General features: G+C 61.8%; 55 protein-coding genes (2 of these 55 only partly in view). 18 read left to right on the plus strand and 37 right to left on the minus strand.

The genetic code is table 11. From position 1 onward, the window contains the following. From J7U39_RS08720 to pcsA, 14 genes are all read right to left on the minus strand, one after another. Positions 1-348: the start of a DUF502 domain-containing protein gene (locus J7U39_RS08720; RefSeq protein ID WP_210631383.1), read on the minus strand. 360 nt of this gene lie to the left of the window's left edge; only the first 348 of its 708 coding nucleotides appear in the window; the start codon lies at positions 346-348; its stop codon lies off the left edge, out of view. Between the two features lie 133 nt (positions 349-481). Then, positions 482-2,308, minus strand: coding sequence for a glutamine--fructose-6-phosphate transaminase (isomerizing) (gene glmS / locus J7U39_RS08725; RefSeq protein ID WP_210631384.1), 1,827 nt, complete (start codon positions 2,306-2,308; stop codon positions 482-484). A 108-nt stretch (positions 2,309-2,416) separates the two neighbouring features. Continuing rightward, positions 2,417-3,778, minus strand: coding sequence for a bifunctional UDP-N-acetylglucosamine diphosphorylase/glucosamine-1-phosphate N-acetyltransferase GlmU (gene glmU / locus J7U39_RS08730; protein ID WP_210631385.1), 1,362 nt, complete (start codon positions 3,776-3,778; stop codon positions 2,417-2,419). 83 nt (positions 3,779-3,861) lie between these two features. After that, positions 3,862-4,638: a FadR/GntR family transcriptional regulator gene (locus J7U39_RS08735; protein WP_184456708.1), complete on the minus strand. Its 777-nt coding sequence runs from the start codon at positions 4,636-4,638 to the stop codon at positions 3,862-3,864. Positions 4,639-4,652: 14 nt separating this feature from the next. After that, the gene (yjfF, locus tag J7U39_RS08740) at positions 4,653-5,621 is read right to left on the minus strand and encodes a galactofuranose ABC transporter, permease protein YjfF (RefSeq protein ID WP_011425356.1); all 969 of its coding nucleotides are present in this window, start codon (positions 5,619-5,621) and stop codon (positions 4,653-4,655) included. 5 nt (positions 5,622-5,626) lie between these two features. Beyond that, the gene (locus J7U39_RS08745) at positions 5,627-6,631 is read right to left on the minus strand and encodes an ABC transporter permease (RefSeq protein ID WP_210631386.1); all 1,005 of its coding nucleotides are present in this window, start codon (positions 6,629-6,631) and stop codon (positions 5,627-5,629) included. Then, positions 6,628-8,151, minus strand: coding sequence for a galactofuranose ABC transporter, ATP-binding protein YtfR (ytfR, locus tag J7U39_RS08750; RefSeq protein WP_210631387.1), 1,524 nt, complete (start codon positions 8,149-8,151; stop codon positions 6,628-6,630). The genes J7U39_RS08745 and ytfR overlap by 4 nt, the downstream gene beginning before the upstream one ends. Positions 8,152-8,271: 120 nt before the next feature. Next, entirely contained in the window at positions 8,272-9,234 is a 963-nt protein-coding gene (gene ytfQ / locus J7U39_RS08755; RefSeq protein ID WP_168296910.1) for a galactofuranose ABC transporter, galactofuranose-binding protein YtfQ, read from the minus strand. A gap of 144 nt (positions 9,235-9,378) precedes the next feature. Then, positions 9,379-10,455: a BMP family ABC transporter substrate-binding protein gene (locus J7U39_RS08760; protein WP_210631388.1), complete on the minus strand. Its 1,077-nt coding sequence runs from the start codon at positions 10,453-10,455 to the stop codon at positions 9,379-9,381. Positions 10,456-10,510: 55 nt separating this feature from the next. Continuing rightward, positions 10,511-11,431 (minus strand): ABC transporter permease, encoded by a 921-nt coding sequence (locus J7U39_RS08765; RefSeq protein ID WP_210631389.1) that lies wholly within the window; start codon positions 11,429-11,431, stop codon positions 10,511-10,513. Continuing rightward, on the minus strand, positions 11,428-12,513 hold the full coding sequence (locus J7U39_RS08770; RefSeq protein WP_210631390.1) for an ABC transporter permease: 1,086 nt from the start codon (positions 12,511-12,513) through the stop codon (positions 11,428-11,430). The genes J7U39_RS08765 and J7U39_RS08770 overlap by 4 nt, the downstream gene beginning before the upstream one ends. Then, the gene (locus tag J7U39_RS08775; RefSeq protein ID WP_210631391.1) at positions 12,503-14,071 is read right to left on the minus strand and encodes an ABC transporter ATP-binding protein; all 1,569 of its coding nucleotides are present in this window, start codon (positions 14,069-14,071) and stop codon (positions 12,503-12,505) included. Before J7U39_RS08775 ends, J7U39_RS08770 begins: the two co-directional genes overlap by 11 nt. A gap of 39 nt (positions 14,072-14,110) precedes the next feature. Further along, positions 14,111-15,091: a quinone oxidoreductase gene (locus J7U39_RS08780; RefSeq protein ID WP_210631392.1), complete on the minus strand. Its 981-nt coding sequence runs from the start codon at positions 15,089-15,091 to the stop codon at positions 14,111-14,113. A 10-nt stretch (positions 15,092-15,101) separates the two neighbouring features. Continuing rightward, positions 15,102-15,830 carry a phosphatidylcholine synthase gene (pcsA, locus tag J7U39_RS08785; protein WP_210631631.1) on the minus strand — a complete coding sequence of 243 codons (729 nt, stop codon included), beginning with the start codon at positions 15,828-15,830 and terminating at the stop codon, positions 15,102-15,104. 352 nt (positions 15,831-16,182) lie between these two features. On the opposite strand from pcsA, the gene J7U39_RS08790 reads away from it, so the two are divergent. Further along, on the plus strand, positions 16,183-16,995 hold the full coding sequence (locus J7U39_RS08790) for a ferredoxin--NADP reductase (protein ID WP_064806129.1): 813 nt from the start codon (positions 16,183-16,185) through the stop codon (positions 16,993-16,995). Between the two features lie 48 nt (positions 16,996-17,043). On the opposite strand, the gene J7U39_RS08795 is transcribed toward J7U39_RS08790, so the two are convergent. From J7U39_RS08795 to J7U39_RS08825, 7 genes are all read right to left on the minus strand, one after another. Then, positions 17,044-17,658 (minus strand): GntR family transcriptional regulator, encoded by a 615-nt coding sequence (locus J7U39_RS08795; protein WP_210631393.1) that lies wholly within the window; start codon positions 17,656-17,658, stop codon positions 17,044-17,046. 133 nt (positions 17,659-17,791) lie between these two features. After that, positions 17,792-18,994: an ABC transporter permease gene (locus J7U39_RS08800; protein ID WP_210631394.1), complete on the minus strand. Its 1,203-nt coding sequence runs from the start codon at positions 18,992-18,994 to the stop codon at positions 17,792-17,794. Then, entirely contained in the window at positions 18,984-19,700 is a 717-nt protein-coding gene (locus J7U39_RS08805) for an ABC transporter ATP-binding protein (protein WP_210631395.1), read from the minus strand. The genes J7U39_RS08800 and J7U39_RS08805 overlap by 11 nt, the downstream gene beginning before the upstream one ends. A gap of 12 nt (positions 19,701-19,712) precedes the next feature. After that, entirely contained in the window at positions 19,713-21,005 is a 1,293-nt protein-coding gene (locus J7U39_RS08810; RefSeq protein WP_210631396.1) for an efflux RND transporter periplasmic adaptor subunit, read from the minus strand. Between the two features lie 11 nt (positions 21,006-21,016). Continuing rightward, positions 21,017-21,229 (minus strand): hypothetical protein, encoded by a 213-nt coding sequence (locus J7U39_RS08815; protein ID WP_210631397.1) that lies wholly within the window; start codon positions 21,227-21,229, stop codon positions 21,017-21,019. Continuing rightward, entirely contained in the window at positions 21,219-21,593 is a 375-nt protein-coding gene (locus J7U39_RS08820) for a GFA family protein (protein WP_210631398.1), read from the minus strand. The genes J7U39_RS08815 and J7U39_RS08820 overlap by 11 nt, the downstream gene beginning before the upstream one ends. Positions 21,594-21,602: 9 nt before the next feature. Next, entirely contained in the window at positions 21,603-21,812 is a 210-nt protein-coding gene (locus tag J7U39_RS08825; protein ID WP_064708964.1) for a hypothetical protein, read from the minus strand. A gap of 376 nt (positions 21,813-22,188) precedes the next feature. Here J7U39_RS08825 and J7U39_RS32255 point away from each other — a divergent pair, with 376 nt between their 5' ends. Continuing rightward, positions 22,189-22,371 carry a hypothetical protein gene (locus tag J7U39_RS32255; protein WP_311043518.1) on the plus strand — a complete coding sequence of 61 codons (183 nt, stop codon included), beginning with the start codon at positions 22,189-22,191 and terminating at the stop codon, positions 22,369-22,371. A gap of 119 nt (positions 22,372-22,490) precedes the next feature. Then, positions 22,491-22,901: a hypothetical protein gene (locus J7U39_RS08835; RefSeq protein WP_210631400.1), complete on the plus strand. Its 411-nt coding sequence runs from the start codon at positions 22,491-22,493 to the stop codon at positions 22,899-22,901. Positions 22,902-22,934: 33 nt separating this feature from the next. Here J7U39_RS08835 and ugpC (J7U39_RS08840) read toward each other — a convergent pair whose 3' ends face one another. The 5 genes from ugpC (J7U39_RS08840) to J7U39_RS08860 all read right to left on the minus strand — a co-directional run bounded on the left by ugpC (J7U39_RS08840) (position 22,935) and on the right by J7U39_RS08860 (position 29,973). Beyond that, on the minus strand, positions 22,935-24,014 hold the full coding sequence (gene ugpC, locus J7U39_RS08840) for a sn-glycerol-3-phosphate ABC transporter ATP-binding protein UgpC (RefSeq protein WP_210631401.1): 1,080 nt from the start codon (positions 24,012-24,014) through the stop codon (positions 22,935-22,937). Positions 24,015-24,032: 18 nt separating this feature from the next. Continuing rightward, positions 24,033-25,082 (minus strand): carbohydrate ABC transporter permease, encoded by a 1,050-nt coding sequence (locus J7U39_RS08845; protein WP_210631402.1) that lies wholly within the window; start codon positions 25,080-25,082, stop codon positions 24,033-24,035. Next, on the minus strand, positions 25,079-26,116 hold the full coding sequence (locus J7U39_RS08850; RefSeq protein WP_210631403.1) for a sugar ABC transporter permease: 1,038 nt from the start codon (positions 26,114-26,116) through the stop codon (positions 25,079-25,081). Before J7U39_RS08850 ends, J7U39_RS08845 begins: the two co-directional genes overlap by 4 nt. Before the next feature lie 11 nt (positions 26,117-26,127). Then, on the minus strand, positions 26,128-27,387 hold the full coding sequence (locus J7U39_RS08855) for an ABC transporter substrate-binding protein (protein WP_210631404.1): 1,260 nt from the start codon (positions 27,385-27,387) through the stop codon (positions 26,128-26,130). A 66-nt stretch (positions 27,388-27,453) separates the two neighbouring features. Next, the gene (locus J7U39_RS08860) at positions 27,454-29,973 is read right to left on the minus strand and encodes a hypothetical protein (protein ID WP_210631405.1); all 2,520 of its coding nucleotides are present in this window, start codon (positions 29,971-29,973) and stop codon (positions 27,454-27,456) included. Positions 29,974-30,153: 180 nt separating this feature from the next. Between J7U39_RS08860 and J7U39_RS08865 the strand changes: the two genes are divergently transcribed. Together J7U39_RS08865 and J7U39_RS08870 are read left to right on the plus strand one after the other, a co-directional pair. Continuing rightward, positions 30,154-31,218: a LacI family DNA-binding transcriptional regulator gene (locus J7U39_RS08865; RefSeq protein WP_210631406.1), complete on the plus strand. Its 1,065-nt coding sequence runs from the start codon at positions 30,154-30,156 to the stop codon at positions 31,216-31,218. 13 nt (positions 31,219-31,231) lie between these two features. Continuing rightward, complete coding sequence (locus tag J7U39_RS08870; protein ID WP_210631407.1) at positions 31,232-31,762, plus strand: NADPH-dependent FMN reductase; 531 nt, start codon at positions 31,232-31,234, stop codon at positions 31,760-31,762. A 22-nt stretch (positions 31,763-31,784) separates the two neighbouring features. On the opposite strand, the gene J7U39_RS08875 is transcribed toward J7U39_RS08870, so the two are convergent. The 5 genes from J7U39_RS08875 to J7U39_RS08895 are packed head-to-tail and all read right to left on the minus strand — an operon-like array spanning position 31,785 to position 36,900. Further along, positions 31,785-32,528 carry an ABC transporter ATP-binding protein gene (locus J7U39_RS08875; protein ID WP_210631408.1) on the minus strand — a complete coding sequence of 248 codons (744 nt, stop codon included), beginning with the start codon at positions 32,526-32,528 and terminating at the stop codon, positions 31,785-31,787. Continuing rightward, a complete protein-coding gene (locus tag J7U39_RS08880; protein ID WP_210631409.1) occupies positions 32,525-33,370 on the minus strand; it encodes an ABC transporter ATP-binding protein in 846 nt (281 codons plus the stop codon). Before J7U39_RS08880 ends, J7U39_RS08875 begins: the two co-directional genes overlap by 4 nt. Beyond that, on the minus strand, positions 33,357-34,259 hold the full coding sequence (locus J7U39_RS08885; protein ID WP_210631410.1) for an ABC transporter permease: 903 nt from the start codon (positions 34,257-34,259) through the stop codon (positions 33,357-33,359). Before J7U39_RS08885 ends, J7U39_RS08880 begins: the two co-directional genes overlap by 14 nt. Then, a complete protein-coding gene (locus tag J7U39_RS08890; protein WP_210631411.1) occupies positions 34,256-35,284 on the minus strand; it encodes an ABC transporter permease in 1,029 nt (342 codons plus the stop codon). The genes J7U39_RS08885 and J7U39_RS08890 overlap by 4 nt, the downstream gene beginning before the upstream one ends. 20 nt (positions 35,285-35,304) lie before the next feature. After that, positions 35,305-36,900: an ABC transporter substrate-binding protein gene (locus tag J7U39_RS08895; RefSeq protein ID WP_210631412.1), complete on the minus strand. Its 1,596-nt coding sequence runs from the start codon at positions 36,898-36,900 to the stop codon at positions 35,305-35,307. Positions 36,901-37,032: 132 nt separating this feature from the next. On the opposite strand from J7U39_RS08895, the gene J7U39_RS08900 reads away from it, so the two are divergent. The 3 genes from J7U39_RS08900 (at position 37,033) to kdgD (ending at position 39,741) form a co-directional block, all read left to right on the plus strand. Beyond that, positions 37,033-37,743 (plus strand): FadR/GntR family transcriptional regulator, encoded by a 711-nt coding sequence (locus J7U39_RS08900; RefSeq protein WP_210631413.1) that lies wholly within the window; start codon positions 37,033-37,035, stop codon positions 37,741-37,743. A 64-nt stretch (positions 37,744-37,807) separates the two neighbouring features. Then, positions 37,808-38,782 (plus strand): mannonate dehydratase, encoded by a 975-nt coding sequence (locus J7U39_RS08905; protein ID WP_210631414.1) that lies wholly within the window; start codon positions 37,808-37,810, stop codon positions 38,780-38,782. Positions 38,783-38,814: 32 nt separating this feature from the next. Next, a complete protein-coding gene (gene kdgD / locus J7U39_RS08910) occupies positions 38,815-39,741 on the plus strand; it encodes a 5-dehydro-4-deoxyglucarate dehydratase (protein WP_210631415.1) in 927 nt (308 codons plus the stop codon). Positions 39,742-39,854: 113 nt separating this feature from the next. Here kdgD and ugpC (J7U39_RS08915) read toward each other — a convergent pair whose 3' ends face one another. From ugpC (J7U39_RS08915) to J7U39_RS08930, 4 genes are all read right to left on the minus strand, one after another. Further along, positions 39,855-40,928, minus strand: a complete 1,074-nt coding sequence (gene ugpC / locus J7U39_RS08915) for a sn-glycerol-3-phosphate ABC transporter ATP-binding protein UgpC (protein ID WP_210631416.1) — start codon at positions 40,926-40,928, stop codon at positions 39,855-39,857. Between the two features lie 22 nt (positions 40,929-40,950). Continuing rightward, a complete protein-coding gene (locus J7U39_RS08920) occupies positions 40,951-41,799 on the minus strand; it encodes a carbohydrate ABC transporter permease (protein ID WP_210631417.1) in 849 nt (282 codons plus the stop codon). Then, on the minus strand, positions 41,792-42,730 hold the full coding sequence (locus tag J7U39_RS08925) for a sugar ABC transporter permease (RefSeq protein WP_210631418.1): 939 nt from the start codon (positions 42,728-42,730) through the stop codon (positions 41,792-41,794). Before J7U39_RS08925 ends, J7U39_RS08920 begins: the two co-directional genes overlap by 8 nt. 81 nt (positions 42,731-42,811) lie before the next feature. After that, on the minus strand, positions 42,812-44,116 hold the full coding sequence (locus J7U39_RS08930; protein WP_210631419.1) for an extracellular solute-binding protein: 1,305 nt from the start codon (positions 44,114-44,116) through the stop codon (positions 42,812-42,814). A gap of 199 nt (positions 44,117-44,315) precedes the next feature. On the opposite strand from J7U39_RS08930, the gene J7U39_RS08935 reads away from it, so the two are divergent. Genes J7U39_RS08935 through J7U39_RS08945 form a run of 3 tightly spaced genes read left to right on the plus strand, consistent with a single transcriptional unit; the run spans position 44,316 to position 47,309 of the window. After that, a complete protein-coding gene (locus tag J7U39_RS08935; protein ID WP_210631420.1) occupies positions 44,316-45,515 on the plus strand; it encodes an ROK family transcriptional regulator in 1,200 nt (399 codons plus the stop codon). 34 nt (positions 45,516-45,549) lie between these two features. Continuing rightward, a complete protein-coding gene (locus J7U39_RS08940) occupies positions 45,550-46,650 on the plus strand; it encodes a Gfo/Idh/MocA family oxidoreductase (protein ID WP_210631421.1) in 1,101 nt (366 codons plus the stop codon). A gap of 17 nt (positions 46,651-46,667) precedes the next feature. Continuing rightward, a complete protein-coding gene (locus tag J7U39_RS08945) occupies positions 46,668-47,309 on the plus strand; it encodes a ThuA domain-containing protein (RefSeq protein WP_011425318.1) in 642 nt (213 codons plus the stop codon). Positions 47,310-47,418: 109 nt separating this feature from the next. Here the strand turns inward: J7U39_RS08945 and J7U39_RS08950 are convergent, their stop codons facing one another. After that, positions 47,419-47,898 (minus strand): DUF2938 domain-containing protein, encoded by a 480-nt coding sequence (locus tag J7U39_RS08950; protein WP_210631422.1) that lies wholly within the window; start codon positions 47,896-47,898, stop codon positions 47,419-47,421. 234 nt (positions 47,899-48,132) lie between these two features. Here J7U39_RS08950 and J7U39_RS08955 point away from each other — a divergent pair, with 234 nt between their 5' ends. Beyond that, positions 48,133-48,930 (plus strand): creatininase family protein, encoded by a 798-nt coding sequence (locus J7U39_RS08955; protein WP_210631423.1) that lies wholly within the window; start codon positions 48,133-48,135, stop codon positions 48,928-48,930. A gap of 9 nt (positions 48,931-48,939) precedes the next feature. Here the strand turns inward: J7U39_RS08955 and J7U39_RS08960 are convergent, their stop codons facing one another. Continuing rightward, positions 48,940-49,890 (minus strand): LysR family transcriptional regulator, encoded by a 951-nt coding sequence (locus J7U39_RS08960; RefSeq protein ID WP_210631424.1) that lies wholly within the window; start codon positions 49,888-49,890, stop codon positions 48,940-48,942. A gap of 182 nt (positions 49,891-50,072) precedes the next feature. Here J7U39_RS08960 and J7U39_RS08965 point away from each other — a divergent pair, with 182 nt between their 5' ends. From J7U39_RS08965 to J7U39_RS08990, 6 genes are all read left to right on the plus strand, one after another. Continuing rightward, positions 50,073-51,089: an ABC transporter substrate-binding protein gene (locus J7U39_RS08965; RefSeq protein ID WP_210631425.1), complete on the plus strand. Its 1,017-nt coding sequence runs from the start codon at positions 50,073-50,075 to the stop codon at positions 51,087-51,089. Between the two features lie 66 nt (positions 51,090-51,155). Continuing rightward, positions 51,156-51,983, plus strand: coding sequence for an ABC transporter ATP-binding protein (locus J7U39_RS08970; RefSeq protein ID WP_210631426.1), 828 nt, complete (start codon positions 51,156-51,158; stop codon positions 51,981-51,983). After that, the gene (locus J7U39_RS08975; protein WP_210631427.1) at positions 51,980-52,822 is read left to right on the plus strand and encodes an ABC transporter permease; all 843 of its coding nucleotides are present in this window, start codon (positions 51,980-51,982) and stop codon (positions 52,820-52,822) included. Before J7U39_RS08970 ends, J7U39_RS08975 begins: the two co-directional genes overlap by 4 nt. Continuing rightward, entirely contained in the window at positions 52,822-54,135 is a 1,314-nt protein-coding gene (locus J7U39_RS08980; RefSeq protein WP_210631428.1) for a cytosine deaminase, read from the plus strand. Before J7U39_RS08975 ends, J7U39_RS08980 begins: the two co-directional genes overlap by 1 nt. A gap of 1 nt (position 54,136) precedes the next feature. After that, the gene (locus J7U39_RS08985; RefSeq protein ID WP_210631429.1) at positions 54,137-55,546 is read left to right on the plus strand and encodes an FAD-binding oxidoreductase; all 1,410 of its coding nucleotides are present in this window, start codon (positions 54,137-54,139) and stop codon (positions 55,544-55,546) included. Continuing rightward, positions 55,543-55,664, plus strand: partial view of an NAD(P)H-dependent oxidoreductase gene (locus J7U39_RS08990; protein WP_210631430.1) — the 5' portion only. The gene runs 460 nt beyond the window's last position; the window shows 122 of its 582 coding nt (coding positions 1-122); it begins with the start codon at positions 55,543-55,545; its stop codon lies beyond the right edge, outside the window. Before J7U39_RS08985 ends, J7U39_RS08990 begins: the two co-directional genes overlap by 4 nt.

The raw sequence follows: 55,664 nt of genomic DNA on the forward strand, positions 1-55,664 counted from the left end.
GAAAATCTGCTTCACGCTTCTGTAGATCGTGCGCACCAACGGCATGCGATGGACGATCGATTCGCCGAACCGGACGATGCTCTGGCCAATCAGGTTCTTGCCGAGAAAGCCGACGACGGTGATCAGCACGACGGCAATCAGCAAGCCGAAGCCGGGAATGGCGAAGTTGAGATAGCTTTCCGGGTTCCAGCGCGCCGGAATATAGGGCCTGACCCAGCTGTCCGACCAATGGATGAAGGTCCAGGTCAACCAGATGGTGATGGCGATCGGCGCGCAGATGATCAGCCCTGCTAGAAAATTGTTCCGCAACCGGGTCGCGACAGGCATTCTGGGGGCATTGTCGGTCATCTCTACTGATGAACTCCATCTCAGTCCTGGACGGGCCGGAACTCCGGCCCTTCCCCCTCGTCCATATGGTAAAATTGCCAGAATTCCAGGCGCCGCACAATATGTTTCGGCGCCAAGATCCGACCTTGCCGGCTTATTCCACAGTCACGGATTTTGCCAGATTGCGGGGCTGATCGACGTCGGTGCCCATGAACACGGCGGTGTGATAGGCGAGCAGCTGGATCGGCAGCGAGAAGATCATCGGCGCGATGATTTCGTCGACGACAGGCAGGGTGATCGTCGCCATGGTCGGCAGTTTTGAGGCCGCCGCACCCGCCTCGTCGGTGATAAAGATGATGCGGCCGCCGCGGGCTGCGACCTCCTGCATGTTCGAGACCGTCTTTTCGAAGAAGCGGTCGTAGGGGGCGATGACGATGACAGGCATGTTCTCATCGATCAGCGCGATCGGCCCGTGCTTCAGTTCGCCGGCAGCATAGCCTTCGGCGTGGATATAGGAAATTTCCTTGAGCTTCAGCGCGCCCTCCATGGCGAGCGGGAAGCTGGTGCCGCGGCCGAGATAGAGCACATCCCTGCATTTCGACAGTTCGCGCGACAGGCTTTCCATCTGCGGCTGGATCAGGTTCAGCACCCGGCTCATGATGCGCGGCATCTCGGCGAGATGGCGCACCAGCGCCCTCTCCTCCTCGGCGCTCACCGTGCCGCGCGCCTTACCGGCGCCGATCGCCAGCGACGCCAGCACGGCAAGCTGGCAGGTGAAGGCCTTGGTCGAGGCGACGCCGATCTCGGGCCCGGCCATGATCGGGAAGACGGCGTCAGATTCGCGGGCGATCGTCGATTCGCGGACATTGACGACGGCGCCGATCTTCAACCCGTTGTCGCGGCAATAACGCAGCGATGCCAGCGTATCGGCGGTTTCGCCGGATTGGGAGATGAAGAGTGCGGCCTGCGATGGCGAGAGCGGCATTTCGCGGTAGCGGAATTCGGAGGCGACGTCGATCTCAACGGGCAGTCGGGCATAACGCTCGAACCAGTATTTGCCGACAAGGCCGGCGAGATAGGCGGTGCCGCAGGCCGAGATCGCCAAGCCGCTCGCCGCCTTGAAATCGATTACGGCGGCATTGGCGCCGATCGTGTTCTCGGCAAAATCCACGTAATGGCTGAGCGCGTGTGAGATCACCTCCGGCTGCTCGTAGATTTCCTTTTCCATGAAATGGCGGTGATTGCCCTTGTCGACGACATAGGCGGTCGCCTGCGAGATCTGGCGGGCGCGTTTGACCGGCTTTCCGGCAAAATCGAGCACGGCGACGCCTTCCCGCGTGATAACGGCGCAATCGCCATCGGCCAGATAGGTGATCTCGTTGGTGAAGGGCGAAAGCGCGATCGCGTCCGAGCCGAGGAACATCTCGCCGCGGCCATAGCCGACGGCAAGCGGCGGGCCGGAACGGGCGGCCATGATCGTGCCGGGATCGGCTTTGAGCATCACGGCCAGCGCATAGGCACCGGTTACCCGGTTCAGCATCTTCAGCATGGCAGCGCGCGGCTCCAGGCCTTCGCGCAGATATTTCGCCATCAGTTGCGCGACGACCTCGGTATCGGTCTGGGTTACAAAGACCGCGCCCGCTTCGCTCAATTCGTCGCGAAGCTCGGAGAAATTCTCGATGATGCCGTTATGAACGACGGCGACGCCTTCGACGAAATGCGGATGGGCATTTGTCTCGTTCGGCACGCCGTGGGTTGCCCAGCGCGTATGGGCAATACCGACCGTGCCGGGCAGCGGTTCGACGTCGAGGCGCTTTTCCAGGTTGAAGAGCTTGCCCTCGGCGCGGCGGCGATCCATCACCCCCTCGTGGATGGTGGCGACACCGGCAGAATCATAACCGCGATATTCCAAACGCTTCAGCGCATCGACCAGGCGCCCGGCAACAGGCTGAGTTCCGACGATCCCCACAATACCGCACATGCAATATCCCCATAAGCCTCTGATAATGAGGCCACTCCTAACGGTTTCCGCTTATTTCTCAATGGCCTCGACGGTCACTTTCAATTTCCGCCGGTTACGCAAAGCTGCTCAAGCCTTCGCCTTCTTGGCCGCCTTGATGGCGAGCGCGCGCTCGCGCAACAGCGTCGCGCGGCCGGGCTTGATTTCCTGACGAGCGCGTCCGAGCGCCAGCGCATCGGCTGGGACGTTGACGGTGATGACGCTACCGGAGGCGATATAGGCGCCGTCGCCGATCGTCACCGGCGCGACCAGCGAGGAATTGGAGCCGATGAAGGCGTTTTCGCCGATCACCGTCTCGCTCTTGTTGACCCCGTCATAATTGCAGGTGATCGTACCGGCGCCGATGTTGCTGCCGGCGCCGACAACCGCATCGCCGATATAAGTGAGATGGTTGACCTTGGCGCCCTCGCCGATCCGGCCGTTCTTGACCTCGCAGAAATTGCCGACCTTCGATCCCATGGCGAGATCGGCACCCGGCCGCAGCCGCGCAAAGGGGCCGACGGTCGCGCCTTCACTGACATGCGCGCCTTCGATATGCGAGAAGGCATGAATGATGGCGCCGCTGTTGATCACCGCGCCGGGGCCGAAGACGACGTTCGGCTCGATCAGCGCATCCTGGCCGATGACGGTGTCGTAGGAGAGGAACACCGTTTCCGGCGCAATCATCGTAACGCCTGACAGCATCATTTCGCGCCGGCGACGTTCCTGCCAGAAGCGTTCGATGACGGCGAGTTCGGCACGGTTGTTGCAGCCGGTCATCTCGATTTCAGGCGCGTCGACGGCGGTGACGCGGCCGCCGAGCGAACGGGCGATCTCGACGAGATCGGTCAGATAGAATTCGCCCTTGGCATTGGCATTGCCGATGCGCGAGAGCAGGTCGAGCGCCTTGCGGCCGTTGATCGCCATCAGTCCGCTGTTGCACCATGTCACAGTGCGTTCGGCGTCGGTGGCGTCCTTCTCCTCCCGGATGGCGATGAGTTCGCCCTCCTTGACGAGCAGGCGGCCATAGCCGGCCGGTCTGTCGGTATGGAAACCGATGACGACCACGTCGCTGCCTTCCGCGAGTCCCTGACGGGCGGCCTTGAGCGGCCCCTCGGTCTGCAGCGGCACGTCACCATAGGTAACGAGGATATCGTCATAGCCCTTGGCGATGGCCTCGCGCGCTGCCAGCACCGCATGGCCGGTGCCGAGGCGCTGCTGCTGCAGATAGGCTTCGATCCCGACGCCGTCGATGCTTGCGGCCTTTGCCACCTCCTCGGCGTTGCGGCCGACGACGAGGGCGACGGAGGAGATGCCGGCGGAGGAGACCGCCTCGACGACATGGGCGATCATCGGACGGCCGGCGACCGGATGCAGCACTTTCGATTTTGAGGATTTCATCCGCGTGCTGTCACCGGCGGCAAGGATGACGGCAAGACAAGTACGTTCCATGATCTGCTCCGCGAATCCGCGCGATGAGGCGGCTTTTCTGCCTCATACTGCATAATTCCTGAAATCGGAAATCGATTTCAGGACTAGATTGCGGGCGAAATCGGTCCCAGGACGACAGGAGAGCCGTGGGCCGCGAAAGCTTCGTGCACGTGATCACGGCCGTCGACGATGACGACTTCCATCGCACGCCGCGCCGCGGCGCTGTCGCCGGAAACGATGGCATCGACGATGCGCATATGGGTATCGGCGATATTGGCGAACCCGTTTTCGGAGGGCGGCGTGCTGATGCGGAACATGCCGACCAGAGCCGCTTCGATGAGGCTGCCGAGGGTGCGCATGAAGGGATTGTGCGAGGCTTCGGCGATCGCCAGGTGAAAGCGCAGGTCGGCGAGCGCCAGGCTGTCGGCCGTATGCCCGCTCGCCGCCATTTCCTGCGCCAGTTCGCGAAGCGTCTCGATCTCTTCGGCGCTGGCGCGCTCGGCGACCAGACCGGCGGCGAAGGGTTCGACGGCAAGGCGGATATCGTAAAGCTGCAGCAGGAATTCTTCCGTCACACCATTGTCGAAGTGCCAGGCGATGATTTCGCTGTCGAACATGTTCCAGAGGTTCTTCTCGGTCACCCGCGTGCCGACCCGCGCCTTGGCGACGACCATGCCCTTGGCGGCGAGCGTCTTCATCGTTTCACGCAAGACTGTGCGCGATACCTTGAAGCGCTGCGCCAGTTCCGTATCGCCCGGCAGGATCGAACCGACCGGATAGGTGCCGGCGACGATCGCCTTGCCGAGCTCGTCGACCACCTGTGCATGGCTCGTCCGGGTTCGGCGCCCCGTCTTGCGTGTCTCGATGAATTTGTTGCGCAAGCGAGCCGCCCCCCTCAGGCATACCTCTTGTTCAGGCTGGAAAGGAACAGGATCGCCTTCTGCATCAGAATGAATGCAAACAGCAGCAGGCCGATCAGAATCTTCGTCCACCAGCTCGACAGCGTGCCGTCGAAGGTGATGTAGGTCTGAATGAGCCCCTGGATCAGAATCCCGATCAAGGTTCCCGCCACGAAGCCCGCTCCTCCGGTCAGCAGCGTCCCCCCAATGACCACTGCAGCGATGGCGTCAAGTTCGACGCCGACTGCAGCAAGAGAATATCCGGCAGATGTGTACAGCGAAAAAACGATTCCGGATAGACCGGCGAGAAAACCCGACAGCGCATAGATCTGGATCGTGGTGCGGCCGACCGGCACGCCCATCAGACGCGCCGTCTGCGGCCCGCCGCCGAGCGCGTAGACGTTGGTGCCGAAGCGGGTACGGTGGGCGATGAAGATGCCGGCGGCAAAGACCAGAAGCATGACGGCGCCGATCAGCGTCAGCCGTCCGCCTCCGGGCAGCCGCCAATAGAGGCTCGTCAGCGTCGAATAATAGTCGTGGTTGATCGGAATGCTGTCGATCGACAGCACGAAGGCGATACCGCGCGCCAGGAACATGCCGGCGAGCGTGACGATGAAAGCCGGCATTTCGAGGTAATGGATGATCGCGCCCATGATGGCGCCGAAGGCGGTGGTGATGACAAGCACCAGCGCGAAGGCAAGCAGCGGATGGATCGAGGTGTTCTGCAGGATCACCGCGAGGAAGACGCCGGTGAAGGCGATGATCGAACCGATCGACAGATCGATGCCACCGGAGATGATGACGAAGGTCATGCCAACGGCGGCAATGCCGAGAAAGGCATTATCCGTCAGAAGATTGCCGATGACGCGCGTCGACAGCATGTTCGGATATTGCAGCGTGCAGCCGGCATAGGCGAGCACGAAGATGACGATGGTCGCGAGCAGCGGCAGATATTTGGAGTTCATTTCGGCTACTCCCTTCCGCCCTGCCGGCGGCTGGCGAAGATGGCGAACGATTGCACCGCCGGCGACTGAATGACGAGGATCACGATGATGATGACCGCCTTGATGATCAGGTTGAACTCGGGCGGGAATCCGGAAGACAGGATGCCGGTATTCACAGCCTGGATGATCATCGCGCCGATCAGCGACCCGACAATACTGAATCTACCGCCGAGCAGCGAATTGCCGCCAACGACGACGGCGAGGATAGCATCAAGCTCCAGCCAGAGACCGGCGTTGTTGGCATCGGCGCCCTTGATGTCGGCCGCGACGATAATGCCCGCGATCGAGGCGCAGAGCCCGCTCAGCATATAGACCGCCATCAGCAGCACCGGCGTTTGAATGCCGGAGAGCGTGCTGGCGCGGCGGTTGATGCCGACGGCCTCGAGCAGCATGCCGAGCGCGGTGCGGCGAACGAGCAGGATGACGAGCAGGCCGACGAGCAGCCAGATGACAACCGGCATCGGCAGGAGCGCCATCGAGCCGCTGCCGAAGAAGATCAGGCCGTCATCGTTGAAGGTCAGGATCGCGCCTTCGGTGATGAGCTGGGCGATGCCGCGGCCGGCGACCATCAGCACCAGTGTGGCGATGATCGGCTGGATGTTGAGGATCGCCACCAGGAAACCATTCCAGACGCCGCAGGCAAGCCCGATCGTCAGTGTCAGGAGAATTGTGTAAGCGACTGAATTTCCTGACACGATCGACGATGCAGCGACGGCGCCGCAAATGGCGATGACCGCGCCGACGGAAAGGTCGATGCCCTTGGTGGCAATCACCAGTGTCATGCCGATCGCCAACAAAGCCACCGGCGCGCCGCGATTGAGCACATCGATCAGGCTGCCATACAGGCGACCGTTTTGAACAACGACATTAAAAAACTGCGGCGACGTTATGAAATTCAACAGAAGAATGACAACGAGCGCGATCAGTTGCGGCGCCAGGCGATAGGCCAGCGCATTGCGAGAGGACTTCATGCATCCTCCTTCTTGTGCTCGGCGGCGGCGATGGCATCGACAATGCCGGCTGCGGTGATGCGCTCGCCCGTCAATTCGGCGATATGCTGCCTGTCGCGAAGCACGATGACACGTGAACTATAGGCGACAAGCTCTTCAAGTTCCGAGGAAATTACGATCAATGACATGCCTTCGGCGCAGAGCTGTTCGATGAGCCGGATGATCTCGGCATGGGCGCCGACATCGATGCCGCGGGTCGGCTCGTCGAGGATGAGAAATTTGGGATTGGTCGCCAGCCAGCGGGCAAGGATCGCCTTCTGCTGATTGCCGCCGGAAAGCAGACGGATCGGCTTTTCGCGGTCGGTGGTGCGGATGTCGAGCGCCTTGATGTAGCGGTCGGCGAGCGCATTCTGCTCGGCGCGCGACAGAGGCCGGGTCCAGCCGCGGCGGGCCTGCAGCGCCAGCGCGATATTTTCCCGGATCGACAGGTCGCCGACGACGCCATCGGTCTTGCGATCCTCGGGGCAGAAGCCGAAACCCTTCTCGATTGCAGCGCGCGGGCTGGAAAGGGTGACGGGCTGGCCGTCGATCGTCGCGCTGCCGCTGTCGGCATGTTCGACGCCGAACAACAATTCGGCGGTTTCGGTGCGCCCGGAGCCGAGCAGCCCGGCTACGCCGACCACCTCGCCGGCGCGGACATCGAGATCAAAGGGCTTGACCTTGCCACGTTTGCCGTACCCGGAAAAGCGATACCGGACCTCGCCGGCTGCAATGCTGCGCTCCCCGACCGCCTCTTCAGCCTGGGCGAGTTCGCGGCCGAGCATCATGGCGATTAGGCCCTGGCGCGGCAGTTCGGCGGCGTCGCGGGTGCCGACGAGCTTGCCGTTGCGCAGCACGGTGATGCGATCGCTGATCGCATAGACCTGCTCGAGGAAATGGGTGATGAAGACGATGCCGAGCCCGCGTTTCTTCAGATCCCCGATGATGCGGAAGAGCAGCGCCACTTCCTGGTTGTCGAGGCTCGCCGTCGGCTCGTCCAATATCAGCACCTTGCCGGAGAGATCGACGGCGCGGGCGATGGCGACGACCTGCTGGACGGCGACGGAGAAACGTCCGAGTTCGGCGGTGACGTCAATATCGATGCCGTAGCCGGCAAGCAGTTCGCGCGCCATGCGGTTCATCGCGCGCACGTCGATCATGCCGAAACGCCTCGGCTGGCGTCCGAGAAAGAGGTTTTCGGCGACACTCAGATTGGCGAGGAGGTTGACCTCCTGATAGACGGTGCCGATACCCAGCTTCTGGGCGGCGAGCGTATTGGCCGGATTGATTTCCTCGCCATCGAGCATCAGGCTGCCGCCATCGCGATGATAGGCGCCCGTGATGCACTTGATCAGCGTCGATTTGCCGGCGCCGTTTTCGCCGAGAAGCGCATGGACCTCACCGCGGCGTAGCGTGAAATCAACCTTGTCCAAGGCGACAGCGCCGGGAAAAAACTTGGATATGGCCGAGGCTGCGAGAATATTCTCGTTATTGTGAACCATGAGGGCTGCTGTGTCCTGATATTTGCGCCGTGCGCCCGCACCAAGACCGGGCTGACGCCCGATCCGGCACCGGCAGTTCCGCACCGGCCCATTATGAGCCAGTGCGGTTCCAGGTTCAAATCAGTAGCCCTGGCCCTTCTTCTCTTCGTAGACCTTCATCGGCTCGTCGGCAGGCGTGTAGAGCTTGGACTCGGTCTGGATCCACTTCGGCGGGGCCTTCTTGTCCTTCAGATAGGCTTCGAGGGCATCGAAGGCGGGGCCGGCCATGTTCGGCGTCAGCTCGACGGTGGCATTGGACTCGCCTTCGGACATCGCCTTGAAGATATCCGGAACGGCGTCGATGGAGACGACGAGGATATCCTTGCCGGGCTTCAGGCCGGCTTCCTTGATCGCCTGGATGGCGCCGACAGCCATGTCGTCGTTATGAGCATAGAGAGCGCAGATATCCTTGCCGCCATTCTCGGCCTTCAGGAAGCTTTCCATGACTTCCTTGCCCTTGGTGCGAGTGAAGTCACCGGTCTGGCTGCGAACGATCTTGAGGTTGTCATGGCCGGCGAGAGCCTCTTCGAAGCCCTTCTTGCGGGCGATCGCCGGCGACGAACCGGTTGTGCCCTGCAGTTCGACGACGTTGCACTTCTTGTCGCCGACGGTCTTCACCAGGAAGTCGCCTGCGACCTTGCCTTCGTGAACGAGATCCGACGTAACGGCCGTCAGGTACAGATCGTCCGGAGCCTTGATGGTGCGGTCGAGAAGGATGACCGGGATCTTGGCTTCCTTGGCTTCCTTCAGAACGTCGTCCCAGCCGGTTTCAACAACCGGAGCGATCAGAATGGCATCAACGCCCTGAGCAATGAAGGAGCGCAAAGCCTTGATCTGATTTTCCTGCTTCTGCTGCGCATCGGCAAACTTCAGATCGATGCCGCGCTTCTTGGCCTGTTCCTTGGTGACGGTGGTTTCAGCCGCACGCCAGCCCGATTCCGAGCCGATCTGCGAGAAGCCAACGGTCAAGCCGCCGGCCGAAGCCGAACCGAACATGCAGGCAGCCAAAATCGTGGCACTCAAAAGTGCAGTCTTCAATTTCATGATATCCTCCCAATGCCGCTCCTTCGCGGCGCAGGGTCAAAAAATCATATAGTATTACTTTTGTAAATCGCTTTTTTTAACGTTACAGAAGAAAAAAAGGGCGCCCGCCAGGACGCCCTTGAAAGTTGCAGAAAGCCTGCGGAATTATTGCGCCGGCAGCTTGTCGTCGACGCCTTCGACATAGAAGTTCATGCCGAGCAGCGTGGCGTCATCTGCCTTGTCGCCGGCCTTCAGCCAGGGCGTGCCGTCCTGCTTGTTGATCGGGCCGGTGAAGGGATGCAGCTCGCCCGACTTGATCTTGGCTTCGGTTTCCTCGGCCATCTTCTTCACGTCGTCAGGCATGTTGGTGTAGGGCGCCATCTTCAGGATGCCGTCTTTCAGGCCGTCCCAGCTCTGTTCGGACTTCCAGGTGCCGTCCAGGAGCGCGTGAACACGTTTGGAGTAGTAGGCGCCCCAGGTGTCGACGATCGCCGTCAGCTGCGCCTTCGGGCCGGCTGCGATCATGTCGGACGCCTGACCGAAGGCATGGATGCCGCGTTCTTCGGCAACCTGCATCGGCGCTGTCGTATCGGTGTGCTGCGTCAAGACGTCGACCCCCTGGTCGACCATCGCCTTGGCCGCATCGGCTTCCTTGCCGGGGTCGAACCAGGTATTGACCCAGATGACCTTCAGCTTGAAGCTGGGGTCGACCGACTTGGCGCCCTGCTCGAAGGAGTTGATGCCCATGACCACTTCGGGGATCGGGAAGGAGGCGATGTAGGCGGCGCCGTGATTCTTCGAGGTCTTGGCGGCGATCTGGCCGAGGATATAGCGGCCTTCATAGAATCGCGAGTTGTAAGTCGCGAGATTCGGGCCGGTCTTGTAGCCGGTGCCATGCTCGAACTTGACCTTCGGGAACTTGGCGGCGACCTTCACCGTCGCATCCATGAAGCCGAAGGACGTCGTGAAGATCAGCTTGCAGCCGGACCGGGCCAGACGCTCGATGGCGCGCTCGGCGTCCGGGCCTTCCGGCACGTTCTCGAGATAAGGCGTTTCGATCTTGTCGCCGAATTCGGCCTGGACCTGCTGGCGGCCGAGATCGTGGGCCTGCGAATAGCCGCCATCGGTGTGCGAACCGACATAGACGAAGCAGACCTTCGTCTTGTCCGCGGCCTGAGCGGCGGAGGAAATGCCGATCACGGCAGCAGCCGAGGCGGCGAGTGCGAATGCGAACTTCTTCATGGTTACCCCTGTTGGTTTGAAGTTATTCCGGAAACCCGTCTTTGATCTTGTTGCTTTATCGCTCCGGCACGAAGGCTTTTCCGAGCGACGCGGGCGTGTTGATCAACGTCGTGCGCCGATTATGGGAAATGATGATGAGAACCACAATAGTCGCGGCATAGGGCAGCATCGAAAGGAACTGCGCGGGTATCCCGAGACCGAAGGCCTGTGCGTGCAGCTGCAATATGGTCACCGCGCCGAAGAGATAACCGCCGGCAAAAACCCGCCATGGACGCCAGGAGGCGAAAACGACAAGCGCCAGGGTGATCCAGCCGCGGCCGGCCGACATGTTCTCCGCCCATTGCGGCGTGTAGACGAGCGAGAGCTGCGCGCCGGCAAGACCGGCGCAGGCGCCACCGAACATCACCGCAAAATAGCGCGTGCGGATGACACCGATGCCGAGCGCATGGGCCGACATATGACTGTCGCCGATCGCTCTCAGTTTCAGCCCGGCCCGGCTGCGGAACAGGAACCAGCTGACGCCGATCACAAGCGCAATCGACAGGTAGAAGATCAGATCCTGCCTGAACAGAACATGGCCGATAACAGGAATATCGGACAGGACGGGAATGACGATCTCTTCGAGGCGAATGCCGGGAACGCTGACATAGGGCTCACCGAGCATGCCGGATGCGCCGAGGCCGAGAAGGGTAAGCGCCAGTCCCGTCGCCACCTGGTTGGCCACCAGCGTCAGCGTCAGGAAGGCGAACAGCAGCGAGAACAGCGCACCCGCCACTATGCCGCAGATGATCCCGACATAGGGCGAGCCCGACGTTTGCGCGCCGGCAAAAGCGGCGACCGCGGCCATGATCATCATGCCTTCAACGCCGAGATTGAGAACGCCGGAGCGTTCCGCTACCAGTTCGCCGAGCGCGGCGATGACGAGCGGCGTCGAGGCAGTGATGACGGTCAGCAGAATGGCTTCAAAAATGCTCATGCCGCACCGCTCCTCAGCCGCGACCAGACGATACGGACTTTGTAGTAGATCAGTGTATCGCAGGAGAGCACGAAAAAGAGCAGCAGCCCCTGGAAGACGCGGGTGACCTTGTCGGAGACGCCGAGCGACAGCTGCGCCGCCTCGCCGCCGAGATAGGTCAGCGCCAGCACCAGGCCGGACGCGATGATGCCGAGCGGATTGAGCCGGCCGAGGAAGGCGACAATGATGGCGGTGAAGCCGTAGCCCGGAGAGATCGCCGGCTGCAGATGGCCGATTGAGCCGGAGACCTCTGATATCCCGGCAAGGCCGGCAAGCGCGCCCGAGAACAGAAAGCTGAACCAGATCATCTTCTTCGATGAGAAGCCGGCAAAGCGCCCTGCCCGCTCCGACTGGCCGAGCACCACGATCTCGAAACCTTTCAGCGTATAACGCAGCATGAACCAGACGCCGATCGCCGCGATGATGGCGAAGATGAAGGCCCAATGGGCCCGGCCCGATTCCTCCCAGATCGCCGGCAGCACCGCTTCCGGCGCGAAATCCCGCGACACCGGGAAGTTGAAGCCCTGCGGATCGCGCCAGGCGCCGCGCACCAGCCAATCGAGGAAGAGCTGGGCGATATAGACCAGCATCAGCGATGTCAGGATCTCATTGGTGTTGAAATGGGCCTTCAACAGCGCCGGAATGGCGGCAAAAAGCGCGCCACCAAGCGCTCCGAGCAGCAGCATCAGCGGCAGGACGAGCGGCGAATGCCAGTCGTAAAAGACAATCGGCAGGTAGGAGCCGGTGATGGCGCCAATGGTGAACTGCCCCTCGGCGCCGATATTCCAGTTGTTCGAGCGGTAGCTGACGGCAAGGCCAACGGCGATCAGGATCAGCGGTGCTGCCTTGATCGCCAGCTCGTGCAGCGACCAGACCTCGAGTAGCGGCTCGACGAAGAATGCATCGAGCGCCTCGACGGGGTTTTTGCCGAGCATAGCGAACATGACGGCGCCGAGGGCGAGCGTCAGGGCAAGGGCCAGGAGCGGCGAGACGAAGGCGAAGAGCTTCGAGACGTCGGGACGTTTTTCCAGTTCAATGCGCATGGGCAGTCTCCGCGGCCGAGCTGCCTTCATGCAGGCCGCCCATCAGCAGGCCGATCTTTTCGCGGGTGAGTTCGCCGGCCGGATAGGGCCGGGAAAGGCGCCCCTCGGAGATGACAGCGATATCGGTTGCCACTTCGAAGATTTCGTCGAGGTCCTGGCTGATGACGACGACGGCGGAGCCGGCCTTTGCAAGATCGACCAGCGCTTGGCGAATGCGGCTTGCGGCCCCCGCATCGACGCCCCAGGTCGGCTGGTTGACGACGAGGACGGCCGGCTGGCGGTCGAGCTCGCGGCCGACGATGAATTTCTGCAGATTGCCGCCGGAGAGCGAACCGGCGGCGGGATCGTCACCGCTCTTGCGGACATCCATTGCTTCGGAAATGCGCCGCGCCGCAGATTTTACCGCGCCCTGCCTGATGATGCCGAGCACGCCCAGAAAGGCCTTGCGATCCGACTGGCTGCGGGCCAGCACCAGATTGTCGGACAGCTTCATGGCGGAAACGGCGGCGTGCCCGTGCCGCTCCTCCGGCACGAAACCGGCGCCGAGCAGGCGACGGGCGGTAATGCCCTGAGTGCCCACCGGCTTCTTGCGGATGATGATCGCTTCGGCTGAGGCAACCGGATATTCACCGGACAGCGCGTCGAACAGCTCGCTCTGGCCGTTGCCAGCGACGCCGGCAATCGCGAGGATTTCGCCCGATCGCACCGTCATGGAGACATCGCGCAGCGGCATGGCAAAAGGCGTGCGCGCGGAAACCGACAGGTTGGTAACGGCAAGCTGCACCTCGCCCCTGTCGCTGCGCTCGGGATGGGTGACGGTCGCCACCTCGCTGCCGACCATCATGCGGGCGAGCGAGGCCGGCGTTTCCTGCCTGGGATCACAGGCGCCGGTCACCCGGCCATGGCGCAGCACGGTGGCGCGATCGCAGATGCGCTGCACCTCCTCCAGACGATGGCTGATATAAAGAACCGAACGGCCCTCGGCGCGCAACTTGAACAGCGTCTCGAACAGCCTGTCGGCCTCTTGCGGCGTCAGCACCGAGGTCGGCTCGTCGAGAATGATGAGCTTCGGGTTCTGCAGTAGCGCGCGGACGATCTCGATGCGCTGGCGCTCGCCGACGGAGAGATCGGCGACATGGGCATGCGGATCGAGCGGCAGGCCGTAGGCGATCGACAGCGCCCTCGCCTCCTCGGCGATCCGATCGATCGGAATGGCGTCATCGAGCGACAGCGCGATGTTTTCGGCCACTGTCAGGGCCTCGAACAGCGAGAAATGCTGAAAAACCATGCCGATGCCCTGCTTGCGGGCTTCGCCCGGAGAGGCGATGACGACAGGGCTTCCTTCCCACAGGATCTGCCCGTGCGTCGGCTCCAGCACGCCGAACAGCATCTTGACCAATGTGGATTTGCCTGCGCCATTTTCGCCGAGAAGCGCATGAATCTCGCCCGGCGCAATGTCGAGATCGATGTCATTGCAGGCGGCAAAGCCACCGAAAAACTTCGTCAGCTTCTGGACGGACAACAACGCACCGGGATCCGGCACATTCAATGCAGACACGTTCCCCTCATTTCTTCTGCCGACCGGTCCGTTCGGATCTCATGGAATCAGCAGCGTCGTTCCTGTTGTTTTTCTTGCTTCCAGATCCGCGTGAGCTCGCCCAACCTCACGCAGCGGATAGGTTTGGTTGACATTGATACGCACTTTGTTGCTTTGCACAACATCAAATAGCGCCTTTGCACTGTCGTCCAATTCCCCCCGCGTGGCGATATAGGTGAAGAGCGTCGGGCGAGTCGCAAAGAGCGATCCCCTCTGAGCCAGCATGGCGAGGGTGAAATTCTCGATCGGCCCGGAAGACTGTCCGAAGGAGGTAAAAAGGCCGCGCGGCTTCAGGCAATCGAGCGACTGTGGAAAAGTATCGCGGCCGATCGAATCATAGACGACATCGACGCCCTTGCCGCCCGTTATATCGCGGACGCGCCCGACGAAATCCTCGCTCTTGTAGTTGATCACATGGTCGTAGCCGTGGGCCAGCGCCAGCTTGATCTTGTCCTCCGAGCCCGCCGTGCCGATAACCGTGGCACCGAGCGCCTTCGCCCACTGGCCGGCGATCAGGCCGACGCCGCCGGCGGCGGCATGGAACAGCAGAACCGTCTGATGGCCCACCTTGAACGTGCGGTTCAGGAGATATTCGGCGGTCATGCCCTTCAGCATCATCGCCGCCGCCATTTCCAGCTCGATGCCGTCCGGCACATGCACCAGATGGCGCGCCTCGATATTGCGCTCGACGCTATAGGCGCCGTCAGCGCTGGCATAGGCGACACGATCGCCAAGCTTGAAATCGGCAACATCAGGTCCGACCGCCGTCACGATTCCGGCGCCCTCCTTGCCGGTGACAAATGGAAGGTGCGGCACCTTATAGGAACCGTTGCGAAAGTAGACATCGATGAAGTTGAGGCCGATCGCCGCCTGCCGGATCTGCACCTCGCCTGTCACGGGTGGCGGAAGATCGATTTCGACGTAGTCGAAAACATCAGGTCCGCCCGTCTGCGAGAATGAAATCGCATGCGTCTTCGTCATATTGCCTGTCCTAAGCTTCGCGTCCAAGGGAGGGGAAGAATTGCAGCACCGCGCCGATGACGTAAAGATAGAGCCCGGTCACGATAAAGAGAATGAGCGCCCATTCCGGCATCTCGAAATGCATCAGCAGCGAATAGACGCCGAGCGCCGACCACAGGAAAAAGACGCCGAGATTGAGCGGGCGCAACCTTTTGACGCGGACGGGATGGAGGAAATTGATCGGCAGGAAGGTCAGCACCACCGAAATCGTCACGACGACTAGCGCCGTCGTGGCGCTCGCATCGATGACGAACAGCGTGAAGACGATCATGTTCCAGACGACGGGAAAGCCGGAGAAGAAATACTCCTCGGTCTTCATGCCCATATCGGCATAATAGATGGCGCTAGAGACGACGATCATGCCGGCTGCGACGAAGGACCAGGGCTCGCCGATCATGCCGCTCTGATAGAGGGCGAAGGCCGGCAGCAGCACATAGGTGACGTAATCGATGATATTGTCGAGCGTATCGCCGGACCAGTTCGGCAGCACTTCTTTGACCCGCACCTTGCGGGCAATCGGCCCGTCAATGCCGTCGACCAGAAGCGCCAGACCCAGCCACCAGAACATGTCGATGAAGCGATGCTCGGCCGCGGCGACGACGCCGAGAAAGGCAAGGAACGAGCCGGACGCCGTCAGGATATGGACGGAAAAGGCGCGCATTTCGGCGTAAGGAACACGCTTGTAGTTGAAAATCTTCATAGTCCCCCGACCGCTTGTCGCGCTCGCCCCGGCAAGCGTGTATTTTTTCGCCATCATCACCGGACCTGCTCCTGAATCGGGCTGGGTTCGACGCCGTAGGTCTTTGTTGTCGCACCGCTTTTGCCGAAAATCAGCATTCGGCTGCGGTCCGCCGCTCTAATATGCATCCTTTGCCCGGCTTCGCCAGCGGGAAATATGACATTCCCCGCTCGCCATTGAATCCTGACCATGACATGCATATTTCCCTTCTGAAGCGTCGCGTGGAATGGAATGCCTTTAATTCCGGCCGGATTTGTAATATCTCGCTCCCAATCCGACAGTTCATCCGACGAATACGGGATCCGCTACCGAAATGAACGCGCCTGCAAAGACCGAAGACTTCGCCTCGTCCATCCCCGCCGGCGTCTATGCCGAGACGGTGCTGAGCGTGACGCATTACACCGACCGGCTCTTCCGCTTCACGATGACCCGGCCGCAGGGCTTCCGTTTCCGTTCCGGCGAATTCGCGATGATCGGGCTGATGGTCGAGGGCAAGCCGGTCTTCCGTGCCTATTCGATCGCCAGCCCAGCATGGGCCGAGGAGCTTGAATTCTTCTCGATCAAGGTGCCGGACGGTCCCCTCACCTCTCATCTGCAGGCGATCAAGCCCGGCGATCAGGTGCTGATGCGCAAGAAGCCGACGGGCACGCTGGTGCTCGACGCGCTGACCCCTGGCCGCCGTCTCTACATGTTCTCGACCGGAACCGGTGTTGCGCCGTTCGCCAGCCTGATCCGCGACCCCGAGACCTATGAAAAGTTCGAGGAAGTCATCCTCACTCACACGACGCGCGACGTCGCCGAGCTGAAATATGGCTTCGATCTCGTGCACGAGATCCAGAATGACGAACTGCTGAAGGAAGTGGTCGGCGACAAGCTGCGCCATTACGCGACCGTCACGCGCGAGGATTTCGAATATCGTGGCCGCATCACCGACCTGATCTCGTCGGGCAAGCTGTTTACCGATCTCGGCGTTCCGCCGCTCGATCCGGCAATCGACCGCGGCATGATCTGCGGCTCCTCGGCCATGCTGAAGGATACCAAGGAACTGCTCGAAAAGGCTGGCCTCAATGAAGGCGCCAACAGCAAGCCCGCCGAATTCGTCATCGAACGCGCTTTCGTCGGCTGACACTCTTTCAACGATCAAATGCAAGCGGCTCCGGAAACGGGGCCGTTTTTATTTGCGGGCGAGATAGTCGATCAGCACCGCCATCGCCCCACGCGCCTCATCCGGCCTGCCCTGCCGAATGGCGCGGATGACGGCGACATGCAGCGCGATGGCGCGGTCCATGCGCTCGGGGCTTGCTGTGGAATACCAGAGGCGGCGCGCATGCGCCTGCACCGGACCGAGTGCGGCCATGATGAAGCCGTTCGGGCACGCGTTCTCGAGAATTTCGTCAAAGGCCTTGTCGGCGGCGAAGAAGCCGGTGAGATCGCCGGTCACGACGCATTTCTCCATCGCGTCGGCGCAATCGCTGAGGCGCTCACGATGTTCGTCCGTGGCATGCTCGGCAACCAGGCTTGCCGCAATCGGCTCCAGCTCGCGGCGGACCTGCATGACATTGCCATGATCCTCCGGTGTGATCTCGGCAACCTGCAGCCCAACCCGCGGCTTCACCAGGATCAGCCCCTGCCAGGCGAGCTTCTGAATCGCCTCGCGCACCGGCGTGCGCCCGCGGCCCGCCATATCGATCAGCTGCTTTTCGGTGACAAGTGCGCCAGGCTTCAGCGCCAGCGTAACGATCAGGTGCTCGAGTGCTAGATAGGCAAGGTGGCTTTGTGACGTCTGCACTGCCGATAATCCCGTAGCCGGCCTGATATATCACATTCTGCCACGGTAAAAAGTCGAAGACAAGGCGACGCAGACATCCAAGGAGTGAAACCCAAATTCGCAGGTCCGCACGACCGAACCGCGCGTCCGCCCTTCACTCGTGTCGCAACGCCTCGATCGGATTGAGCTGCGCTGCCCGTCTCGCCGGAAAATAGCCGAAGATCATACCGATTGCCGCGGAGAAGAGGAAGGCGACGGCGACCATCATCGGACTGAAGACGAAGGGGACTTTCAGGAGGGTGACCGCCACCAGGCCGAGGCTCAGGCCGAGCACGATGCCGGTGATGCCGCCGAAGAGCGACAGCGCCACCGCCTCGACCAGGAACTGGGTGAGCACCTGGTTTTCGAGCGCGCCGATCGCCAGGCGGATACCGATTTCGCGGGTTCGCTCGGTGACGGAGACGAGCATGATGTTCATGATGCCGATGCCACCGACGAGCAGGCTGATCGCGGCGACGGCGCCGAGCAGGCCGGTCAAGAGTGTCGTCGTGCCGGTCATCGCCTCGGCGATCTGCGTCATGTCGTTGACGTTGAAATCGTCCTGGCGGCCGGGAATGATCTTGCGGCGCTCACGCAGCAGATTTTCGACATCGGCCTGCACCTTGGCTGTCGAGACACCATCGCGCGCCGAAATGATGATCTGCGGCACGTTGCTGTTGCCGCTGATGCGCCGCTGGAACACCTTGACCGGCATGATGACCACGTCGTCCTGGTCGGTGCCCATGCCGGACTGGCCGCGCCTGGCCAGCACCCCGATGACCGGGCAGGAAACCTTGCCGACGCGGATCTGCTGGCCGAGCGGATCGGCGGCTCCGAAGAGTTGCGAGCGCACTGTCTCACCGATGATGCAGCGGGACTGACCGCGCTCCTCGGCGGGGGTGAAATTACGGCCGAGCGCCAGGTTCCAGTCCTGCGCGACGAAATAATCGTTGGTGGTGCCGGAGACGCTGGTCGAATGGTTCTGGCCGCCAAAAATCACCGTTGCCGTTGACTGGTTGAGCGGCGCCACCGCCCTCAAGCCGCCGATCTGGTCGCGGATGGCGGCGACATCCTTGAGGCTGAAGCGTTTGGCTTCGGAACTCACCCGGCCGGGGCCGAACTGCCCGGGACGAACGAACAGCATGTTGGTGCCGAGCCGCGACAGTTCGGTCGAGACCTGCGCGGTCGTACCGTTGCCGATCGTCACCAGCGCGATGACGGCGGCAACGCCGATGACGACGCCGAGCACGGTGAGGAAGGAGCGCAGCATGTTGCGGTTGATGGCACGCAACGCCAGCTTCAACGTCTCAAAGAACATGATCCGTCCTCCTGGCCTGCTCGACCTCGCTCTCCAGCTGGCCGTCGACGAAGCGCAGCAGCCGCCCGGCATAGGCGGCGATATCGGACTCGTGCGTGACCATGACGATGGTGATGCCGTGCTCGCGGTTCAGCCGCGTCATCAGTTCCATGATCTCGAAGCTGGTCTTCGTGTCGAGATTGCCGGTCGGCTCGTCGGCGAGGAGCAGCGCCGGCTCGGTAACGATGGCGCGGGCGATGGCGACGCGCTGCTGTTGACCGCCTGAGAGCTCCTGCGTCTTGTGATGCTCGCGGCCCGACAGGCCGACCAGCGCCAGCGCCTCGCGCGCCTTTTCGCGCCGTTCACGCACTGCCATGCCGCGATAGATCAGCGGCAGCTCAACATTCTCTGCGGCTGAGGTGCGCGACAAGAGGTTGAAGCCCTGGAAAACGAAGCCGAGCATGTGGCGGCGCAATAGCGTCAGCTGGCTGCGGTCGAAGCCGCTGGTCGGGATGCCCTGGAAGATGTAGTCGCCCGATGTCGGCACATCGAGGCAGCCGAGAATGTTCATCGCCGTCGACTTTCCGGAGCCTGACGGCCCCATGATCGCGACGAATTCATGGGCATCGATCGCAAGATCGACATGGTCGAGAGCGCGGATCGCCGCCTCGCCCTCGCCGTAGATCTTCGAGACCTTCCTGAATTCGATGAGCGGCGGGCTTGCCATCCGTCTCTCCGCCTAATTCGTCCGCACCGTGGCGTCAGTCACCAATGCGTCATTTTCCTTGAGTTCGCCGGAGACCACCTGAGTGAACTGGCCGTCGGACGAACCGACCTGGATGACGACGGGCGTGGCGCGGCCGTTGCGCAGCACCCAGACGCGGCGCTGCGCTCCCGTCAGCACCTCACCGGAATTACCGCCGCGCCGGCGTGGCGGCCCGAAGATCCCGAGAATGCCGCGGCCGCGCCGTTCCGCCTGCGGGGGGGCATAACGCAGCGCCGCGTTCGGCGCCATCAGCGTATCCTTGACGGCCTCGACGGTGATATCGGCGGTCGCCGTCATACCGGGGCGCAGCAGCAGGTCGGCGTTGTCGACCGAGAGCACCGCCTTGTAGGTCACCACGTTGTTGACCACTTCGGAGGCGAAGCGGATCTGCTCGATCTCGGCCGGGAAGGACCGGTCGGGATAGGCATCGACGGTAAATATCGCCTTTTGGCCGACGGCGATCTTGCCGACATCGGCCTCGTCGACATCGACCTGCAGCTCCATCTTCTTCAGATCGCCGGCGATGGTGAAGAGAATGGGCGCCGAAAGCGAGGCGGCAACCGTGGCGCCCGGATTGACGGACCGGGTGAGGATGACGCCGTCGATCGGCGAGACGATCTTTGCCTTGGCGAGATTGACCTCGGCAAGCTGCAGGTCGGCCTCCGAGGCCAGCACCTCGGCTTCGTTGATCTGTTTGGCGGCCACGGCGGAATCATATTTGTAAGTGGCATCGTCGAGGCTCTGCTGGGTGGAGACGTTGCTCCTCACCAGGCTCTTCAACCGCTCGAGCGAGGTGCTCGCCGATTCGAGATCGGCATTGGCCTTGGCGACGTTCGCTTTGGCCGAATTGACCTTGGCGCGCGAGCTCTTCACATCCGCCTCGAGCTTGTTGGTGTCGAGCAGCGCCAGCACGTCGCCCGCCTTGATCATGCTGTTATAATCCACGTTGACGTCGCGTACGGTGCCCGAAAGCTCGCTCGATATGTCCACCTGCTCGGTCGGCTGCACCGAACCGGTGGCGGTGACAAGCACCGTCAGGTCGCCGCGTTTTGCCGGCTGCGTGGTGTAGCTCACCTCACTTTGCCCGCGGCCGATGTAGAAGTAAGCGGCCGCCGCGGCGGCAGCGAGGAGGATCAGCACAACGAGCAGGCGGGCGCGCCAGCGGCTCCGCCTGTTCTGCCGTCCCGAAGCGGCAAGCACCGCGGCGAGATCGGGCGTCGCGCCGGCCTTTGCTCCGGTTTCGTCGCCGCTTACGATCTTGTTCATGTCATCCTCGATCAGTCAGTGGCCGCATCGGCCTGCAATGAAATAATCACACCGCAGATGAACCGGGAATTAGCGTTGCCGCCGAACTGGCACGGAATTGCGGACAGGTGAAATGAAATATTGGTAAGAAAACTCAAGTTTCCGCCCAGCGGCGCCTCTCGCGCAAAAATCTGCAGCGCTTTCGCGCTCCCGACAGGCAGCAATTGCCGACCGTCAATCGGCATCCTCGGCATATTGCCCGGCACCCGGCAGCGGATGCAGCCACGCTTCGCGCCGCTTGATCCAGACTTCATGGTCCGGCTCAAGATCCGTCGGCGGGCTATCGAGCGAGCCGAGGCGGATTTCCACCGCCGCCTCCTGAAGGCAGAAAAGCCTGCTGCCGCAGGTGGGACAGAAGCTGCGGCCAGCGAAAGTGGCAATCTCGCCGCTTTGGGAGAAAGCCGAGCGAGACCAGAGCGCGAAGAAGACGAAGGCGGAACCACTCGATTTGCGGCAATCAGCACAGTGGCAGAGGCCGACGCGAAGCGGCTCGCCTTCCACCCGGTAGGCGACCGCTCCGCAAAGGCAGCTTCCCGTCCTGATCCTCATGGACGGCCGTCAGGAGTCGAGCTTGGTGGGGAGCCGCGGCGGACGGCGCTTGGCAGCCATCAACAGGTCGAGCTCGGTGGCGGAGGGGCCAAATTTGTCATAGAGGCGCTTGGCCTCCTTGTCGTCCAACCGGTATTTTCTGGCAAATTCGCTCATGCTGTAGGGGCGGCCACGCAACACTCTTCGCGCCGGGGTCGCCGTTTTCGGTGCGTCGGTCATGGTTTTCTCCTTTCCTCAGCTCCCCTGTAAGTTAGAGCGGACCATCTATTTGAAAAGAGTCGAGCGGCCTCAACAGAGCCGTGAACCGGGACGGATGCGGCTGATTTCCTGGAACCTTTTTGTCGAGGGACGGTTGTCGAAGCGAGGCTGCGGGCCGCGCCAAGCGGACGCGGCGGCGCTGGAGAACACCGGGATTTTTCCGCTTTCTCCCGATGGCCAACGAAATGGCAGGCGAGCTCCCTACCCGCCGGGTCCGCTTCCTCATCCTCATTTTCCGGCGAGATCACGAAATATTAAAATGCGGAACGCATGCGCCGGAGCGAGGTTGTGAACTCGAGGTCGACGTGGCCTCAGTTCAAAACCAAGGAGAAACCAAATGGCAAACCAAGGTGGAACCCATGAACAGCACGTCAAGGCTGGGCAGCAGAGTCACAAGAACGACTCCAATTCCCGCAGCGCCTCTTCAGACGGCCGTGACGCGCAGTCCAGCGGATCCCGCGGCGGCAGCCATGAGCAGCATGTAAAGGCTGGTCACCAAAGCCACAAGAACAGCCACTAAGGCTGTGATGACATGAAATTTGGCCCGCGCCCTCCATTCCGGCGCGGGCTTTTTTATGACCTTGAAGCTGGTCGGCATTTAGATAGCATCATAGACTATAACGCGACTCGAACACGAATATGAAGAAACTCAATCTCGGAATGCCTCAGAGAGGCCTGCTCTTTCAATCGTATTTTGTGGGCATGACTTTGGCCCATGTCCCTATGTTTTTTGGAAACATCGGACTGATAACATTATTTTTAAAATTTGTTTTTTCCATACCAGTCATGGCCGGGATATATTTCTTATATATTTTAAAATATAAGCAAGTACATTCACGTCAATTTTTCTGGTCAGCGCTAACTTTTGTTTTTTCTTTGTGCCTTGCCATGCTGGTTTTATCTTTATTATATTTAGATGGAGGCCAGATTGATCTTCGTCTTTTGTCTGTTTTTTTCATTTTTGCCGTGCCGTCATCGCTAATTGCCTGCGCTTACTTCGCTCTGAGACTTTGGCTCTCTTGCGGACGGCAGAGCGAAGCTGCGATTTGACGAATGGCGCCCTTGTGGACGGACGCTGAAGCATCAAGACAGACGCCGGCCGTCCTCGCCGAAAAGGTGCAGAACCTCGGGGTCGAGATGGAGCGGCAGGCTGTCGCCCGATTTCATCTTCTGCTGGCCGGCAAAGACGGCGATCAGCTTCTTGCCGGCGGCTTCGGTATGGACGACGGTTTCAGAACCCAGCTCCTCGACAAGGGTGATCCGCGAGTCCAGCCTGCCTGCGGCGGCTGCATCCGCAAGTGTGATGTGCTGTGGCCGGATGCCGATGCTGACCCTCTCGCCCGCCGGGCGCGCCTCCCTGGCGACGACGGAAAGGCGATGGCCGCCCACGGTTTCGACTTGCGCGAAACCGCCGTCGTGGCCGACGATCGAGGCTTCCAGAAAATTCATGTGCGGCGCGCCGATGAAGCCGGCGACGAAGCGGTTTGCCGGCTTGTTGTAGAGTTCAAGCGGCGTCCCCACTTGTTCGATCCTGCCGCCTCTCAGCACGACGATCCGGTTTGCGAGCGTCATCGCCTCGACCTGATCATGGGTAACGTAGATCATCGTCGCCTTGAGGCGGGCGTGCAGAGCGGCGAGTTCGGCGCGCATGCTCACCCGAAGTTCGGCATCGAGATTGGAGAGCGGTTCATCGAGCAGGAAGGCATCCGGCCGGCGCACGATGGCGCGGCCGATCGCGACGCGCTGACGCTGGCCGCCGGAGAGCTGGCCGGGGCGGCGCTGCAGAAACGGCTCGATCTCCAGCATGCGCGCGGCGTCAGCGATGCGTGCTTCGATCTCGGCCTTGGCCACCTTGGTGTTCTCCAAGCCGAAGGCAAGGTTTTCCCGCACGCTCATATGCGGATAAAGGGCATAGGACTGGAAGACCATGGCAAGGCCGCGGTCGGCCGCACCGATCGCGGTGACGTCCTTGCCGTCGATGGCGATGCTACCGCCCGTCGGCTTGTCGAGACCGGCGATCAGGCGCAGCAACGTCGATTTTCCACACCCGGACGGGCCGACGAAAGCGACGAACTCGCCGTCGTTGACCTCAAGCGAGACATCGCGGATCACCTCGACGGCGCCGAAATTCTTGACGATGTTCCTGAGCTCGAGTCCGCTCATGCGCTCTCCTGTTTCCTATTATTTCAGCCCCGAGCCGGCGATACCCGTCGTGATGAAGCGCTGCAGGAAAACGAAGATCAGCACGACGGGGATCATCGAGACGACGGTCATGGCGAGGATATAGTGCCACTGCACATTGAGCTCGCCGGCATAGACGTTGAGGCCGACCTGCAGCGTGTAGAGTTCCTTGCGCGACAGCACGATCAGCGGCCAGAGGAAATCGTTCCAGCGCCAGACCACCGAGAAGATCGCCAGTACCGCCAGCGCCGGTGCCGACAGCGGCAGGATGATGCGCCAGTAGATCTGCCATTCGCTGGCCTTGTCCATGCGCGCGGCGTCGATCAGCTCGTCGGGGATCGTCAGCATGTATTGGCGCAGCAGGAAGACGCCCGTCGGCGTGGCGACGGTCGGCAGGATGACGCCCCAGAGGCTGTCGAAGAGGTTCAAGCTGCCGATGACCGAATAGAGCGGCACGACGATCACCGAGAGCGGCACCATCAGCGTTGCCAGGATCATCAGCATGACGGCGGTGCGGCCGGGGAACTGGTATTTCGACAGCGCGAAGGCGGCCATCGAATTGACCAACAGGGTGATGGCCGTCGCCACCACCGTCACGAAGACCGAGTTGCGCAGGAACAGGAAGAAGTCGAAGCGCTGGAAAGGCTCGGTGTAGTTGTTGGTCGCGAATTCGACCTCACGCACCGGCGTGCGGTCCTTGATGTTGACCTTGACGATTTCATCAAGCTGTTTCGGATCGACCATCTGGCCCATGATGCCAATGCGGCGCACTTCGGCGAGCACACGGGTGCTGCCATCCGGCATCGTCACGTTATAGAGCGGCAACGGCTTGTCGTATCCCGGCACCACGGCCTGCTCGGTGACATAAGGCAGGACGGACGGCGGGAACTCGGCGAGCGCCGCCGGCGTCTTGAAGGAGGAGAAGACCAGCCAGATGGCCGGGCCGAACATCAGGATGACGCCTGAGATCAGCCAGATCCAGGTGACGACATCCGTCCAGTGCCAGCCGCGGCCACGGCGACGCAGCAGGAAGGCGCCGACAGCGCTCATTGGCGTTTCCCCTTCTTCTCGTTGCGGCTGCTTGCGGCAAGCTGGATCAGCGTCAGGATGACGAGCACGATGCCCATCAGGATCGAGGCGGCCGATGCGAGCCCCGGATTGCGCAGCGAACTGGCAAAGCCGGTCTCGTAAATAAACTGGGTGATGTACATGGTGCTGGTGCCGGGCCCGCCGCCGGTGAGCACGAAAACCTCGTCGAAGATCTGCACGGCGCGGATCAGCGCCAGGACCAGGACGACGATGAGGTTCGGCATCAAGAGCGGCAGGGTGATGCGCCGGAAAATTCGGGTGGGGCTCGCCTTGTCCATCGCCGCCGCCTCATAGAGATCCCTCGGAATCGCCTGCAGGCCGGCGAGCAGGATCAGCGCATAAAAGCCCATATGCGCCCACACCGAGACGAAAACGGCGAAGAAGAACGCCCAGAAACGATCGCTGAGCCAGGAGAAGGGCTCGAAGCCGAAGGGGCTCAGCGCATAGTTCAGCAGGCCCTGGCGCTGCAGGATCCACTTCCAGATCAGGCCGACGACGACGGGCGACAGCAGCACCGGGAAGAAGAAGACGGCGCGCCAGAAGCCACGATTGGAAAGCTCGCGGTTGAGAATCAACGCCGTTGCGAGTGCCGCGACCAGCATGGCCGAAACCTGAAAGACGACGAAGACCGCGGTGTTGCGCACCGCGGCCCAGAAGGTGTCGGCCGCACAGGTCGAGGGGTCGAGATAGGAGCGGCAATCGAAGAGGATGCGGTACTGCTCGGCGCCGACATAGGTCCTGTTTGGCAGGAAGATGGCGCCGCCGCTCGTCGTCGAATAAATGAAGTTGATGACCAGCGGCAGGAGGACGAAGATGGAAAAGATCAGCATGTTGGGCGCCAGGAAGACACCGGCCATGCCGTTCACCCCCGTCAGCTTCTGCCAGGCGCGCATCGGGATATCGACGATCCCCATGGCGAGCCTGACAGGCGCAAGGAGCGCCTGCTGCAGACCGGCTTTCGCCGCAGGTTCGGAAGAAACCGTCTTCTCCGCCATTCGTTCGTCCGTCAGTTGCCGCCGACCTTGGCCTTGATGTCCTCGTCGATGCGGGCGTAGGCGTCGTCGAGCTTCATCTCGCCGGCGATCACCTGGCTGATGCGCGCAACGATGGCGCTGTAATAGGCGTCAGACCACTTCCAGCCCGGCAATTTCATCGCAGCAGGGGCCGTCTGGCCGGCCGATTCAACGAAAGCTTTCAGCGCCGCCTTCACATGCGGATTATCGGTCTTGAAGTCCACCTGGCCGGCGGCCACGCCCTTGTGCGCCGGAATGAACAGGCTGCGCTCGGCAAATTCCTTCTGCACGTCGGCGCTTGCCAGGTAGTCCATCACCTTGGCGACGTCCTTCGGGTTCTTGGTGTATTTTACGGCGACGAGACCGGCGCCGCCCTGCATGCCGCTGCAGGCCACCGTGCCGCAGGGGCTTCCGGCCATGATCCAGTCGAAACTGTCGCCGATCTTCTGCGCGAAGCCCGAAACCTGCCAGCTGCCGGAATAATAATAGGCGAGACCGCCATTGATGAAGTCCTCGGCCGCAGCGCGATAGGTGCTTCCGGCAGCACTGACCCAGACGTCCTTGTTGACGGTGCCGTCCTCGTTCCATTTGACGAAGCGGCTGAGGAATTCCTTGGCGCCCTGATCGATGGGCGCCGGCTTGCCGTCGGCGGCGATATAGTTGGCGCCATAGGAGATATTCGGGCCTGAGACGCGGTGGCCGGAACGGTCGATCGCCATGGCGAAGACCTTCTGGCTGTCGGCGACCTTTTTGGCCGCCGCCGCCCAGTCGTCCCAGGTGGCTTTCGGGCCGGGAATTTCGACGCCGGCCTGCTCGAACAGCGTCTTGTTGACGAAGCCGCCCGTGAGCGTCAGCTGGGTCATGAAGCCGGTGATGGCGTTCGAGCCGTCAGGACGCATCCAATCGGCCTGAGCGCCGAAATTCTCGTCCCAATATTTCGCATCGGCGAGGAGCGGGCGGAGATCGAGCCAGTGCTGCGCTTGCGCCTTCAGATTGGTGACCCGGGCGATGTCAGGCCCCTTCCCGGCTTCCAGCTGCACCGGCAGCTGTTCCTTGACGACGTCATAGGAAACCTCGTCGAGGATGACGTTGACATCGGGATTGGCCTTGGAGAAGCGCGCCAGCAGATCCTTGATCACCTCGCCTTCGCCGCCGTCGGAATACCACATGATGCGCACGTCGCCGGCATGGGCGGCGACGGAACTCAAGAGAACCGCAGCAAAGGCCGCGCCGATCGATTTCATTCTGGTCATAGTCTCCTCCTCTTGACCGATGAACTTCTGCATCCAGGCAGGTCCTCCACCTGTCCGGACATGTCATTAAGAGGCAGCGCTCCGCTGCTGCCTGCCCGCTATTTCAAGATGTACCGCGTCTCCCCGCACCGACCAGTCCGACGGCTTGAGAATACGGCCTTCGGCGCGCACGGTACCGTCCTCTTCGAAGACGACCTGACCATAATCCGGGTCCTCGATGATCAAGGCGCCCTCATTGCCGCGGCGGGCGGCAAGCGTGGCGAAACGTGCCCGCATGCCGTCGAGGCCGTCTTCGCGCCCGAGATCGGAGAGGCGGACGATCCAGCGGCCGTTGGGGCCGGCCAGGCGCAGCTCGATATCCGTCGTCGGACCATGCTTCACCGGTTCGAGCACACCATTGCCGATCAGCATCGCCAGACCATTGCCGGCGCGCGCGAGCGCCAGCTTGCCGTCGACAAAAGTCTCGTCGAAGGCTTCGAGCGGGAACCAGGCATGGGTGAAATCCGGCTGGCCTTCGTGAATGTCGAAATCGAGAATGGCGAGGTCACGATATTGATGCACGCGCGGCAGCGTTCCGCAGCCGCCCCAGAAGCTCGGCCGGCCGTAGCCGAACTGGATGGTTTCGCCGGGATGGTTGATCCAGATCTGCGCTTCCGGCCGCTCGCCCAAACGCAGGTGCAGCACCGTCTCCTGATAACCCCAGGCGCCGGGGCGGTAGTGGGCGATGGTGCCGATCGCGGTGTCGCGTGTCTTATAATGGTAGAGGGCGGCAAAACGGTTCTCGCCCTGAGAAAAGGTCCATTCCTGCGCGTCGTCGGAGTGGTGCGCGGCGATTTCAGCAAGCGCTTCCGGGAAACGGAGGCCATGATCGCGGATGCAGACGGCAAGCTGCGGCAGCGCGTGGACGCGACGGCCGTACCAGCCGCGCCCCCAGAGCAGCCGAGCAATGGCCGACAGCTCGACCGAGCGCCCCGGCCGCAGTGTATGTTCATAAGAGCGGCCCTGGCTGCCGGTCAGCATGCCATGATGGGCCGAGCGGGCGACGATCTCCATCAGCCGGACGATGCTGGCATTGGCGCGAGCACGGATCGTCTCATCCGGCGCGCAGGCGGCAAGCGCCGTCAGCCCCTTGAGGTCGATCGGGAAATAGGGAACGGAATTCCACTCAGCCATCTCCCAGCGCTCGAAATGATCGAGCCAGGCGCGAACCCGCTCGTCGCCGACCTTCATCTGCTCGGCGCCGGTACGGCCGGAACGGACGAAGACGGCATCAGGGAACAGCCTGCCGCCGAGATAGGCGGCGGTGTGGAAGAGCAGCGCGTGGTTTTCCGAAAAATACCACTGAACGTCGTTGCCCGGCTCGTCCATCCAATAGCGGTAATTGAGAACGGCGTGCTCGATCCGCTGCTGCAGCCCTTCCGACAAGAGGTCGCTCCAGCGGGTATAGGCAAACAGCAGCGGCACCAGCACGAAGTCCGCGCAATCGTGACAATCCTCGATCACCGGCAACATCGCCGATATCATCGCCTCGGTCTCTTCGCCGCCCTGCCCCAAGGCCAGCCGCGCGAAGGCGCAGACCGTATCGGGCTCGGAATGGGCGGCGACCTCGGCAAGCGCCTCGGCGACGCGATCGTCTAGCGCGGCGGGCGCCTGCCCCTGGCGCTGGACGTGACAGATTTCGACGCCGAGCGTGCGGCCGAGCGATAGGCCGCCCGTTTTAAGCGTGATCCGGAAATGGCGGAAATCAGCGGGCATATCAGCCGAGGGGCCGAGTTCCAGCTGGGTCGCGCCTTTTTCCTGCGCGAAATCATAGTCGAAGCGCTCGACCGACATGAAGTCGCCTTCGATCTCGACATGACAGCTCAACGCCACCGGCAGCGGCGCGGGAAACAGGATCGTCACGTCCTCGCCGAGATAGGCGGCGCGGTCGAAGCGCATGCCTTCGAGGATTGCCTCCAGCCCGTCCGCGTCACCGGCGGCGATGGGAACAGGCACCGATGTTTCGACCTCCGGTCCATCGAGATAATCCAGTTGGAAATAGAAGCGGGCGTCGCGCTCGGCGAGATCGTCGAAATAGATGCGGATCTCGTTGAGCCCCGCCGTCAACTCCACTTCGAAGGTCTGCTGGGCTTCCAGATTGCGCACGTAAGGCGCCATGAAGCCCCGCTCGGCCCCATTGACGAAGAGGACGGCGCCGCCGCAGGTCGACAGGCGCAGCGTGGCTGGTCCCGCCGACTGCGCATCGAGGAAGGTGCGCGCCCAGCAGCCGATGCGCGTCGGGCGAAACCAGAAGCCGGAGAGATCGACGCGCGGCGATGAAAAGGGAAGCCACCAGCGGACGGCCTCGAATTCGGTCGCCGGCTGCGGTCTTCGGCCGGAAAAGGATGCCTTGAATTCGGTGCGGCAGGGATATTCATGCGGAATGAAATTCTTCGTCTTGGTGACGAAGAAAAACGGATCCATGCTCCCTTCCATCGGCCGGTCGGCGACATCGTAGCGTGCCTGCGCGAGGGGGCCGAGTTGCCAGTAGACGATCGGGCTCTGTTTCCCGGTCTTGCGGCGGAGATAGGATTCTTCGGCGGCCATGCTTCAGCCCGCTTGAGCTTTAACACGCCGAGCAAAACGCCGACGCGTGGACTTGCCGTCAAACCGCATCTTCAAAGCCTCCCTGCTCTGCGCCTGTCGCTGACACGTCAATTGTGCATAGCCATTCCGTTTGCGCAATCTGAAAGATTTTTGCATACTTCGTTCGAGCGAGGAGATGAGATGGCTGCGGAGCAGAAAAAGGGCAGGCGCACACGCCTGGACGACATCGCCGCCCGGTGCGGCGTGTCGATCAGCACGGTGTCGCGCGCGCTCGCCGGCGAAAAGGGCGTCAGGCCCGAGATCCGCAAGCTGGTGCTGGAAACGGCGAGCGCTGTCAGCTACGCGCTGCCGGCGAGTGTCGCCGGCAAGAAGGTCATGCTCGTCGCATCCGGCGCGGCAATGATCGACTATGTCCGCAACCAGTTCACGCTCCACGTGCTCGAAGGATTGAACGCGCGCGCGTCCGCCCTCGGCATCGAAATGGCAATGCGCCCGGTCACCGACAAGGCTGATGAAACCCGCGTCATCGCCGAGATGCGCAATGATGCAAGTTTCGGCGGCATGCTGATCCTGACAGTCGACGAGGAGGACATGCTGACGGCGGCCGCCAATCTCGGAAAGCCCGTCGTGCTCGTCAACAGCGACGACCCTTACATGCGGCTTTCGAGCGTGACGCCCTGCAACCGATCGGCCGCGTTCATTGCCGCCGAGCGGTTGATCGAGGCCGGCCATCAACGCATCCTGTTCATGCTGCGGCCGGGACGGCGGACCATCGAGCGGCGCCTGGAGGGCTGGCGCGACGCGCTGCAGCATCATGGACTGACGGCCGATGCCGACCTGGTGCTCGAGGTCGAGGACTGGTTGCCGGAACTCGGCGCCGAGGCGATCACCCGTCTCGTCGGCGACAAGGGCCTTTGCTTCACCGCCGTTCTGACGGCGGGCGACAGTCTCGCCAACGGCGCCGTGCGCGGGCTGCAGGCGATGGGTTATGCCGTGCCGCAGGATGTCTCCGTCATGGGCATAGACGACCTGCCGCAATCGGCCTTTCTCAATCCGCCATTGTCGACAGTGCACATCCCGATGCGCGAACTCGGCGCCACCGCGCTCGACCTCTTGCGCGACATGATGCTTGGCCTCGCCTTGCCGTGCCGCCGTGTCGAGCTTGCCTGCCATGTCGTCGAAAGAAGCAGCGTCGCAGCCGTCCACCATCCGGCTGCCGCGGATCACATCAAGCCAATCGCGTGAGGTTATGCCGGTCATGAAATTCCTGGCAATATCCGGAAGCGCCCGCAGAGCCTCGACCAATACCGCCGTGCTATATGCCCTCCAGTCGGCTGCCGGGCCGGCGCATACGCTCTCGGTCTATGATCGTGTTGGCGAGCTCCCGGTCTTCTCGCCCGATCTCGAACTTCCCGAGCCTCCTTCCGAAGTGGCGGCTCTTGCAAAGGCGATCACGGATGCGGATGGACTGATCCTGGCGAGCCCCGAATATATCAGGTCAATCCCCGGCGGGCTGAAGAACGCCATCGACTGGCTCGTCTCCCGTAACGAAGTGATCGGCAAACCGATCGTGCTTGCGCACGCGTCGCATCGCGGCGACGACATGCTGCAGCAGCTTCGCACCGTTCTCGCCACGCTGAGCGAGCGCTTCAACGAGCATCTCTTCCTTCGCTTCCATCTGATGAAGCTTTCCCCGGAAGAAATTGCCGAGCATCTTTCCGCGCCTCGGCATCAGCAGGAGATGCGCCGTTTCCTCGAGGCTTTCGCCCGCTATTGCAGCCCAGCGTGAGTCTCGGCGGCGCAACGACCCGTCAAGCCTCCAAGAAGCTCGCCTCGAACAGCTCCTGCGCATAGGCATCATGCGTCGTGCCGGCCTGCAGGTCCGCCTTTGTGAGTTCGTCGACGAAGCCGCCGTGTTTCATGATCAGCACCCGGTCGCACATATGGGCGATGACCGCGAGGTCGTGACTGACGAGCAGATAGGTCAGTCCCTTCTCCTCGCGCTGGTCGGCAAGCAGGTTGAGGATTTCGGCTTGGATCGAGACGTCGAGCGCCGATGTCGGCTCATCGAGCAGCAGGATCGGCGGCGACAGGATCAGCGCCCGGGCGATCGCCACGCGCTGCCGCTGGCCGCCGGAAAGTTCGTGCGGGAAACGGTTGGCGAAGCTTGCCGGCAGGCCCACCTGGATCAAAGCCCTTTCGACCTTCGACCAGATGTCGGAATGGCGCATGGCGCGCAGCGGTTCGGCAAGCGCGGTGCCGATGCGATGGCGCGGATGCAGGGAGCCGTAAGGATCCTGAAACACCATCTGGGCTGAGGTCAGTTCCTCGCGGGAGCGCTTCTTGCGGATCGGCTTGCCGCGAAGCTCAATCTGACCGGTCCAACCAGCCTCCATGCCGGCGAGGCAGCGCAGCACCGTCGATTTGCCGCAGCCGGATTCGCCGACGATACCGAGCGTCTCGCCCTGATTGACTTGAAAACTGATGCCCCTGACGACATGGTTGCTTGATTTGCCCGAGGTGAAGACAACATCGAGGTCACGGACTTTGATCATTGCGCCGCCTCCGGATCGAATTTCGCCCGGTCGAGAACGGCAAGCCGGCGAACCGGATTTTTCGGATCGGGCAGCGCTGCTATCAGCCCGCGCGTATAGGGATGACGGGCCTCTGCAAGGCTGGTCAGCGTTTCGACGATCCGTCCGGCATACATGACGATGATACGCTCGCAGAAGGCCGCGACCATGCGAATGTCGTGGCTGATCAACAGCAGGCCCGAATTGTTCTCGCGCACCAGTTCGTCGAGCAGCAGCAGCACGTCCTTGCGAACGCTGACATCGAGCGCCGAGGTCGGCTCGTCGGCGATCACAAGCTTCGGCCGCGCCAGCAGCATCATGGCGATCATCACCCGCTGGCCCATGCCGCCCGAGATCTGGTGGGGATAAAGCGCCATGACCCGCTCGGGATCGGTGATGCGCACCCGCTCGAGCATGGCGCGAGCTGCATCCTGCGCTGGCTTGCCGCGCAGGCCGAGATGAAGGCGGGCGGCCTCGGCGATCTGCTTGCCGATCGACAGCACCGGATTCAAGGAATAGCGCGGATCCTGCATGATCAGCGCGATGTCCTTGCCGCGCAGCGCGCCCATCTGGCGCTCGCTCTTTGCCAAAAGCGGAGTGCCGGCGAGATCCAGGCACTCGGCAGAAACGATCGCCGCCGGCGGCAAAAGACGCATGATCGCCCGCCCCGTTGTCGATTTGCCAGAACCGGATTCTCCGACGATTCCGACCCGTTCGCGGCCGACATCGAAACTGACATTGGAGACGGCGGGCACAGCACCTCGACCGAACCGGACATTCAGCGACTTGACGGAAAGAACCGGCTGGAGATCACGATCTTGCATGGCGGGGGTCCAGAATGTCGCGCAGAGCATCTCCGGCGATGTTGAAGGCAAGGCTCGTCAGCAGGATGGCGATACCGGGCATGACGGCGACCCACCAATAATCGAGCATGAATTTGCGGCCGTTGGAAATCATCGCGCCCCATTCCGGTGCCGGCGGCTGGGCGCCGAGGCCGAGGAAGCCGAGCGAGGCCGCCGTCAGGATGATGCCCGCCATGTTGAGCGTCAGGCGCACGATGACCGACGGAATACACATCGGCGCGATATAGAGAAGCAGGATGCGGAGGGGCGAAGCGCCGTAAAGGCGGGCGGCGACCACGTAGTCGGCATTTCTGACGACAAGCGCCTCGGCGCGGGCAAGCCTTGCAATCGGCGGCCATGCGGTGAGCGAGATGGCGATGATGGCCGTGCCCAGGCCGGCGCCCAAGGCGGCAGCAAAGGCAAGCGCCAGAATCAGCGATGGAAAGGACAACACGATATCGGTGGCGCGCATCAGGAAAGCATCGGTATTGCCGCCGAAGAAGCCGGCGACGACGCCGATCAGCAGCCCGATCGGGCCGACGATCAGGGAGACCGACAACACGGTCTGGATGGTGATGCGCGTGCCGAAGATCAGGCGACTCAAAATGTCCCGGCCAAATTCGTCCGTGCCGGCGAGATGGGCAACGCTCGGAGGCTGCAAAGCATCGCCAAGCGACTGAATAGTGGGATCGTAGGGGGCCAGAAGCGGCGCGAAAATCGCAACTACGCAAAGGAGCCCGAGAATGACGAAGCCGGCAAGGCCGAGCGGCTCGTCGGCCAGCTTGCGGCCGGCGCGCCCGAACGAGGCGGCAACGCGGCTTGGCATGCTCGGCGGACGGATGCGGATCTCGCTGTGGACGGCGTCACTCATCGGGCTGCCTCCCGCATGCGCGGATCGAGCAAGGCGTAGGCAACATCGGCCAGGAAGTTCAGGAACATGAAGATGAATCCCACGATGATCGTGGCTGCGACGATTGCGTTCATGTCGCCGATCATCAGCGCGTTCGTCATATATTGGCCGATCCCCGGCCAGGAGAAAACGATCTCGGTGACGACTGCGCCTTCGAGCAGCCCGCCATAGGAAATGGCAAGGATGGTGATGAGCTGCACCGCGATATTCGGCAGGACATGGCGCAGGATCGTGCCGATCGGGCTGACACCCTTGGCGCGGGCGGCGATGACATAATCCTGGCTCAACTGTTCCAAGGTGAAGCTGCGGGTCATACGGGTGATGTAGGCCATCGCGGCATAGGCGAGGATGATGGCCGGAAGGATGATATGGCCGAGCGCATTCCAGAAGATTTCCGTCTCGCCCTGCAGGAGGCTGTCGACCAACAGCAGCCCGGTCTGCGGGGTGACGAGGCCTTCGTAAAACACATCGACCCTGCCCGGCCCGCCGACCCAGTTCAGGCCGGCGTAGAAAATCACGAGCCCGACGATGCCGAACCAGAAAACCGGGATCGAGTGACCGACGAGGGCGACGACACGGGCCACCTTGTCGATCAGGCTGTCGCGAAACAGCGCCGCGACCAGGCCGAGGGGGACGCCGACGAAGGTCGAGATGATCACCGCCAGCGTCGCCAGTTCGAACGTCGCCGGAAAGGCCTGAGCGAGGTCCGAAGAGACGGGATTGCCGGTGAGCACAGCCGTGCCGAAATCACCATGCGCCAACCCGTTCAGATAGAGGAAGAACTGCTGATAGATCGGCAGATCGAGCCCCAGACGCGTCCGCATCGCCGCATAGGCGGCGGGATCGGCGAGTTCGCCGACGATCGCGCCGACGGGATCCGTGGGCAGGACGCGGCCGATCACGAAGGTCACACATAGGAGGATGAACAGGCTGACGAGCAGATGCGCCAGGCGTCGGCCAAATTCGGCTACAGAGAGTTCCTTCATGATCGGCTGCCTCGGGAGTATTACTGGGTTTCAGACTTCGTGACGCCCTCAAGCCGCGTCAGCTGGGTCGGATGGCCTACATATCCCTGCACCTTGCTCGACAGGACGATCGGCTCGAAGCGTTCGAACATCGGCAGCACCGCCGGCTTCTGTTCGACGAACATCTTCTGCATCTCGACATAGAGCTCGCCGCGCTTCTTGGCGTCCGGCTCCATCGACGCCTTGGCCGTCAGAGCCGTCAGCTCCGGGATGTCCCAGGCCGAGCGCCAGACGAAGTTGCCGGCGTTGTTGGCTTCCTTCGAATTGTCGGGATTGGAGGAGAACTGCTCCATCGAGCCGAGCACGTTCGGCATGTAGGCGCTGGTCTGCGGGATCAGCAGATCGAAATCCCTGGCGCGGTGGGCGGCAATGATTTCCGAGCCGTTGCCCTGCTGGATGTCGATCTTGATGCCGACCTGGGCAAGCGACGCCTGGATAGCCGTGGCAAGATCGATGCGCGGCGTCTGCGCGATCGTCTTCAGCGTCAGCGAGAAGCCGTCCTTGAACCCTGCTTCGGCCAACAGCTGCTTGGACTTTTCGACATCGAGATGCCAGTCGGGGTTCGGGATCGCAGACTCAAAATTCTCCGGAACCGGAACGTTTCTCGCCCGCCCGTAGGGCCCCATGATGGTCTTTTCAATGCCCTTATAATCGATGCCGTAGGCAATGGCCTCGCGAACCTTCGGGTTGGACAGGTACTGGTTGCCGGCATTCATCGACAGCACGTAGAAGCCGCCCGTGGGAATGCGCTGGATGGTAAAGCCCTGCTTGTCCTTGAAGGTGGCGAGATCGGCTGCGGTCATGGCGCTGGCGATATCGATGTCGCCGCGTTCGAGCATCAGCCGCTCGACCTGGCTTTCAGGCACATGGCGGACGATGACGCGCTTCATCTTCGGAGCGCCGGTGACATAATCCTTGTTGGCGTCGAGAATCACGAGTTCGTTCGGCGACCACCGGTTCAGGGTGAACGGGCCGGAGCCGGCCGAATGCGTGCGCATCCAGGCATTGCCGTAATCATTGTCAGCGACATGTTTCTCGACTTCGACGCTGTCAACGACGCTGGTGGTCGAGGTCGTCAGCCGGTAGAGCAGCATTTCGGCGGTCACCTGGCCGGAAAAATCAATGCGCACCGTCTTATCGTCGACTGCCGTGACGAGCTTGTCGACATTGGTCTTGTCGTAGCCGACGCGCTTGAGGTTGGCGGCGGCAGCCTGGTCGAGCTTCAGGAGCCGTGCCAGCGAATAGACGACGTCCTTCGCCGTCACCGGATTGCCGGAGGCGAAGTTGGCCTGGCGCAGCGTGAAGGTGATGCCCTTGTCATCGACCTTCCAGCTTTCGGCCAGCTGCGGCACGATCTTGCCATCCGGCGTGCTGTTGACCAGCCGGTCGTAGAGATTCGACATGATCTCGACCGCCTTGCCCTCGGTCGCCTGATGCGGATCGAGCGACAGGACCTGCGCCAGCGATGTCCCGAGCACAAGCTGGTCCTTTGGGGTGGCGGCGTACGAGAGCGGCGCAGCGATCGTCAGCGCGCCGATGACGGCGCCGACGAACAGGCCTTTCGAAAAATGCTTCATTGTAACTCCTCCCTGGATTACTATAGGAGACATATTATGTCGTCCGTATGTCGTATTATGATTTATCGAAGTCCGATTTGATTTGCAAGACCCGTGCGGAAGACGTGAGGCACAGAAACTGGGGAAACGAGAATGACGACACTTGGCCGTGGTCGGCAAAGACTGGCGCAGCAGGTCATCGATCAACTGCGAGCACAAATCGAGACGGGGAAATTGCGCGTTGGCGACCAGCTGCCGACCGAGCCGCAGCTCGAATCGACCTTCGGCGTCAGCCGCACCGTGGTGCGCGAGGCGATTGCGGATTTGAGGGCTGCAGGTTTCGTTAGGCCGATCCAAGGCAAAGGCGTGTTCGTCGCGGATCCGAAGGTTCATTCGGTCATGTCGCTGACGCCGGTGGAAATCAAAAGCATCCCGGAAACCTTGGAATTGCTGGAGTTTCGCATGGCCACCGAGGGTGAAGCGGCAGCGATTGCCGCCTATCGCCGCACGGCCGAGCAGGAAGCGGCGATCCGGGAGGCCAACCGCCGAATGGCGCAACTGATCGAAAGCGGACAGCAGACCGTCGAGGCGGATTATGCCTTTCACATGGCGATCGCCGCCGCCACCAACAACCGGTTCTATGTCGATGTTCTCCGTCATTTCGGCCCGCGCGCCATCCCCCGTGGGCAGTTTCCGACGCTGCCGGACGCCAATGACCGCGAGTATCTGCAGAAGGTCTATGCCGAGCATGTGGACATCCTGTCGGCGATCGCCGATCAGGATCCCGACCGTGCCCGCCAGGCGATGCGCGCGCATCTGATGGCGAGCCAACGCCGTTATCGGATGCTCGCCGAACAGCAATAGGGCTCGACACCCTCAGGAATTCATATTATGTCATATGACATTGTTGAATCTGGAGAGGTCTCTGATGTATCTTGGAACACAGGTGGCGGCGCGCGACGATGACGATTATCGGATCTTCGCGCAATTGGGAGTGAAGCATATCAGCGCCGATCCGCCGGGAGCGCCGAGCAGCTGGACGCTTGCCGATATCGAGCGTCATCGCGACAAGGTCGAAAGCTTCGGCCTGATCCTCGACATGATCCAGCTGCCCCTGCCCTCGCAGCCGATCGAGAAGGCTTCCTATCCCGACATCCTGCTTGCCGGGCCTGAGCGTGACCGGCAGATCGATGCGGTTTGCCAGATGATCGAGGATGTCGCGGCGGCCGGCATTCCGGCCGTCAAATATAATCTCAACCTGATCGGCATTCCCCGCACGCCCGACGAACCGGGACGCGGCGGCTCGATGAATGCGAGCTTCCGCTGGGAGAAGACCGATCAGCAGGCAGCCCCCGGTCTTGCCGGCGTGCTCTCCGAGGATGAAAACTGGGAACGGATCGATTACTTCCTCGAGCGCGTCGTGCCAGTCGCCGAAAGCAATCGCGTCAGGCTCGCCTGCCATCCGCACGACCCTTATACGCCGCCCGGCTATCGCGGCGTCACGCGCGTGCTCGGCACGGTGGAAGGGCTGAAGAAATTCGTGCAGATGCGCGAAAACCCCTATCACGGCCTCAATTTCTGCCAGGGCTCGGTCGGCGAGATGCTCGAAAATCCGCGCGAAGAGATCGACGACATCATTCGCTGGTTCGGCGAGCGCAACAAGATCTTCAACGTCCACTTCCGCAATATTCGCGGCGGCAAGCTCTCCTTCATGGAGACCTTCCCGGACGAGGGCGACATGGACATGGTCCGCTCGGCCAGGATCTACAAGGAGGTCGGTTACAAGTACATGCTGATGCCCGACCATGTGCCGACCGTCAGCGGCAAGGACCCGTCCGCCACCGCATTTGCCTTTTGTTACGGCTACATCGCGGCACTTCTGCAAGTGCTCGAGAGCGCCTGACACGATTTTCAACACCTAAGGAACAGGACTTGATGATGAACCCGATTGAATTGAAGAAGGCCGTCGGCAGTGGCCTGCTCTCGTTTCCGGTCACGCATTTCGACGATCAGCTTAAATTCGACGAGGCGAAGTACCGCCGCCATGTCGAATGGCTTGCCGGTTACGACGCCGCGGCTCTGTTTGCCGCCGGCGGCACCGGTGAATTCTTCTCTCTCAATCCGAGCGAGATCCCTGAGGTCGTCAAAGCCGCCAAGGCCTCGGCTGGCAAGACGCCGATCATTTCGGGAACCGGCTACGGCACGTCGCTCGCCATCGAGATCGCACAGGCGGCCGAGAGGGCCGGCGCGGACGGATTGCTTCTTCTGCCGCCATATCTGATGTTTGCCGAACAGGCCGGACTGATCGCCCATGTCAAGGCGGTCTGCCAATCGGTCGGCATCGGCGTCATCATCTATAATCGCGACAATGCCGTGCTGACCGCCGACAGCATCGCCCGCCTGGCCGCCGAATGCCCGAACCTGATCGGTTTCAAGGATGGCGTCGGCGACGTCGACAAGGTGATCGAGATCACCACCCTGCTCGGCGACCGCCTCGTTTATGTCGGCGGCATGCCGACCCATGAAGTCTACGCCCAGGCCTATTTCGCCGCCGGCGTGACGACCTATTCATCGGCCGTCTTCAACTTCGTCCCGGCGCTCGCCCAGCGCTTTTACGGCGCCTTGCGCACCGGCGACCAGGCGACCGTCGACGAAATCCTGAAGGGCTTCTTCTTCCCCTTCGTCGCCCTGCGCAATCGCAAAAAGGGCTATGCCGTCTCGATCATCAAGGCCGGCCTTCGGGTACTCGGCCAGAATCCGGGGCCGGTGCGTCCGCCTTTGACGGATCTCACGCAGGAAGAGCTGGCGCTGCTGGAGAAGATCATCCAGGCCAACGGCGTGGAACGGATCGCGGCGGAATAATAGGTTAATGATTGAGGACGTGCCTGGACCGCATGGCACGTCCCCTCGCGCCGTTCACGGGGAGAGATCTAGGATAAAGGCTGTTCTCGGCGATCTCCTGGGCCGAGGATTCGCTACAGCGCCACACCAGTCCCGCGGTCGAAAATGTGCACCTGGTCGCTGGCGATGCTGGCCTCGAAGACGGCGCCGTAGCGGGCGGGATATTCGCCGTCGACGATCGCGGTCACCTGTTGTCCGGCAAGGTCGAAGACCACGTGGGTCTGGGCGCCTGTCGGTTCCACCAGCATGGTTCGGCCGGCAAGCGGCGTGCCGCCCGACAGGCCGGGAACCAGATGTTCGGGGCGCAGGCCGATAGTCACGGCCTGGCCGGCCTTGACCTTGCGGTCGGGCGCGATGCGGATCGCCGTGCCGTCTTCGAGGCGGGCAGCGGGCTCGCCATTTTCGCCGTCTACCGTGCCCTCCAGCATGTTCATCGCCGGCGATCCGATGAAGGCGGCGACGAAGAGATTGGCCGGCTTCCGGTAGAGTTCGAGCGGTGTTCCCTGCTGCTCCACCTTGCCGTGATTGAGCACGACGATGCGGTCGGCGAGTGTCATCGCCTCGATCTGGTCGTGGGTGACGTAGATCGACGTCGTCTTGACCTTCTGGTGCAGCGTCTTGATCTCCGAACGCATCTGCACGCGCAGTTTCGCATCGAGGTTTGACAAGGGCTCGTCGAACAGGAAGACGGCCGGGTTGCGGACGATGGCGCGGCCCATGGCGACGCGCTGGCGCTGTCCGCCGGAAAGCTGGGCGGGCTTGCGGTCGAGCAGCTTGGCGAGATCGAGCATGCGGGCGGCTTCAGCGACACGAGCCTCGATCTCGGGTTTGGCAACGCCGGCGAGCTTCAGATTGAAACCCATGTTTTCGGCCACCGTCATGTGCGGATAAAGCGCATAGGACTGGAAGACCATGGCGATGTTGCGCTCGCGCGGTGTCATCGCATTGACGACATTGCCGCCGATGGCGATCTCGCCGTCGGTGATCTCCTCGAGGCCGGCGATCATCCGCAGCAGTGTCGATTTTCCGCAGCCGGACGGGCCGACCAGGGCGACGAATTCACCATCCTCGATATGAAGCGAGATGCCGTGGATGACGTCGACGGCGCCATAGGCCTTGCGAATATTGTTCAGCTCAACGGATGCCATGATGCAGCTCCAATGGTTCGGCTCAGGACTTCACGGCACCGGCGGTCAATCCGGCGATGATGTGTCTCTGGGCGACGAAGAAGACGATGATTGTGGGAAGGATGGTGAGGGTGATGAAGGCGAGCACCAGCTGCCATTCCGTCCCGAATTCGCCGCGATAGACCATGATGCCGAGCGGCCAGGGATATTTGGATTCCGAGTTCAGCATGATCAGCGGCAGGATGTAGCTGTTCCAGCTGCCGACGAAGGAGATGATGCTGACGGTGGCGACGATCGGGCGGGAGAGCGGCAGCGAGATATGCCAGAAGAATCTCATATAACCGCAGCCGTCGACGAAAGCCGCCTGGAACAACTCTTCCGGAAGATTGCGGAAATAGTTTCTGAACAGAAGGATGCTCATGCCGAGGCCGAAGGCGACCTGCGGCAGAACCACGCCCCAATAGGTGTTCAACAGGCCGAGATCGCGGATGCGGATGAACAGCGGCAGGATCGCGGTGGCGGCCGGAAACATCAGCCCGAGCAGGAAATAATTGAGCAGGAAGGACGAGCCGAAGAAGCGGACATGGGCAAAGGCGAAGGCCGCCATCGACGAGACGATCAGCGTCAAGAGCACGGTCAGCGCCGCGATGACAAGCGAATTGCCGATCTGCAGCCAATAGCGCTCGCCGAAGAGGATGTCGGTATAGTTCGCCCATTGCCACTCCGTCGGCAGGCCGAAGGGATTGGTGCGGAGATCCCCCAGCGTCTTGAAGCCGCCGAGCGCCGTCGTCAGCAGCGGCACCAGCACGATCGCCGCGATCAGGCTCAGCGACACATAGAGATAGATGCGGGTGGATGTCCTCATGCGGATGGAAGAACTCGTATCAGTCATGGCGCATGAAGATCCTTTTGTAACCGAAGGCGAGTGTCACGCAGATGATGAAGAGCACCACGCCGACGGCGCTTCCCAAGCCGACCTGCATGCGCATGACGCCGTAGGTATAGAGGAAGGTGACCATCGTCTGCGTCGAGTTCGACGGGCCGCCGCCGGTCAGCGGCATGATCATGTCGAAGAGCTGCAGGGAGCCGACGACCGCGAAGAAGATGGACAGGCGCAGGGTCGATCCGAGCAGCGGCAGCGTGACGTAACGGAATTTCTGCCAGCCGGTGGCGCCGTCGATCTCGGCCGCCTCCAGCACGCTCTTGTCGACCGATTGCAGGCCGGCGATGAACAGCATCATGTGGAAGCCAAAATACTTCCAGACGATAACGCCGAGGATGGCATAGATCGCCACGTCCTTGTCGGCGAGCACGTAAGGATTGGCGAAACCGAAGAAGTTGGAAACGGCGGCAAACAGACCGTAGTCGCCATCATAGACAAAGCGCCAGATGAGGCCTGCGGCAACATCCGCCAGCACATAGGGCAGGAAGAAGATCAGGCGGTAAGCGACGACACCGGGAATGCGGTGCGCCAGCATGGTGGCCAGCCAGATGGCGAGCGGCACCTGGATGCAGATCGAAATGACGATGATCAGGCCGTTATTGAACAGCGCCTGGGTAAACGCCGCGTTGCGGAACAGGACCTGGAAATTGCGGAGCGCGATGAACTCCGTCGGCGCGCCGTAACCGTTCCACTTATAGAGGCTGTACCAGGCCGCCTCGCCCATCGGCATGATGACGAAGAGCGTGAAGAGCAGCAACGCCGGTGGCAGAAAGAGCAGCAGCACGGTCAGGCGGTCATGGGCGACCGAGCTCTTCCGGTTTGCGGCTCGTCTTGCCGGCCTTGCGGCGCTCGGTGTCGATAGGACTGAGATATTGGCCATGGTTCCTGCTTTCGCATCTCGTCGGCAGCGATGCCGGCGCTCCCGATTGGCAGGAGCGCCGGAAGGTTCTGCGGGCGCTGGCTATTGTTCCAGTTCGAAAGCGTCCTGGATCATCTGGGCGCCGTCCTTCGAATTCATCTGTCCGGAGACGATTTCCACCGAGACGTCGTTGACGACACGGCCGACGGCCGCACCGAGATCCTGATCGAAGAAGTTCTGATGCCAGGTCGAACCGGCAAGCTGTCTGGCCGATTCGGCCAGCAGCGGATTGACGACCCCGTCATCGGCGCCGACGGCGACGGGCAGCAGCATGCCTGATCTGGCCATGGCGCGCTCGTTGTCGGCGTTCGTCAGGAAAGCAAGGAAATCGATCGCTTCCTTCGAGGCCTTCTTGGTAAGCGCCCAGCCGTTCAGGCCGCCGAGCGTATCCGTCGGCTTGCCGGCGCCGCCTTCAACCGTCGGGAAGACGAAACGGCCGATATTGTCGGATGAAAGCCCCTTGCCGTCGCCGGCATTCTTGCGCTGGTTGGCCTCGGTCGCTTCAAAGCCGAGAATCATTGCCGCCTTGCCGTCGCCGAAAACGCCGAGCGTCTGCGGCCAGGTCGCGCCGAGATAGCCGGGCTGGAACGGTTCGAGCTTGCCGAGCTCGGCGAGATCTTCGCCGGCCTTGATGACGGCCGGATCGAGGAAGCCTTCGCCCTCGCCCTTCTTGGCCGCTTCAAAGACCTTCTGGCCGCCCTCGCGCATGACAAGATAGCTCCAGTAGAAGTGGATCGGCCATTTCTCGCCGCCGCCGCCGGCGATCGGCACGATACCGGCCGCCTTGATCTTCTTCACCGCCTCAAGAAAATCGGTCCAGGTCTTGATGTCTTCGGCCTTGACGCCTGCCTTGGCAAACAGCGCCTTGTTATAGAAGAAGCTCACCAGGCCGACTTTGTACGGGATTGCCCAGGTCTTGCCGTCGAAGGTCAGGCCGTCGACCGAGGCCGGCGTATAGGCCTTGCGCAGCTTGCCGCCATCGGCGTCGAGGGCTGTCGTCACATCCTGGAGCGCGCCGGTCTCGGACTGCTGCTTCAGGACGCCACCGCCCCAGCTGAAAAAGAAATCCGGCACATCGTCGGACTGCAGCAGCGTGGGAAGCTTGGCCTTGAAGGCCTCGTTTTCGAGAAACTGCATCTGGATGTCGACGTCGGGATGCTGGGCCTCGTATTTCTTGACGATGTCTTCCCAGGCCGCGACGTTCTTTGGATCTGTTTCGAGATGCAGCCACTTGACCACCGTCGTCGCCGAGGCGGCCCCGGCTCCGGCCAGCAACATGCCGGCTGCCACGGCCATGGATACGATGCGCCTGCCGCCGAAAGCGGCGTTCTTCAGCATGAAATTCATGATTTTCCTCCCAGGGGACCTATCCTCACAATTTTTCCCCTATGCGGATTAATTCAGCGGACCTTGCGCCGGATGTCAACCCGATGCGTTAATTTTTGCCGAAATCGCTTGACAGCTCCTCGCAATTGCCTGCTATTTATTTCGTAACCCGTTATAAATATTGGCTTCCGCCCAACCAAACGACTGCCGGCACGTTTTCATGAAGACTGCAGATCCAGAATTGATGCGCGCGATCAATCGCTTGAACGTGCTCGACACCATCAGGCGCCATGGTCCGATCTCGCGCATCGAAATCAGCGAGCGGACGGAGCTGTCGACGACAACCGTCTCGGCCATCACCGCCTCGCTGCTCGATGATGGGCTGATCCTGCCGCGGCATGAAGGCGATATCCGCAACGAGGCGGTGCGTGGCAGACCGCGCGTGGCGCTGGAGCTCAATCCCGATGCCGCCCGCGTCGTCGGCGGCAAGATCGCCGCCAGCCGCATGGTCTTCGTCGTCACCAATTTTCGCGGCGACGTGCTGTCGAAGCTGGCTTTGCCGATCCGCATCGACCGGCAGCCGATCGGCGTCATCGCCGATCTCGTCGAGGACGGCGTCCGGCGTTGCGTCGTCGATGCCGGCCTGTCGCTCGAAGATGTCGACAGCATCTGCCTCGGCTTTCCGGGCGTTATCGAGCACCGCACCGGCTACATCAGAAGCAGCCCGATCTTTCGCGACACCAATGTCGATTTCGCCGCCGAGATGTCGACGCGGCTATCGACGCCGACCATCGTCGAAAGCGACGCCCACGCCATCACGCTCGGCCATCACTGGTTCGGGAAAGCCCGCGATCTCGAGGACATGGTGCTGATTTCGCTAGAACAGACGCTCGGTCTCGGCGTCTTGCACGGTAACCGCCTGTTTCGCGGCGCCGGCGGCCTCAGCCACAATCTTGGCGACCTTGTGCTCGGCATGGGACCGAACGGCGTGGTGCGGCTCTTCAGCCAGGCCGGCGAAAGCGCCATCCTCGGTGAACATCAGACCGACGGCCGTTTTGCCGAAGCCATCCGCCTCGGGCGCGGCATGACCCACGCCCAGGCGCTGATCAAGGCCGACGACGACCGGCTGATCGCCTCTGCCATCCGCGCCGGCGAAGCTGTCGGATTGACCATCGCCAACATCGTTACGCTGTTTGCGCCGCCGCGCGTCATCCTCGTCGGCTCGAGCCTGGCGCTCGGCGAACCCTTCTTGAACAGCCTGCGCGACGCCTATGCGCTCGCCATTCCGCCGTCGCTGAAGGGGGTAAGCGAACTCGTCTTCGATGATTCGAGCGATGATTTCTGGGCTCAGGGCGCTGCCGCAGTAGCGCTCTACGAGCTCTACGAATCGCCCTGGAGCACGACCGGGCCGGCCCTTTGACGGCCGAGACAAGCAAGATCAAATGGAGGAATTCATGGACAAAGTCGGTATCGGCATCATTGGATGCGGCAATATTTCGGGCGCCTATCTTACAGCGATGGCCTCCTTTCCCATCCTCGATATCCGCGGCGTCGCTGATCTCAACCGGGAGCTCGCAGAGGCCAAGGCGCGCGAATTCAACGTTCCCGTCAAATCAGTCGAAGAGCTCTTCGCCGATCCCAAGATCGAAATCATCGTCAATCTGACGATCCCGAAAGCCCATGTCGCCGTCGCGCTCCAGGCGCTCGATGCGGGCAAACACACGTACTCCGAAAAACCGCTCGGGATTAATTTCGCGGAAGGGAAAAAACTGGCCGAGGCGGCGCGCGGGCGAAATCTGCGCATCGGCGCGGCGCCCGACACCTTCCTCGGCGGAGGCCACCAGACGGCCCGCGCCCTGATCGACCAAGGCGTCATCGGCCAGCCGGTCGGCGGCTCGGCCACCTTCATGTGCCCGGGCCATGAGCGCTGGCATCCGAATCCGGCCTTCTATTACGAAGTCGGCGGCGGGCCGATGCTCGATATGGGCCCCTATTACATCACCGATCTCGTCAATCTGCTCGGGCCGGTTTCCCAGGTCGCCGGCTTTGCGACGACGCCGCGGGCCGAACGGCTCATCACCAGCGAGCCGCGCAATGGCGAGCGCATTCCCGTGCATGTGCCGACCCATGTCGCCGGCATGATGGCTTTTGCCAACGGCGCGGTCGTGCAGATCGCCATGAGCTTCGACGTCGCCGGCCACAAGCATGTGCCGCTCGAAGTCTACGGAACCGAGGGCACGCTTATCGTCCCCGACCCCAATAAGTTTGCGGGCCCTGTCGAATATCTGAAGAAGGGCGGCGCCTTCGAGGACCAGCCGGTCACCGCCCCCTATGCCGAGGGCAATTTCCGCTCGCTCGGCGTCGCCGATTTGGCGCATGCGATCCGCTCGAACCGGCCGCACCGTGCCAATGGTGATCTGGCACTGCATGTGCTCGAAGTCATGGAAGCCTTCCATACAGCGTCCGAGACCGGCCGGAGGGTGACGATTACCACGGCGGTGGAGCGCCCTGCCCCCCTGTCCGATTCCATCGTCGACGGACGGCTGGCAAAATAATTTCAGGAGGAAAGAGAATGCGTGAAGCACTGATCGTCTGGGGTGGCTGGAGCGGGCACGAGCCGCAGGAATGCGCCGAAATCATCAAGACCATGCTCGAGGAAGACGGTTTCAAGGTCTATCTCGAACACGGGACCGAGGCGCTTGCCGACCCTTCGGTCCACGATCTCAGCCTCGTCGTGCCGATCATGACGATGTCGAAGATCGAAAAGGAGGAGGTCAAGAACCTCGCCGCCGCGATCGAAAGCGGCGTCGGCATCGCCGGTTATCACGGCGGCGCGGGCGACGCCTTCCGCGACTCCGTCGACTACCAGTTCATCATCGGCGGCCAGTGGGTCGCCCATCCCGGCAACATCATCGACTATACCGTCAACATCACCCGGCCCGACGATCCGCTGATGGAGGGGATTGCCGACTTCCCCTATACGTCGGAGCAATATTACATGCATGTCGATCCCTCGAACGAGGTGCTGGCGACGACCAGGTTCACCGGCGAACACGCTTACTGGATCGACGGCGTCGTCATGCCCGTCGTCTGGAAGCGCAAATACGGCAAGGGCCGCGTCTTCTATTCCTCACTCGGGCACCAGGCCAAGGAATTCGACGTGCCGGAAATGAAGACCATCTTCCGCCGCGGCGCCAATTGGGCGGCGCGGTAGCTTAGCGATTTTCGGTTCACGGGTTCGGCTTGCCCCTCATCCGGCTGCCGCCACCTTCTTCTTCCCGTCAAAACGGGGAGAGGGTTAGGGCAAGGGGCAAGCGTCAATCTCACCGCAAAATCAACGCCGTACCATAAAGTCCTAATGCAAACACCGTATGCGCTAGCAGATTGAAACACCGGACTTTGTTCGGCTTCGGATGTTTCGAAGCAGCCCAGCCGAGGCCGAGGCCCGGCTGCAGCAGGAACCACCCTGCCCCGACGGTGACGATGCCGAAAATCCAGGCGGGAAGAAATGTCGGGGCTGCCAACCAGGCCGACCCCATGATGAACACGAAGATCAAACCATAGAGAATGCCGACAACGTAATGGCTGATCCAGCCGAGAGCGAGTTCATTTGCATACGGCTCGGCATCGGCGATGTTCTCGTGAAAGACCTTGCCGCGGCCGAGATACCAGAACCAGCGGCCGACCGGCGCCCAGTTCGGCGGCGTCTGGCCGAAGACCTTCGTGAGCACAATTGCCCAGAGGTCCATGAGGATGGTTGCGCCGGCGCCGATCGCCTGGCCGCGCCACAGAATATCGAACATTGGGAATCACCGGAGAGCGTTGTCATAGAAGAAGCGCCAGAAAACCATTGCAGACGCGCTAGCGCAATGGTTTCGGCGAGACATTCGCGGAAACATTGCGGCCAAGAGGCGCCCTCGACGGCGCCGTTGTTCCATCATCCGCAAAAAGGCATCGGTGCGGGCGCAAATTGATGCTTTTCGCAGGTAGCGTTATTCCCTACTCACTGTCTCGAACGGCAATGGGAGGCGAACGGTATGACGGTGCCATTTTACTGGAACGAATTGGTCAGCGACGACTTCGCCGGACTGTCTCCCGACACCACGATCGCTGTCCTGCCGATCGCCTCGACCGAGCAGCACGGGCCGCATCTACCCGTTGCTACCGACGTCGCTATCGCCAACGGCATGCTCGCCGAATTACGCAAGCAGAAACCGGTCGATCTCAATTGTCTGGTGCTGCCGACGCAAGAAATCGGCAAGGCCAATGAACACGTTTACGGCCCGGGAACCTTGTCGCTCGGCGCCGAACTGCTCATTCCAGTCTGGACCGCAATCGGCGGAAAGGTTGCCGAAGCCGGCATCCGCAAGATGGTGATCGTCAATTCGCATGGCGGCAATGTCGATATCATGAGCATCGTGGCTCGCGAGCTGCGCGTGCGCTATGCGATGGCCGTCGTCTCCACCCAATGGAGCCGCTTCGGCCATCCCGAGGGCATGATCGGCGATAATGAGCTGAAATACGGCATCCATGGCGGCGAGGTGGAAACGTCGCTGATGCTGTATTTCCGACCTGATCTGGTGCGGATGGAGAAGGCGCAGAATTTCGCCTCGAAGGCGGAATGGATGCGCGGGCAATCGAAATACATTCAGCCGCTGCCGCCGCATTCGCTCGCCTGGATCGCCCACGACCTCAATCCCCACGGCGTCGTCGGCAACGCCTCACTCGGGACAGCCGAAAAGGGCGAAGCAATCTGCCGCCATCAGGTCAGGGGCTTCATAGAGCTGCTCTATGACCTGAAGCGCTACCCGCTTTCCAATCTCTACTCGAAGTAAGGCGGTGGCTCACATCGCGGCGGAAGCATAGGCCGCAATGTGGCCCTTCGCCTGCAGCTCCTGCACCAGGCCGGCCAGTTCAGCCAGGAGGTACTCGACGAACAGGCTGGTGGCGGAATCAAGCGGCGCGCGGGCGCGGGCAAAAAGCTTCATCGGCTGATGGCGCGCATGCGGCTCCGCGATCGGGCGGAAAACCAGTTCGCCCTGCCTGCATTCGGTGATGACATCGAGCGGGTTCAGGATCGTCAGCCCCGCCCCCGATTTGACCAGCTTCTTCAGCATCTCCGAGGCATTGGTTTCGAGCACCGGTTCGACATGGACGTCGAGGCGCGCCAGGGCCAGATTGATCACGTCGCGCAGGCTGGTCCCCTGCTGCGCCAGCACCAGGCGCTCCTGGACGATATCCGCGAGATTAATTGGGCCGGGGCCGATCAGATGATGGCCGGGCGGCAGAACCACGCCGATCGGTATGTCGAAATTGCCGAGGGTGCGGATGCCGGGCGTTGCCGGAATATTGAATCCGAGGCCGATATCCACCTCACCTGAAAGCACCGGGTTGACCGTCATCGTGCCGGCGTCGTTGCGTAATTGCATGAAGACGCGCGGATGTTCCGATTGGAACCGGGCGATAATTTCCGGCAGCGGCCCTGCCGCAAGGCCGACCGTCGTCACCAGCCGAACCTTGCCCGCCTGCTGCATCTTCAGGCTGCGGATACGCCCCTCCAGCCGCTCGTAATTCTTCAGCACGTCGCGAATATGTTCGATACAGAGCTCGCCGGCGGCGGTGAGCCGCAATCCGCGCGGCAGGCGTTCGAAGAGCGGCGCGCCCATTTCCTCCTCCAGCGCAAGGATCTGCCGGTTAATCGCAGAAGAGGCCACGTTCAGCCGTGCCGCCGCCTTGCGGATCGAGCCCGAACGCGCGATCTCGTTGATATAGAGAAGCTTTCTGGAATGCAGCATCAGAACCTCGTTGCACAAATATCAGGCACGCAGCGTAAAATGGGCACAGGCTTTTGGTGAGATGCCGAAAAGGCATCATTGCGCACGAAATTTGATGCTTTTCAAAGAGCAAAGCAACGGCTCCTATGAAGAAAATCGGACGTCGCCGCGACGGCTGCGAACTCAGAAGGGGAACGTCGATCATGCCCATGACAAAGAAGAACAGGGTCTTTTCCGCATTGGCCGGGCTTGGCGGCATGATTGCCTCCATCGCGTCCGCTCAGGCGGCCGACAAGGTCACCTATGGCACCAACTGGCTTGCGCAGGCCGAGCATGGCGGCTTCTACCAGGCGGTCGCCGACGGCACCTATGCCAAACACGGCCTCGACGTCACCATCGTACAGGGCGGCCCGAACGCCGCCAACAGCGCGCTGCTGATCTCCGGCAAGATCGATTTCTACATGGGCGGGCCGCAGGGCGAGATTTCGGCGGTCGAGCAGGGCATTCCGCTCGTCGATGTCGCTGCGATCTTCCAGAAGGATCCGCAGGTGCTGATCGCGCACCCCGATGCCGGCATCGAAAAATTCGAAGATCTCGCCAAGCTGAAGACGCTGTTCCTCGGCAAGGACGGTTATCTCACCTATTTCGAATGGATGAAGGCGAACTTCAAAGGCTTCCGCGACGAACAGTACAAGCCCTACAATTTCAGCCCGGCGCCCTTCCTTGCCGACAAGGATTCTGCGCAGCAAGGTTATCTCACCTCGGAACCCTACGAGATTCGGAAGCAGGCCGGCTTCGAGCCGAAAGTCTTCCTGCTCGCCGACAACGGCTACTCTCCCTACTCGACGATGATCACCACCACGCAGGCGATGATCGACAGCAAGCCCGATCTCGTCCAGCGCTTCGTCGATGCCTCGATCGAAGGCTGGTACCACTATCTCTACGGCGACAACACCAAGGCCAACGAACTGATCAAAAAGGACAATCCCGAAATGACGGATGGTCAGATCGCTTATTCCATCGCCAAGATGAAGGAGTACGGCATCATCGAGTCCGGCGACAGCCTCGACAAGGGCATCGGCTGCCTGACCGAGGCGCATTACAAGGGCTTCTTCGACGAAATGGTAGCGATCAAGGTGTTCAAGGCGGAGACGGATTACACCAAGGCCTTCACGACGAAATTCGTCTGCAAGGGCACGGGAATGGCGATGAAGAAGTAAGCCGAAGATTCCGTCGGCGATCCGCCGCATACGGCGGATTCCATTCCCTGATGAACGAGACAGCCAATGCCCCCAGCAGAAGCTCAGGCCCTATCCCCGAAAGAGATGCGCAAGCGGCCGTTGGTCGTCATGCAATCGGTCTCGAAAGCCTTCTCCACCGGAACCGTCGCCCTTTCGAAGATGTCGCTCACAGTGGAGAGCGGCGAGTTCATCAGCCTGCTCGGTCCTTCCGGCTGCGGCAAGTCGACGGCGCTGCGCATCATCGCCGGCCTCGGCGATGTCACGTCAGGCGCGATCGACTGGCCGAGTTCTCGGATCAATTCCAAGGGCCTTCCGGAGGGGGATATCGGTTTCGTCTTTCAGGAGCCGACGTTGATGCCCTGGAAGACCGTGTTCGACAATGTGCATCTGCCGCTGAAGCTGAGGCATATTTCGAAGATGGCGGCGCACGACCAGATCTTGGACGTGCTGACAACCGTCGGCCTGCAGGATTTCGCCAAGGCCTATCCGCGCGAACTATCAGGCGGCATGAAGATGCGCGTTTCGATCGCCCGGGCGCTGGTGACCAAGCCGAAGCTGCTGCTGATGGACGAGCCCTTTGCGGCTCTCGACGAGATCACCCGCCAGAAGCTGAACGACGACGTGCTCCGGCTCTGGAAGATGACCGGCATCACAGTCATCTTCGTCACTCATTCGGTCTTCGAATCCGCCTATCTCTCGAACCGCATCGTCGTGATGAAGGCAAGGCCTGGGCGCGTTCATGCCGACCTACCGCTCACGACCAGCCTTGAACGCGATGCCCATTACCGCACCTCGGAAGAATACCGCAGAGCTTGCGAGACGGTGTCGCATTCGCTGATCGGGGCGATCAACGCGGTGGAGGACCATCGATGAGTGATGAAACGGCCGCGGCGCCGCTGCTTGTCAAAACCACTGCAAGCGCCCGAGGCCGCGATCTGGCGCTGCGCATAATGATCCCGCTGCTGGTCATCGCGGCGCTGATCCTGATCTGGTATGCCTATGTCCGACTGTCCGGCGTGCCGCCCTATATTCTGCCGGGTCCGGCGGCGGTCGCCAACGCTTTCATCACGGATTGGGGCACGCTTGCCCCTGCCCTGTGGGTCACCACCAAAATCACGCTGATGTCGCTGATGCTGGCGCTCGTCGGCGGCGTCGGCTTCGCAGTCTTCCTCGTGCAGTCGCGCTGGATCGAACTCGCTTTCTATCCGCTCGCCGTCGTACTTCAGGTCACGCCGATCGTGGCGATTTCGCCGCTGATCCTGATCTATACGCCGTCAACGCAGGTGGCGCTTCTGATCTGCGCCTTCCTCGTCGCCTTTTTCCCGATCCTTTCGAATATGGTTCAGGGGCTTAAAAGCGTCGATCACAATCTCATCAACCTCTTCGAGCTCTACGGCGCCTCGCGCTGGCAGACGCTGCTCTTTCTCAAGCTGCCGGCCGCCCAGCCCTATTTCATGACCGGCCTCAGGATAGGCGGCGGCCTTGCGCTGATTGCCGCCGTCGTCGCGGAATTTGCCGCAGGTTCGGCGGGGGCAGGCTCAGGACTCGCCTTCCGGCTGCTCGAAGCGCAGTACCGGCTCAACATTCCACGGCTCTTCGCGGCGCTGCTGATGCTCTCGCTGCTTGGCGTGGCGATTTTCGCCGTCACCTCGTTCATTTCGTGGCTTGCCCTGCACCGCTGGCACGAAAGCAGCCTGAAACGGGAAAACTGATGACCTATTCCTTCATCTCCCCGCCCAATGCCGGTCGCTTCGTGCTGAGCAATGCGACCCTGCCCTCCGCCGCCGTCGCCGGTTACGAGGCGCCTGTTGTCGAGGGGCTCGTCCGAGCCGATATCGTCATCGCCGACGGCATCATTGCTGGTGTACTGCCGCCCGGGGAAGCGCCCGTGGAACTGGCGAAGTCCGACCTGAAGGAGGGCATGGTCTGGCCCTGCTTCGCAGACATGCACACCCATCTCGACAAGGGCCACATCTGGCCGCGCAACGCCAATCCGGACGGCACATTCCCGGGAGCACTGGAGGCCGTGCGCGCAGACCGCGAGGCGCACTGGTCGGCTGCCGACGTCAGGAAGCGCATGGAGTTTTCCCTTCGATCCGCCTACGCACACGGCACCAGCCTCATTCGAACCCATCTCGATTCCCTTGCGCCGCAGCACCGCATTTCATTCGAAGTCTTTGCCGAAATGCGCGATGTCTGGAAGGACAGGATCGCCCTACAGGCGGTGGCGCTGTTTCCGATGGAAAACATGGCGGACGCGGCCTATTTCGCCGATCTCGTCACTGTGGTCCGCGAAAAGGGTGGGCTGATCGGCGGCGTCACCCGGATGAGCGGCGATCTCGACAGCCAGCTCGACACGCTGTTCAGCGCTGCGGCCGAGAATGGCCTCGATGTCGACCTTCATGTCGACGAGACCGACGATCCGGCTGCGGAAACCCTGAAGGCGATTGCGCAAGCGGTGCTGCGCAACCGATTCGGCGGCAAGGTAACGGCAGGCCATTGCTGCTCGCTCGCCCGCCAGGACGAGGAGACGGCAAAACGCACGGTCGATCTCGTCGCGGAGGCCGGTGTCGCCATCGTCTCGCTGCCGATGTGCAACACGTATCTGCAAGACCGCTATCCCGGCCGCACACCACGCTGGCGCGGCGTCACCCTGTTCAAGGAACTGGCCGCGGCCGGCGTCGCGACGGCAGTCGCCTCCGACAATACCCGCGATCCCTTCTATGCCTACGGCGATCTGGATCCGGTGGAGGTGTTCCGCGAGGCGGTCCGTATCCTGCACCTCGACCATCCGCTGGATACGGCGGCACGCGTCGTCACCACCTCGCCCGCCGATATTCTCGGCCGGCCGGATATGGGGCGTATCGCCGTCGGGGCCGCGGCCGATCTCGTACTCTTCAGCGCCAGGCGCTGGAGCGAATTTCTTTCCCGTCCGCAGTCCGACCGCGTCGTCCTTCGCCGCGGCAAGGTGATCGACCGCAGCCTGCCGGACTATCGTGAACTCGACAGCGTCGTTGGAGCCTGACATGCCGGATTATCAGACGATCAAAAAGGAACTCGAAGGCATCGCCATCGAGGATAATCCGGCACTGGTGCGCCAGAAGAGTCGTGATTTCTACTGGTATTCGCCGATCCTGAAGGCGCAGCTCGACAATGTGACGGCCGATCTCGTCGTTACCCCGAAAAACGAAGAAGAGGTCATCCGGACGCTGAAGGTCGCCTTCGCGCATGGCGTGCCGGTCACGCCGCGCGGCGGCGGCACTGGCAATTACGGCCAGGCGATGCCGCTTTCCGGTGGGATCGTGCTGAACCTTGCCGCCATGGACAAGATCAAGGAAATTCATCCCGGCCGGGTGATCTGCGAGCCGGGCATCATCATTGCCCAGCTCGACAAGCAGACCAAGGCGCATTCCGGCCAGGAACTGCGGTTCCACCCCTCGACGGCGCAGATGGCGACCGTCGGCGGCTTCATTGCCGGCGGCTCCGGCGGCGTCGGCTCGATCACCTGGGGCGGCCTGCGCGATCTCGGCAATATTCTGCGCCTGCGCGTCGTCACCATGGAGACTGAGCCGCGCGTGCTCGATCTCACCGGCTGGGACCTGCAGAAGGTCAGTCACGCTTACGGCACCAACGGCGTCATCACCGAGATCGAAATGCCGCTGGCGCCTGCCTATGATTGGGTGGACGTTCTCGTCGGCTATGACGACTTCATGGCTGCCGTGCGCTTCTCCGATGCGCTCGCCAAATGCAACGGCATTCTCGTCAAGGAAATCGCGCCGATCGCCGCTCCGATCCCGCACGACTATTTCACCCGCCACAAGCCCTACATCCGCAAGGGGCAGTCGGTGGTGGTGCTGATGATCGCGCCGCATGCGATGGACGCTTTCCTGGCCTTCACCTCGGCCCATAAGGGCGAAGTGATCTTCCGCTCAGACAAGGTCGAGAGCATGAAGGGCATCCCGCATGCCTATGAACTTGCCTGGAACCACACGACGCTGCGGGCGCTGAAGGTCGATCCGGGCTTCACCTATCTGCAGGTCCAGTATCCGGGGCCGGATCACGTGACCAAGGTCGCCAAGATGGTGGAAATCTTCGGCGACGAAGTTCCGGGGCATCTAGAGTTCATCAAATTCGACGGGCAGATCCAGTGCTCCGGCCTGCCGCTGGTGCGCTACACCACCGAAGAGCGCCTCGAAGAGATCATCCGGATCCATCAGGATCACGGCTGCCCGATCTTCAACCCGCACCGCTACACGCTCGAGGAAGGCGGCATGAAGCGCACCGACAAGGTGCAGCTTGCCTTCAAGCAGGAAACCGATCCGAAGGGGCTTCTGAACCCCGGCAAGATGATCGCCTGGGAGAACCCGGACTTCGATTTCAATGCCGGCAAGAACTATCTCTTCCCCGGCCTTGCGGGCCTCATGGAGGCCTCATGAGGGTTCTCGTGCTGCATTCGCATCCGGTGGAGGAAAGCTACGGCAAGGCGCTCTACAAGCAGACGCTGGAAAGCCTGCGCAAAGCCGGCCATGACGTGGACGGATGCGATCTCTATGC

It is taken from the genome of Rhizobium sp. NLR16a (assembly GCF_017948245.1).
Lineage (GTDB): Bacteria > Pseudomonadota > Alphaproteobacteria > Rhizobiales > Rhizobiaceae > Rhizobium.

Excerpts from the sequence above, each read along its gene's own strand:
- J7U39_RS08960 (WP_210631424.1), bottom strand. The coding sequence starts at position 49,890 with ATGCTGCATTCCAGAAAGCTTCTCTATATCAACGAGATCGCGCGTTCG.
- J7U39_RS08965 (WP_210631425.1), top strand. The coding sequence starts at position 50,073 with ATGCCCATGACAAAGAAGAACAGGGTCTTTTCCGCATTGGCCGGGCTT.
- ytfR (WP_210631387.1), bottom strand. The coding sequence starts at position 8,151 with ATGGTTCACAATAACGAGAATATTCTCGCAGCCTCGGCCATATCCAAG.
- J7U39_RS08905 (WP_210631414.1), top strand. The coding sequence starts at position 37,808 with ATGTATCTTGGAACACAGGTGGCGGCGCGCGACGATGACGATTATCGG.
- ytfQ (WP_168296910.1), bottom strand. The coding sequence starts at position 9,234 with ATGAAATTGAAGACTGCACTTTTGAGTGCCACGATTTTGGCTGCCTGC.
- J7U39_RS08825 (WP_064708964.1), bottom strand. The coding sequence starts at position 21,812 with ATGACCGACGCACCGAAAACGGCGACCCCGGCGCGAAGAGTGTTGCGT.
- J7U39_RS08885 (WP_210631410.1), bottom strand. The coding sequence starts at position 34,259 with ATGAGTGACGCCGTCCACAGCGAGATCCGCATCCGTCCGCCGAGCATG.
- J7U39_RS08950 (WP_210631422.1), bottom strand. The coding sequence starts at position 47,898 with ATGTTCGATATTCTGTGGCGCGGCCAGGCGATCGGCGCCGGCGCAACC.
- J7U39_RS08975 (WP_210631427.1), top strand. The coding sequence starts at position 51,980 with ATGAGTGATGAAACGGCCGCGGCGCCGCTGCTTGTCAAAACCACTGCA.
- J7U39_RS08770 (WP_210631390.1), bottom strand. The coding sequence starts at position 12,513 with ATGCGCATTGAACTGGAAAAACGTCCCGACGTCTCGAAGCTCTTCGCC.
- pcsA (WP_210631631.1), bottom strand. The coding sequence starts at position 15,830 with ATGAAGATTTTCAACTACAAGCGTGTTCCTTACGCCGAAATGCGCGCC.
- J7U39_RS08835 (WP_210631400.1), top strand. The coding sequence starts at position 22,491 with ATGAAGAAACTCAATCTCGGAATGCCTCAGAGAGGCCTGCTCTTTCAA.
- J7U39_RS08780 (WP_210631392.1), bottom strand. The coding sequence starts at position 15,091 with ATGACGAAGACGCATGCGATTTCATTCTCGCAGACGGGCGGACCTGAT.
- J7U39_RS08890 (WP_210631411.1), bottom strand. The coding sequence starts at position 35,284 with ATGAAGGAACTCTCTGTAGCCGAATTTGGCCGACGCCTGGCGCATCTG.
- J7U39_RS08745 (WP_210631386.1), bottom strand. The coding sequence starts at position 6,631 with ATGAAGTCCTCTCGCAATGCGCTGGCCTATCGCCTGGCGCCGCAACTG.
- J7U39_RS08865 (WP_210631406.1), top strand. The coding sequence starts at position 30,154 with ATGGCTGCGGAGCAGAAAAAGGGCAGGCGCACACGCCTGGACGACATC.
- kdgD (WP_210631415.1), top strand. The coding sequence starts at position 38,815 with ATGATGAACCCGATTGAATTGAAGAAGGCCGTCGGCAGTGGCCTGCTC.
- J7U39_RS08955 (WP_210631423.1), top strand. The coding sequence starts at position 48,133 with ATGACGGTGCCATTTTACTGGAACGAATTGGTCAGCGACGACTTCGCC.
- J7U39_RS08765 (WP_210631389.1), bottom strand. The coding sequence starts at position 11,431 with ATGAGCATTTTTGAAGCCATTCTGCTGACCGTCATCACTGCCTCGACG.
- glmU (WP_210631385.1), bottom strand. The coding sequence starts at position 3,778 with ATGGAACGTACTTGTCTTGCCGTCATCCTTGCCGCCGGTGACAGCACG.
- J7U39_RS08805 (WP_210631395.1), bottom strand. The coding sequence starts at position 19,700 with ATGGCAAGCCCGCCGCTCATCGAATTCAGGAAGGTCTCGAAGATCTAC.
- J7U39_RS08920 (WP_210631417.1), bottom strand. The coding sequence starts at position 41,799 with ATGACTGATACGAGTTCTTCCATCCGCATGAGGACATCCACCCGCATC.
- J7U39_RS08985 (WP_210631429.1), top strand. The coding sequence starts at position 54,137 with ATGCCGGATTATCAGACGATCAAAAAGGAACTCGAAGGCATCGCCATC.
- J7U39_RS08845 (WP_210631402.1), bottom strand. The coding sequence starts at position 25,082 with ATGAGCGCTGTCGGCGCCTTCCTGCTGCGTCGCCGTGGCCGCGGCTGG.
- J7U39_RS32255 (WP_311043518.1), top strand. The coding sequence starts at position 22,189 with ATGGCAAACCAAGGTGGAACCCATGAACAGCACGTCAAGGCTGGGCAG.
- J7U39_RS08930 (WP_210631419.1), bottom strand. The coding sequence starts at position 44,116 with ATGAATTTCATGCTGAAGAACGCCGCTTTCGGCGGCAGGCGCATCGTA.
- J7U39_RS08980 (WP_210631428.1), top strand. The coding sequence starts at position 52,822 with ATGACCTATTCCTTCATCTCCCCGCCCAATGCCGGTCGCTTCGTGCTG.
- J7U39_RS08810 (WP_210631396.1), bottom strand. The coding sequence starts at position 21,005 with ATGAACAAGATCGTAAGCGGCGACGAAACCGGAGCAAAGGCCGGCGCG.
- J7U39_RS08970 (WP_210631426.1), top strand. The coding sequence starts at position 51,156 with ATGCCCCCAGCAGAAGCTCAGGCCCTATCCCCGAAAGAGATGCGCAAG.
- J7U39_RS08760 (WP_210631388.1), bottom strand. The coding sequence starts at position 10,455 with ATGAAGAAGTTCGCATTCGCACTCGCCGCCTCGGCTGCTGCCGTGATC.
- yjfF (WP_011425356.1), bottom strand. The coding sequence starts at position 5,621 with ATGAACTCCAAATATCTGCCGCTGCTCGCGACCATCGTCATCTTCGTG.
- J7U39_RS08790 (WP_064806129.1), top strand. The coding sequence starts at position 16,183 with ATGAACGCGCCTGCAAAGACCGAAGACTTCGCCTCGTCCATCCCCGCC.
- J7U39_RS08880 (WP_210631409.1), bottom strand. The coding sequence starts at position 33,370 with ATGCAAGATCGTGATCTCCAGCCGGTTCTTTCCGTCAAGTCGCTGAAT.
- J7U39_RS08925 (WP_210631418.1), bottom strand. The coding sequence starts at position 42,730 with ATGGCCAATATCTCAGTCCTATCGACACCGAGCGCCGCAAGGCCGGCA.
- J7U39_RS08860 (WP_210631405.1), bottom strand. The coding sequence starts at position 29,973 with ATGGCCGCCGAAGAATCCTATCTCCGCCGCAAGACCGGGAAACAGAGC.
- J7U39_RS08870 (WP_210631407.1), top strand. The coding sequence starts at position 31,232 with ATGAAATTCCTGGCAATATCCGGAAGCGCCCGCAGAGCCTCGACCAAT.
- glmS (WP_210631384.1), bottom strand. The coding sequence starts at position 2,308 with ATGTGCGGTATTGTGGGGATCGTCGGAACTCAGCCTGTTGCCGGGCGC.
- J7U39_RS08875 (WP_210631408.1), bottom strand. The coding sequence starts at position 32,528 with ATGATCAAAGTCCGTGACCTCGATGTTGTCTTCACCTCGGGCAAATCA.
- J7U39_RS08940 (WP_210631421.1), top strand. The coding sequence starts at position 45,550 with ATGGACAAAGTCGGTATCGGCATCATTGGATGCGGCAATATTTCGGGC.
- J7U39_RS08815 (WP_210631397.1), bottom strand. The coding sequence starts at position 21,229 with ATGCCGATTGACGGTCGGCAATTGCTGCCTGTCGGGAGCGCGAAAGCG.
- J7U39_RS08850 (WP_210631403.1), bottom strand. The coding sequence starts at position 26,116 with ATGGCGGAGAAGACGGTTTCTTCCGAACCTGCGGCGAAAGCCGGTCTG.
- J7U39_RS08855 (WP_210631404.1), bottom strand. The coding sequence starts at position 27,387 with ATGACCAGAATGAAATCGATCGGCGCGGCCTTTGCTGCGGTTCTCTTG.
- J7U39_RS08895 (WP_210631412.1), bottom strand. The coding sequence starts at position 36,900 with ATGAAGCATTTTTCGAAAGGCCTGTTCGTCGGCGCCGTCATCGGCGCG.
- J7U39_RS08935 (WP_210631420.1), top strand. The coding sequence starts at position 44,316 with ATGAAGACTGCAGATCCAGAATTGATGCGCGCGATCAATCGCTTGAAC.
- J7U39_RS08800 (WP_210631394.1), bottom strand. The coding sequence starts at position 18,994 with ATGTTCTTTGAGACGTTGAAGCTGGCGTTGCGTGCCATCAACCGCAAC.
- ugpC (WP_210631401.1), bottom strand. The coding sequence starts at position 24,014 with ATGAGCGGACTCGAGCTCAGGAACATCGTCAAGAATTTCGGCGCCGTC.
- ugpC (WP_210631416.1), bottom strand. The coding sequence starts at position 40,928 with ATGGCATCCGTTGAGCTGAACAATATTCGCAAGGCCTATGGCGCCGTC.
- J7U39_RS08945 (WP_011425318.1), top strand. The coding sequence starts at position 46,668 with ATGCGTGAAGCACTGATCGTCTGGGGTGGCTGGAGCGGGCACGAGCCG.
- J7U39_RS08820 (WP_210631398.1), bottom strand. The coding sequence starts at position 21,593 with ATGAGGATCAGGACGGGAAGCTGCCTTTGCGGAGCGGTCGCCTACCGG.
- J7U39_RS08900 (WP_210631413.1), top strand. The coding sequence starts at position 37,033 with ATGACGACACTTGGCCGTGGTCGGCAAAGACTGGCGCAGCAGGTCATC.